Here is a 56,789-nt window from a genome sequence, read left to right as displayed (position 1 = left end):
CGAAAGAAAGCTGCATGGTGATGATGATCATTGCCATGTCATTCCTGTTCACCTATGTGATGAGCTATTTGCGCATTAGCCAAAGCATGGCGGAATGGCTGGTGGCACTGGAAATGTCGAAGTGGGCCTTGTTGTTCTGGGTGAATATGTTGTTGCTGGTGTTGGGTTTCTTCCTGCCACCTGTGGCCATTATCTTGATGATCACGCCAGTTATTTTGCCGCCCATTCTGGCAGCAGGTTTCGATCCGATCTGGTTCGGCATTATTTTGACCATCAACATGGAACTGGGCTTGATTACGCCACCCGTGGGCTTGAACCTGTTCGTGATCAACGGCATTGCGCCTGACATCAAGTTCGGTGAAATTTTCCGCGGCATCGTTCCGTTCATTCTGATTATTGCGGGCTACATTGCCTTCCTGTCAGTGTTTCCGGAAGTGGTGATGTTCTTGCCCGACATGTTCTACGACTACTAAGCAGGACCAAAACAATGAGCATGACCAACACAACATGGCGCCAAGGGCAACAATCCAAGGCCGCCCGGTTGGGCCGCGCTTCCCACCTTGTCGGCGGAAGTTCCGGCAAGGTGGTGAAAGCTGAGCAAACAGTGGCTTTGCTTGAAAGTGTGATTCAGCCTGGTGACCGGGTTTGCCTGGAAGGCAACAACCAGAAGCAGGCTGACTTTTTGGCGCAATGTTTGGCCAAAGTGAACCCGCAACAGGTGCATGATTTGCACTTGTTGCAATCGGTGGTGGCTTTGCCCGAACACACGGCTTTGTTTGACAAAGGCATTGCCAAGGAAATTGATTTTTCGTTTTCCGGACCACAAGGTGCGCGGCTGGCCAACCTGGTGGCCGCCGGGAAAATCAAGATCAATGCGATTCACACTTACCTTGAATTGTTTGGTCGTTACTTTGTCGATTTAACGCCCAATGTCGCCCTGATCGCTGCAGAGGCTGCCGATGCACAGGGCAATCTGTACACCGGCCCGAACACCGAGGACACACCCGCCATTGTGGAAGCAGCTGCATTCAAGAATGGCATTGTGATTGTGCAGGTGAATGAAATACGCGACACACTGCCGCGTGTGGATGTACCCGCGGATTGGGTGGATTTTGTCATTCAAGCCCCGCGCCCGAATTACATTGAACCGCTGTTTACGCGCGACCCCGCACAGATTTCTGAAATACAGGTGTTGATGGCCATGATGGTGATCAAAGGCATTTACGCCGAGTACGGTGTGAAGCGTTTGAACCACGGTATTGGATTCGACACTGCGGCCATTGAGTTGCTGTTGCCCACCTATGGCGAGCAACTCGGCTTGAAGGGAAAAATTTGTACCAACTGGGCGCTGAACCCGCACCCGGCATTGATACCCGCCATTGAAGCCGGTTTTGTGCAAAGCGTGCACAGCTTCGGCAGTGAACTGGGCATGGAGAAATACATTGCAGCCAGGCCTGATGTTTTTTTCACCGGCAACGATGGCAGCATGCGCAGCAACCGCGCATTCTGCCAAGCAGCAGGGCATTACGCCTGCGACCTGTTCATTGGTTCTACATTGCAAATTGACACCTATGGCAATAGCAGCACGGCCACGAAAGGGCGCATTGCAGGCTTTGGTGGCGCACCCAATATGGGTGCGGATGCCCGTGGCCGCAGGCATGAAAGCGAGGCCTGGGTGAAGGCAGGGCGAGAAGCGCAAGCCAACCCCAAGCACATGCCGCGCGGCCGAAAGCTGGTGGTGCAAATGGTGGAAACATTCCGCGAGCACATGGCGCCAGCATTTGTTGAACGCCTCGATGCCTGGGACCTGGCCGACAGCATGGGTTTGAACAACCCGCCCGTGATGATTTTTGGGGATGATGTCACCCACATTGTGACCGAGGAAGGCATTGCTAATTTGTTGTTGTGCCGCAGTGAAGAGGAGCGTGAACAAGCCATTCGTGGCGTGGCTGGTTACACCGAAGTGGGCATGGCGCGTGACAAAAAGAAAGTTGAAGAACTGCGTGCCCGAGGCGTGATTAAACGCGCTGAAGATTTGGGCATTGCCCGGCGCGATGCCACACGCGATTTATTGGCCGCAAAAACCGTGAAAGACTTGGTGCGTGCTTCAGGTGGTTTGTACAATCCGCCCAGCCGTTTCCGCAACTGGTAAGGGGCTTTCATCATGAGCATGGAACAACTGAAATACAACTTGCCCAGCAAGATTCAGCAAACAAACCGCGAAGCAGTGCTGGTGGGCGTCACCGCCAGCGGCAACTGCGAAGTGTTGTTGGAGAAAGGTGAAGATACTGCCCATTGTTCAGTGGACATTCAAACTTCAGCACGCGGATTTGGACAAATTTGGCAGGCTGTGTTGAACGACTTTGCAGAGCGCAAAAATGCAGGCGGTTTGAAAATTGAAATTCACGATGTGGGCGCAACACCGGCTGTGGTCAGTCTGCGTCTGGATCAAGCCATAGAGGCATGGGAGAACCAACATGGCCAATAGTTTTCTGGAAGCCAGTGCACGCGAACGCGTGCAGGCCGTGTGCGACGAGGGTAGTTTTCAGGAAATCCTGAAACCGTCGGATCGCATCAGCAGCCCGCACATGGCGCTGCTGGAACAACCCGTAGCATTTGACGATGGCGTGGTCATTGGGCGAGCCACTTTGGGTGGCGCACCTGTGCTGGTCGCTGCCCAGGAAGGTGAGTTTCTGGGCGGTGCCATTGGCGAAGTGCATGGCGCGAAAATTACCGCGTTGATTGCCAAGGCCATTAAAGAAAAGCCCCGCGCAGTGCTGCTGATTTTTGAAAGCGGCGGTGTGCGTTTGCACGAGGCCAATGCCGGCCTAATTGCGGTTTCTGAAATCATGCGTGCGGTGTGTGCAGCGCGCGCTCAAGGCATTCAATTCATTGGTTTGATTGGCGGCGCGGCAGGTTGCTTCGGCGGTACAGGCTTGATTGCCCGTTGCTGCGATGTGCTGATCATGTCCGAAGAAGGTCGCTTGGCCATGTCCGGCCCGGAGGTGATTGAAACGGTGTATGGTGTGGAAGAATTTGATTCACGTGACCGTGCACTGGTGTGGCGGGTCAGCGGCGGCAAGCATCGTTATGTGATGGGCGACATTCAGGCGTTGGTGGTTGACGAAGTGGATGCGTTTCGCAACACCGCTTTGGCTGCACTAGGTTCAGGCAAGGTGGGTTTTGATCTTGAGAATCTGGAAGCTGAACATGCCATGTTGACGCAACGGCTTGAACAGTTTGGTGACTGCCGGGATGCGAAGGAAATTTGGCAACGCTTGAGCTTACCCAGTGCCGAAGAACTGGCGTTGATGCCTGCAGATGAATTTGTACGCGCAACTGACAGCGCACGCAACGTAGCAAGGGGTGTGCAATGAACAGGGACCAGGTATTGAATGCCTTGTTTGCCGATGGCTGGAAAGCGGATTACCTCGAGGCGGATCATTTTTACGGTCGCGCCAGGGTTGCCAATCAGGAAGTGACTGTGATTGGCACCTCTGAAAAAGCCGAAGTGGGTGCAGACATGGCCCTGACCATGGCGCGTGTGGTGATTGAAACCATCAGGCAACGTCCGGGCGAACCAATTGTATTTTTACTGGACACACAAGGCCAGCGTCTTCGACGTCGAGACGAGTTGATGGGTTTGAACGGTTATATGGCGCACCTGGCCAAGGCGGTTGAACTGGCGCGCCAGCGTGGTCATGTGATTGTGAGTGTGGTGTATGGTGAAGCGGTCAGTGGCGGATACATCAGCACTGGCATGATGGCAGACGCCTGCTATGCCTTGGCCGATGCGGAAATCAAGGTGATGAATTTGCCTGCCATGTCGCGCATTACCAAAATTCCTTTGGATCATTTGCAGGAATTGGCCAAACAGTCGCCGGTGTTTTCACCCGGGGTGGAGAATTACTTCCGCATGGGCCACCTGGATGCAGTGTGGCAAGGTGATTATGCGGCGCAGCTGGCTGCATCCATCGCAAGTTTGCAGACCAAATCGCGCGAGGAAATTGGCAAAGACCTTCGCATTGAACGGGGCGTGGAACGCGGGGGGCGACAGGCCGCAGGTGTGGTTGTTGAGCGTGTTTTAGCCAATCGATGACAGGCCGATGAGCACCCCATGATCACATTCAATCGCCACGACCTGGTGTGGTTAAAACTGGATGCAGTAAGGCATGCTGAGTATGCCGGGCCAGCACCTATGGAGCCCATCAGCGCATTGTCGCTTTTGCATCGGTGGGTGCTCAGTGGACACCCGTTGATTGTGGCGCGTCAAGAGGATGTCTTGCCGCATTGTCTGCGGGTGGGTTTGGCCGAGCCACCCTCTTGGGGCAAAAAGCGCTTGTCCTTCATCGTGAATAGTCAAGGCATTGAAAAGCACCAGCAAGGACCAAACCTGGCCAATGTGTTGCCAGGCTTACCGCAGCATTGGCAAGCGGGGGCTGTTGCTTTGCTGGGGTTTTTGGATAAGCACAATATTGCCGCACATGTGTACGGTTCAAGTGCTGTGCAGGTCTTGACCGGTTTGCCATGCCTTACTGAAAGTTCTGATCTTGATGTGCTGTTCAAACCAGTGAGTTGGCTTGACGCTGAAAAGCTGTGTCTTTTTCTAATTGCACTTCAAACCGAATACCCCGAGTTTAAGGTGGATGGCGAAGTGCTCAATCCAAGTGGTCAGGCTGTGCAGTGGCGTGAATTGCATCGAAGCTTTTCCGATCCCAATTCGAAGTTGATGGTGAAAACCAATCACACCGTGAAGCTTGTTGCATTGGCGACGTATCAGCAGGGTTTTCAATGCCCGGTTGGGAGTGCTGCATGAAAGAACTGGTCGCGCGAATTGATGCAGCAGCCTGCGAAGCCCTTCGACAGGAAGTGGACCTGGAGTACAAACCTGGCTTGGTGTGCCCCGGCAACAATGGCAGCCATGCTGACATGAATTGCACCACCTTCTACCGCAGCATTGCCGCTTTGCAGGGGTACTTCGGAAACTGTTTTGCGGCGGGTATTGAGGGTGCAGAATTCAGAACACTGCAGGCGCATGGCCTGGCCGCCGAGAAAGCCATGTTCAAGGCCACTGACGGTGTAAACACCCACAAAGGCGCCATTTTCCTGATGGGGTTGTTGGCGGGTGCAGCGGGTGCCCAGTTTCGTGAACATGGGTGTTTCGACCCGATCAGCCTGGGCAGGTTGGTGGCGGCCAAATGGGGCGTGAATATATTGTTGGCCGGGGTGCAAGACCAGGTACAGCATAGCGACTCGCCCACGCACGGCAGGCGGGTGAAAGATGCCTTTGGTTTGCCCGGCGCGCGCGAGCAGGCAGCCGATGGTTTCCCGGTGCTGTTCTGGACCACGGTGCCACAACTTCGCTGGGCTTTGTCTGAAGGGCTTTCGCAAGAGCAAGCTCAGTTGCATGCCTTGGTGTGCACCATTGGCAAGCTGCCCGACACCAACCTTGCGCATCGCGGCGGTTTGAAAGGTTTGCAATGGGCCCAAAGCCGGGTGGATCAATTTCTGGCCGAGGGGGGCGTATTTGCGCCCGGTTGGAAAAGCCGGGCACAACACCTGTGCGCACAGTTTGAATTGCAGTGGTTAAGCCCGGGTGGCAGCGCTGATTTGTTGTCTGCCGCGCTGTTTGTGCAGGCCTTGGTACAAGTCAATTGTGAGCTGCCCAACTTCATGGTTGCACGCTCATGACCTTGTGTATTTTGTGCCCGGGGCAGGGTAGCCAAACCGTCGACATGTTGCCACGTTTGCTGGCTGAGCCTTTGATTGCTCCACACCTGGAACCTTTGTTGGATGCCATGCCTTTTGATGCCATGGCGGTGTCGCAGAATTCCGAATTGTGTTTTGTGAACGCACATGCCCAGCCCTTGATTGTGGCCGCAGGCGCCGCAGTTGCGCAGGCCCTGAAAGCGCATGGCATTCATGCTGATTTAAGCGCGGGTTACAGCATTGGTGAGTTAACCGCCCACACGGTGGCCGGCAGTTTGCAGGCGTTGGACGGAGTGGGTTTGGCGGTGAAGCGCGCGCAGTGCATGGACCAGGCGGCACCCGCAGCCCACGGCATGATGGCCGTGAAGGGAGTTCGACTTGACAGGTTAGGGGCAATAGCACAAGAACACGGCCTGGCCGTGGCCATTGTGAATGATGAACAGCATGCCGTGCTCGCGGGCCCCACGGCGGTGATGAAGTCGATTTGCAAGGACATGGAACGCGAACTGGGCGCGCATGTGGTGCACTTGAATGTGCAAGTGCCTTCGCACACCGTGTGGTTAGGTGAAGCAAGTGTGCAATTCAAAAGAGCGCTTGAAGCAGTCAGCTGGCGCAGATTCGATTGCCCGGTGCTCAGTGCGCTGGACGGAAGCCCCGTAGAGAATCGCGATGGCGCAATCGATTGCCTTGCGCGTCAAATTTCTGAACCCCTTCAGTGGGCGCGTACTTTGGATTTGGCCTCTGAAATGGGTGCCACGGTTTACTTCGAAGTGGGGCCAGGCAACACGCTGAGCCGCATGGTTCGCGAGCGATTTCCGAATGTGAAAGTGCGTTCCTTGTCCGAGTTTCAAACCCTTGAAGGTGCATTGAATTGGTTGAATTGAACGCAGCACTGTTCGCTGAAATTTTTACAGTGCAGGCAGTGGCTGCGTACATTGCAATCGGCATTGTTGCAGGTTTTCTTGCGGGCCTTTTGGGTGTGGGCGGGGGCAGTGTGTTGGTACCAGCGCTGGTGTGGGCTTTCAAACTGGCAGCCTTGCCAGGGCAGTGGACCTTTCGTTTGGCCCTGGGTACTTCCATGGCCACCATTCTTTTCACGTCAGTTTCCAGCGTGCGTTCGCACCATCTTCATGGCGCCGTGCGCTGGGATGTCGTGAAAAATTTCATCCCTGGTATTTTGTTGGGAACCCTGTTTGGTACCTTCCTCGCGCGGCATGTGTCATCAAATGTTTTGGTGGGTTTTTTCGCCTTGTTCATGGGCAGTGTGTCAATTCAAATGGTTTCTGAGTACAAGCCGAAACCCGGCCGCATTCTGCCCGGCAAATTGGGACAGTTTTCTGTGGCCACTTTTATTGGCACAGCGTCCTCACTCGTCGCGGTCGGGGGTGGTGCGCTTACTGTGCCTTTTCTGGCCTGGTGCAACATACCGATTAAAAAAGCAATTGGCACCGCATCAGCCATGGGGTTTCCCATTGCGGTGGGTGGCACCATCGGTTTCATATTCAATGGCTGGACTGCACCCGGCCTGCCCACAGGAAGCCTCGGTTTTGTTTACGTACCCGCCTTGTTGTTCACCGTGGCGGCCTCGGTGTTGGTGGCACCCTTTGGTGCAAAAGCGGCGCATGTGTTGCCCGCCAACCTGTTAAAGAAGGTGTTTGCCGTGGTGCTGTTTTTTATTGCGGTGAATATGGTTCAGGGGCTTTTGTAGCGCGGTGTGTGTCCAGCAAAGCTTCAAGCGTGGGCATTTTTAAAGGCTTGCTCAGTACTTTGTCGAATACCGACCAATCCCGGCTGTGTGTGGTGGTGGACTCGTCTTCACCAGTCAATGCATACACCACCAGGTTGCCATAACGGTAGTCCTTGCGAATTTCCAGGGTTGCATCAATACCGTTTAACACTGGCATGTTGATGTCCATCAGCACGAAATCAATGGTGTCACCTTGCGCCTTGATGATTTCGACAGCACGTTGACCGTTTTCCGCTTCAATGCAATGTATACCCCTCTTGTTCAAAAGTGCCTTGATCACAGTTCGGGTCATCTTGACATCTTCAACCAGCAACACCACCAGCTCGGTTGCTGGCTCAGTTGAGCGGGGCCTGTTGCTTTTGCGGTCTGTGGGGGTTTGAAGTGAATAAAGCCATTTCACGATTGCCGCAGGCTGAAGCGGCCCCTGCACCAGGAAAATTCGATTTGCGTAGTCGGGGTGGCTTGATGTTTGCACATGCCCATTCATCCCGGGCAGTATCAAGGCCCGGTGATTGGTGTTGCTGGCAAGGTACGCGTGCGCGGTTTCAATGCGATCCGTGATCATTAGTAATGCACCGTGATCTACACACTGGCAACCCATGCTTGCCAGCATTTCCCGCGCATGTACATCGCATTGTGGGTTTGCCACAGCCAATTGAATTGTTTGTGAAGTCAGCAATTCAAGCGTTTCCGTGTTTTGTTTCTTGCCGGGTTTCAAGGGCACATGAAGGGTGGCGGTGGTGCCAGCGCCCTCGCTGCTGGTAATTTGTATTGTGCCGCCAACGTGTTCAACCAACGACTTCACCAAATTCAAACCCAGGCCCGAACCACCGTAGAGGCGAGCCGTAGAGGGAGTGGATTGTGCCAGTTGATCGAACAGGTTGTTCACGCTTTCCTCTGGAATGCCAGGGCCTGTGTCGTTAACCGAGAACTGCAGCAAGTTGGTTGACAATTGCTCGACACGCAGGCGGATATGCCCGGCCTCTGTAAACTTACAGGCATTGCTGATCAAATTGCCCACCATTTGTTTAATCCTGAAGGCATCGCCAATCCAGTGCCTTTGAATACTTCCTTTCATTTCAATGCGCAGCTCAAGATCGTGATTTTTAGCCCCGCCGTACAGGTGTGTCGACAGGTTATAAATCAGTGACCACAAATCAAACTCGTCTTCTTCAAAATGCAGTTCGCCCCGGTCCAGCCGGAAAGAATCCAGCGAATTCGTCAACAGGTCGACCAGGTCTTCTGTGCAGTACTTCAATTTCTCCGTGAGGTCTTGTTGTGTGTCCGTGTCGCATTGCTCATTCAGCAAATTGCACAGACCAAGAATTGTGTGAAGCGGGTTCCTGATCTCGTGGCTCATGGTCGCCACAAACTGGCTTTTCGCAGCGGTAAGTTGATCGGCTTTTTCTTTGGCCTCAATCAGACGGGTTTTCGCAAGGGTTGATTCTGTGATGTCCATCAGGCACATCAAATAGCTGGGTTTTTCCTGAATAACCACAGACTCGCCTGAACATCCAAAATAAGCTTTTTTGTCGCTGGTTTGGAATTCAATGGACAGGCTGCTTTCCTGCTGCACAGCATGGCGCATGTTTTCCTCCACCTGCGTTTGCTGCGTAGTGCAAACAAACTGTTGGCAAAATTCGCCCAGGTTGGAAAAACTGTCACGGGGTGAATTCAGCAGCCGCTGCGCTTCGGGTGTCAGCTGCACCTCACCGGTTTTGGGGTCAATCACAATGCTGGCCACATGGGCAATTTCACTGGCCAATTCTAGAAGTTTTGTTCTCAAAATCAGGTTTTGTTTGGCAAGGTGCTTTTCCGAGATGTCTTGCCCGATTGTGTAGAAGCCTTTGACCTCACCCCCCACCACATCGGGCAAATACTGCACGAGAATATGACTTGGGCGGTCGTTTGCTGTGTTTTTTAAAGTGACCAGGTAGTCGCATGGCTCCCCGGCCAGCGCCTTGTTAATCAGTGGCATCGCAATTTCAAGACGCTGCGGGGAAAGAAGTGTGTTGATGTGGTTACCTAGCAACCTTTCGGGCTTCATGGAAAACCATTGGGCATAAGCCTTGTTTGAAAAACGGTTGTGAAGGGTATGGTCCCAGTACCCCAGCATATAGGGGACACCGTTTAACAGCGACTCCAGATCGCGCTGCGCCTTTGCACGTGCTTTCTCGGCGTTTTCATGTTGAAGCAACGATGCTTTTATCGTTTTGTTTCCATAACCGAAATAAACAAGCACCAACATGTTGTTCAGTGACCAGAACAAGGTCACCAACGCAACGCTGTTCCAGACATCATCTGAAATCGAGGGGCCGGCACTCAATTCCAAAAACCAATAGGCCAGGAACGGCGATACGCCCAATAGAACGGCGATTAATTTATAACGTGTTTGTAAAGACCGGATAGAAGTTGTCATTGTTAATTCAAAGGTACGACACACGGATCGACAACCGCCATGAATGCAATGTATTCCTTCTGGTACGCCGAAAACCATATTGCGGTGTATCGGGGCTTTTACGCAACCCCCATTTTTGCTAAACCCCCAAACATCGGGGTAACGTTGAGTGGTAATGAATTTCTTGTGGGGTAAGCACATCCATTACCATGTCCGCCTGGATTGGTGCGAGAACGTTAAAAACAATCAAGCTTTTGGCCCCAATGCACCAATACCCGAATTGAAGGAGTTTGTTCAATGAAAATCAAACAATGCTTTTTGTTTTTGTCGATAACGCTGCTTGCCGCAACGTCATATGCCCAAATGCACACCGACCAGAAAAATTTACCCGCATTGATTCAAGTGGCCACAGGCAACACTTTGGTGCTGGAAACCCGCGCCGAGGGACAAATTACTTATGAATGCAGCAAAGAGAAAGACCCGCTGACCACCTATAAATGGACCATGACTGGGCCCAAGGCTGATTTGCGCAACACGAAAGGCGAAAAGATTGGTGATTACTCCGGTCCGCCCGCACGCTGGAGTCACAAAGATGGATCGTTCATCACCGGTTCGCAAGTGGCCGTGTCGCCCAACGGCAGCAAAAACATTCCCCTTCAACTGGTGAAAGCCGATGTGGCCGGCGGGCAGGGTGCCTTGACCGGAGTCAGTTATGTGCAGCGCGTGAATACGCAAGGTGGTGTAGCGCCAGCCAAAAAGTGCTCGGCTGACAATGATGGCGAGAAAGCCGAGGTAAGTTACAGGGCCGAGTACCGATTCTGGGCGGTGAATTGATTCGAAAGATCAGCTTATACAACCATTTAAAAGCCTATTTGCACCCAATAATTTGAAATTGGCTATTAATTGGGTGTAAATGGGTGTAATAATGGGCAATGCTGAATACACACTCACTTCAAATTTCTCCCGAAATTTTGCGCCTGATTGCTCGCATCGACGAGTTCAAAGGCGCTTGGCGTGCTTTGGGTACACTGGCGCCAGACCGTCTTTCCGCCTTGCGACGAATTGCAACCATTGAAAGTATCGGTTCCTCCACTCGAATAGAGGGCAGCAAACTGAGCGATCGCGATGTGGAGCGATTGCTTTCCAATCTCTCTATTCAGTCTTTTGATTCACGAGACGAGCAGGAAGTTGCTGGCTACGCAGAGCTGATGGATTTGGTGTTTTCCGCTTGGCAAGACATTCCGTTTAACGAAAATCACATCAAGCAACTGCATCAGGTTTTGCTCAAGCACAGCAACAAAGACAGCCGACATCGCGGCGCTTATAAAACCAGCTCCAACAGTGTGGCTGCGTTTGACCTTAGTGGTGTGCAAATCGGAATTGTTTTTGAAACAGCGACTCCGTTTGATACCCCCCGCTTGATGGCTGAATTGATTGAGTGGGTCAACGAAGAGCGCCAAAAAGGCGAGCTGCATCCTTTGCTGATCATCGGCATTTTCGCTGTGGTGTTTCTTGAAATACACCCGTTTCAAGATGGGAATGGCCGACTAAGCCGGGTGCTAACCACCTTACTGCTCATGCAGGCAGGTTATGCCTATGTTCCTTACAGCTCGCTTGAAAGTGTGATCGAGCTGAACAAAGAGGCCTATTATCTGGCCTTGCGGCAAACCCAAGGTACCATTCGATCCGAGTCTCCGAACTGGAATTCCTGGATTGTGTTTTTTTTGCGTTCCTTGGCTGAGCAAGTGCGTCGATTGGAAAAGAAAGTTGAACGCGAAAGAATTGTGCTTGCCGCTTTGCCACCCTGGTCGTTAAGTATTGTCGAGTTCGCCAAAGAACATGGCCGTGTCACCATCGGCGAAATGGTCCGCTTGACTGGCGCCAGCAGAAATACCTTGAAACAACATTTTCGAAATCTGACTGAGGCAGGGCATTTGGAGCAGTTGGGCAGTGGGCGTGGTGCGTGGTACCGGCTTAAATAGAATTGATCAGTGCTTGGGAGCCCCCAACAAAGCCTCAAACGCCAGCGCCGCATTGCTCAGCGGCCTGTGTGGCAAGCGCAGCCTGAACAAGGGGCGTTCCATTTTTCCTGAACCCAGTGCAAAGCGTTTTACGCGGCGCAAGGCAAGTTGATCTCGTGCGGTAATTTTAGGCACAATGCCCACACCGCAACCCGCTGCAACAGCTTGGATAATCGCCTCGTTGCTGTTCATCTCCAGTGTGCGCTGGGCTTGTATCCCCATGTTCTGCAGCAATTGCTCCGCCACGTTGCGGCTGCCTGAGCCCTGTTCGCGCAGTATCCACACCTGCTGCTCCAGTTCGCGTTTGCGCGCGCCATTCTCAAAGCTGGGTGCAATGGCGACCATTTCTTCGGTGCGCCACAAACGGGTTTCAATGCGTTCGTCGACCACCTCGCCTTCCACCAGGGCCACATCCACTTTGCAGTCCAGTAAAAGTTGAGCCACGTTCTCGGTGTTGGCGCCTACCATCTGTACATCCACGCCGGGGTGTTTGTCTGAAAACTTCTTCAGGTAAGGCGCCAGCCAATAACTGGCGATCGTGGTACTTGCACCCACAATCAGGCGCCCGCGTTCCAGGTTCTTGAAGGCGCGCAGTACTTCGCTGGCTTCGCGTTCCATGGCAAACAGGCTTTTGCCATAGTCAAACAACACTTGCCCGGCCTCATTGGGTTTGAAGTACTTGCCCTGGCGTTCAAGCAGCAGGGTATCCAGTTGCGCTTCCAGTTCTCGCACGGCTTTTGAAACTGCGGGCTGGCTGATGCCCAGTTGCTCTGCTGCCTTGGTGAAACTGTTTTCTTCCACCGCGCAAACATAAATTTTAAGAAGGTGTAAATTCATGCATAACCTATAGTTATGAATACAGAAATTCTATTGTCTATGGGTATGAGAAAAAAAGCATCACCATAAGGTGTCTTTTTTGAATTCATGATCCATGCGCGTTCTTCAAGCTCCCAACACTGCCTTGCCTTTTGGTTTGCTGCTCAGCTTTTTGCTGGCTGCATTGGCCTGGCTGGGCGCTGTACCGGGTGGCCTTGCAAGTTGGGGCCTTGGCTTGTTGCCTCTGGCCATGTTCCTGGGCATGGCACTTGGCAATGCTGCACCCGCATTGGCGCAGCACGGGCACGCCGGGTTTGGCTTTGCACGCCGCCATGTGATGCGCACCGGCATTGCCCTGTTTGGTTTCCAGTTGGGGTTTGCTGATTTGCTGGCAGTGGGTTGGCAAGGTGTATTGGCTGCGGTGTTTGTTGTGGCAAGTACTTTGGGGTTGGCGGCTTGGCTGGGCAAGCGCATGGGCCTGCAGGCCAGCAGTTTTTTGCTGATTGGTGCTGGCAGCGCAATTTGCGGGGGTGCAGCCATTGCTGCGGCCGACTCGGTATTGCGCGCGCCACCTACGGCCACCTCGGCTGCCTTGGGCACAGCCGTGGTGTTTGGCACGCTCAGCATGTTTGCCATACCGGGGTTTCAGTGGCTGTTTAATTTGCAGGCCGATTTCACTGGCCTTTGGCTGGGCTTAAGCGTGCATGAATTGGGGCATGTGGTGGCGGGCGCTGCCCTGGTGGGTGGTGAAGCACCCACATTCGCATTGATCGAGAAAATGTTGCGTGTGGCCTTGCTGGCGCCTGCCATGGTGTGGCTGGCTTGGCACATGGTGCGCGAGCAGCGCAAACAGCCGGGCGCCCAAGTCAGCCATGTGTCCATGCAACCCCCTTTGTTTCTGTGGGGGTTCTTGTTGGCAGTGGTTTTGAAATCCACGGGCGTGCTGAGTATTCCACTGGAAATTGCCTTGGTTGATTTGTCCCAACTATTAATGGCTACTGGTTTGGCGGCTTTGGGTGTGGGCACGCGCTGGCTTGATTTGCGCGCTGCGGGTGGGAAGGTGTGGGTGCTGGGCAGTGCCTTGTGCATTCACCTTTGGGCAGCAGGATTCGTCTTGGTGCACGTGATTCAAAGCGGTGCTGCAGCGCATTAATTTGGGTCGCCCAGAAAACGCAATGCTGCACAAGTGCAAGTAATAAATAGGTAAAGCGGCAAAAACGGCACTGCTACGGTGCAACAAAATCTGGCACGGTCTATGCATATCATGACCTGTCATAACAAGTTTGATTCAGGCAGCAAATATGAACGGGAAATCAGCGATCAAAGCAGTAGAAGAGCAGGCTTTCGATACGAATGTATCGGCATTGCCTTTGTATACCCAGGTGCGTGAAAAGTTGCGCAAATGCATTCTTGATGGCACATATGCACCCCACACACAAATGCCTTCTGAAAGCCAGATGATCCGCATGTTTGGCGTAAGCCGAATCACGATTCGCCAGGCACTTGGCGACCTTCAAAAAGAAGGGCTGATATTCAAGGTGATGGGCAAGGGCAGTTTTGTGTCCAAGCCTAAAGCATTTCAAAGCCTGTCGCGCTTGCAGGGTTTTGGCGAGGCCATGTCGTCCTCGGGTTACGAAACATATTCGAACGTGCTCAGTGCCAAGTCTGTTGAAGCCACCGCGCAGGTGGCCAATCGCCTGCATGTCAAACCTGGTCAGCCTGTGTTTGAAATTCAACGTCTGCGCTTTTTGAATCGCGAACCTATTTCAGTGGATGTCAGTTATTTCCCGATCGAGATTGGTGAAAAGCTGCTGCAGGAAGACCTGACGGTTCGAGATATTTTCGCGATTCTTGAAAACGATCACGGCTACAACCTGACCCACGCGGATTTGCAAATTGAAGCCATTTCAGCCGATGAATCGCTGGCCCAACAACTGCGTGTGGACGAGGGCTGCCCTTTGCTGCGCATGGAACGAATGACTTACGCGGGCGACACGCCCATTGACTTTGAATACCTGTATTACCGGGGCGATGCATTCCAGTATCGCTTGCGCATCAACCGAACTTGAGGAGTGTGAACATGAAACGCATCGACTTGGAATACGACCTGGTAGTGATTGGTGGCGGCACAGGCGGCCCCATGGCTGCCGTCAAAGCGAAAGAACAAAACCCGAAGCTGCGCGTGCTGTTGGTGGACAAAGCCAACGTGAAACGCAGCGGCGCAATTTCCATGGGCATGGACGGGCTGAACAACGCGGTAATTCCAGGCCACGCCACAGCTGAACAGTATGTGAAGGAAATCACGATTGCCAACGACGGCATTGTGGACCAGGAAGGTGTGATGGCCTATGCCGCCAATAGCTTCGACATGATTCAAGAGCTCGACAAATGGGGCGTGAAATTCGAGAAAGATGAAACTGGCGACTATTCAGTGCGCAAGGTTCACCACTTGGGCAGTTATGTGTTGCCCATGCCTGAAGGCCACAACATGAAGCGCGTGTTGTACCGTCAGCTCAAGCGTACAAGGGTTGAAGTGACTAACCGCGTGGTGTGTACGCGCCTGTTGACCGGTGCGAATGGCGAGATCACAGGTGTGATGGGATTCGATTGCCGCACCGCAGATTTTTATGTCATTCGCTGCAAGGCCGCCATTATTGCAACCGGTGCCGCAGGCCGAATGGGCTTGCCTTCTTCCGGCTACTTGATGGGCACCTACGAGAACCCCACCAACTGCGGCGATGGCCACGCCATGGCCTACCATGCAGGCGCTGCACTGGCCAACCTGGAGTGCTACCAGATCAACCCGCTGATTAAGGACTACAACGGCCCTGCCTGCGCCTATGTAACCGGCCCCTTCGGTGGCTACACCGCCAACGCAGCCGGTGAGCGCTTCATTGAATGCGATTACTGGAGTGGCCAAATGATGATGGAGTTCTACCGCGAACTGCAAAGCGGCAACGGCCCTGTGTTCCTGAAGCTGGACCACCTCGCCGAAGAAACCATCAGCGAAATTGAAGTAATTCTGCACACCAACGAGCGCCCAAGCCGCGGCCGTTTCCACGAACAACGTGGCAACAACTACCGCAAGGAAATGATCGAAATGCACATATCCGAAATCGGATTCTGCAGTGGTCACAGTGCTTCAGGCATCTGGATTAATGCGCAAGGTGAAACATCGGTGCCCGGCTTGTACTCTGCCGGAGACTGCGCTAGCGTACCTCACAACTACATGCTGGGTGCATTCGTGTACGGAAAGATTTGCGGTGTAAATGCCGCTGCTTACTGCGCCGACAACACCTTGAATGAACTGGACGAAGCCCAGGTACAAGCCGAGCACGACCGCATTGAAGCGCCTCTGTTGCACACCGATGGCCCCACACCCTTCCAGGTGGAATATAAAACACGCCGCTTGGTCAACGACTATTTGCAGCCGCCCAAAGTAACCCGCAAATACCAAATCGGTTTGCGCCGCATGGACGAGGTACGCGCCGATGCGGCAAACATGGTGGCCACCAATGCCCATGAATTGATGCGCGCCATGGAAACGCATTCGATCATCGACTGCGCCGAAATGGCCGCGCGCGCCAGCCTGTTCCGCACCGAAAGCAGGTGGGGCCTTTACCACTACAGCGTAGACCACCCCGAGCGCGATGACGCCAACTGGTTCTGCCACACCCTGCTGTACAAAAACGCGCAAGGCCAAATGGCCATGAAGAAAAAGGAAATCGAGCCCTACATTGTGCCCATCGATGAAAAGGAAATGGATGCTTACCAGCGCTTGCGCGTGGTCGGTGAAGCCGCTTGATTTGCCCTAACACACAACACGAGAGGTACTGAACATGACCATGGCCGCAACAATTACCCAAGTCCCCGTCAAGGTGGATTCCGAGAAATGCATTGCCGAAAAAGGCTGCACCGTGTGCGTGGATGTGTGCCCGCTCGATGTGCTTGCCATTGACCACGTCACCGGCAAGGCATTCATGAAATTTGATGAATGCTGGTATTGCCTGCCCTGTGAAAAAGATTGCCCCACAGGTGCTGTGCATGTGGACATTCCATTCTTGCTGCGCTGAAAAGGAGCACACCATGAGCATTGCAATTCCTACCTTGCAAGAACGGCTGAACAGCCCCGATGCCGAAGTACGCCGACTGGCTGTGATTGACTTGCCTTACAGCGATGAAGACGACATTGAGTTGTTGTTGCTGCCTTGCCTGCACGATGCCGATGCCAATGTGCGCCTGGAAGCAGTGCGTGCACTGGAAGGATTCGAGGATCAAACCACGGTCACAGCTTTGGCACAGATGCTGCTAGATACATCAGCAGTGGTTCAAGAAGCGGCCGGTTTGGTGCTTGCCGAATTGAAAGAATCTGAATCGGCGCCGCCCTTGATTCCGCTGCTGACCCACGCGGATGCCACTGTGCGTTCGCTGGCCTTGAAAGCTGTGCGTGCGTTGCGGGTGCCTGAAGCTTACGAGCCCGCCTTGAACCAGTTGAAAGACCCCAGCCCGGCAGTTCGCCGTGAAGCAGTGGGTGTGCTGGGTTACCTCAAGCGTGCAGAGGCAGTGGGTGAGCTGGCTGAAGTGGCGGCCCACGACCCCGATGGCGAAGTACGCCGAATTGCCGTGGGTGCATTGGGTTACACGAACGAGGTTAGTGTGCTGCCTTCACTGATGCGGGCTTTGAACGACAGCGTGTGGATGGTGCGAGAAGAAGCCGCAGCCACCATTGGCAAGCTGGGCATGGCACAGGCCACCGATGAACTGGTGAAAGCCATGCAAGACGATTACTGGCAAGTGCGTGTGAAAGCAGCGCGTGCCTTGGGTGTCATGAAGGCTTTGCCTGCGCTTCCTGCACTGGTGGAAGCCATGAACGACACCGTGAGCAATTTGAGAAAAGAGGCGGCCATTGCCTTGGGTGAAATTGGTGACAAACGGGCCATTCCCGCACTTGAAAAAGCGCTGGAAGACAACGACCCGGATGTGCGAAAACTGGCCCGCCTGGCACTGACCAACATCACGCTGAAACACAGCTAAGGGGATTTGCCATGACATTCGTGGTGACGCAAGCCTGTATTAAATGCAAATACACCGACTGCGTGTCGGTGTGCCCGGTGGATTGCTTTCACGAGGGGCCGAACTTCCTCGTGATTAATCCTGAAGGCTGTATCGATTGTGGTGTGTGCATTCCTGAATGCCCAGCCAGTGCAATTTACGAAGAAGGCAATGTTCCAGCGGACCAGCAGGAATTCATTGAAATCAATGCAAGGCTGGCTCAGCTGTGGCCGGTGATTGACAGCGCCAAAGAGCCGCTGGAAGACGCTGACGCCTGGGTTGATATCACGAACAAAAAGCAGTACCTGGAGGAAGCCTGCACAGACAAGGCCTAAGCCCGAGAGCATTCAAATATTCCGACTGTCAAATACAGCCAACCACCTGGCACCAATTTTGAAACGAGTCTATTGAAAAGGATTGTTGACATGAACACGGGAATCTTCAAAGGAATCGCAGCACAGGGCAAGGTAGTTGGCAGGTTCATCGGCATTCGCGCAGCCAGCGCGCTGGTGGCCTGCACACTTTCATTTCCAGCATTGGCCGAAGTGGTCACGGTGGGAATTGGTACACAGAACACCACCACCAACACAGTAACTGGCGGTGTTGTATTGAAAGAACTCGGCTTGATTGAAAAGCACCTGGCCAAGGTGCCACGTTTCAAAGACATTCAGTTCAAGATTGAATGGCAAAACTTCACTTCTGGCCCACCCGTGACCAACGGCATGGTGGCCAACACTTTGCAAATCGGCATGATGGGCGACTACCCGCTGCTGGTGAACGGTGCCACGTTTCAAAACGGCAATGAAACCAAAAGCCGCCTGATTGCGCTGATTGCTTACAACGCGGAAGGTGCGGGCAATGGCGTGGTGGTGCACAAAGACTCCCCTTACTATGAGCTGGCTGACCTGAAAGGCAAAAAACTCTCCGTGCCTTTTGGGTCGGCAGCACATGGTATGTTGCTCAAAGCGCTCGAAGACCGTGGCTGGACTGCCGAAGACTTCGAGCTTTCCAGCCAAAGTCCGGAAGTGGGCACCTCCAGCTTGCAAGAAAAGCGCATTGATGGCCATGCTGACTTTGTACCGTTTGCCGAGCTTCTTCCTTACCGTGGTTTTGCCCGCAAAATTTTCGATGGTGCTGAAACCAAAGTGCCCACGTTTCACGGCGTGGTGGTGCGCGAAGACTTCGCCAAAAAGTACCCCGAGTTTGTGGTGGCCTACATCAAAGCATTGATGGAAGCCAACGACTGGGTGCGCAAAAACCCGGTGCAGGCTGCCGCAAAAATTGAAGAATGGACCCGCATTGAGAAAGAAGTGGCTTACATGTTTTTAGGCCCAGGCGGTGTGCACACTTTGGACCCCACCATCAAGCCCAAGTGGGTTGAAACCGTGAAATACGACCACGGTGTGCTGAAACGCATGGGCCGAGTGAAAGACTTCGACGCAGATGCATGGGTTGATGAAACCTATGTAAAGCAAGCCTTCAAGGAACTGGGCCTGGACTACGCCAAACAAAAAGCCAGCACCACCAACTATGAAATTAGCGGCACCGACCCGCTGTGCGGCGGCAAGATTACCGAGTCACGCCAAGCTGGTGAAGTATGGATTGAAGGCGGCGCAATCACTGCTTACAAGTCGGCCAATTGCACGCTGGCTGCCATCAAGAAAGCCCAAGGCGAGGGTAAAAAAATTGGCGTGGCCTATGTGTACGACCAAAGCATGAAGATCAAGGTGTTTGCCGACAAAGCGTTTTACTCGCTGAAAGCCCGCGCGAAAACTCCCGAGATTGTGCCCTTCCTGTTGAAGAAAGACGCAGAGGCCTTTGCTGCGAAGAACGGCGGCAAGGTAGGCCTGTATGACGATGCGCTTGCACTTGCTGTAGTGGGGAAATAAACCATGTCGCGACCTCTTGAAATTCAAATGCCTGCGGCTGCGAAGCCGTATGCCCCGGTGGTGAAAGCCAGCACCCTCGCCCCCGGGGCGAAAGAACCTGCTTTGCAAGCTGTGGATTCACCGAGTGGTGCGGCCAAAGTTGTAGCTCGGGCCAAACCCGAGGTGGCTGAAAAACTGCCTGCCCGTGAGTTGTTGTTGATCAGTGCAAAAAAGCACAGCCTGGCTGCGTTGATGACGTTTTTGTCGATCGGCGCATTGGTGGCCTTCTGGTATGTGGCCACCTTGTACAAGCTCGATTTTTACATTCGCTTCAACAACATTCCCACGCCAGGTGAGGTGTTCACCAACATGGTCGAGTTGATGCAAAACCAGCGTTTCCAAACCAACATCTGGAAAAGCGTGGTGCGCATTATGCAGGGTTTTGCCATGGCCACAGCCCTGGGGGTCACCTTGGGCTTGCTGTGCGGCCGCTTCGCAGTGGTGCGGGGTTTGATGTTTCCCGCGCTTGAAGTGCTGCGTCCAATTCCGGCGATTGCCTGGGTGCCCATTTCAATCATGCTGTGGCCCACCACAGAAAGCAGCATTATTTTCATCACCTTCATCGGCGCATTTTTCCCGATCTTGATCAACACCATGGCGGGTGTAAAGGGCGTTGACCCTGTGCTGCTGCGCGCTGCGAAAAGTTTGGGTGCCAATGAATTCACCATGCTAAGCAAAGTGATACTGCCCGCAGCCCTACCCAATGTATTCACCGGTTTGGCGGTGGGCATGGGTGTGGCCTGGGTGTCGCTGATTGCAGCGGAAATGATTTCAGGCCAGTTCGGTGTGGGCTACTTCACTTGGGAAGCGTACTCGCTTATTGAGTACCCCAACATTGTGCTGGGCATGATCGTGATTGGCGTGTTGGGCTTGTTGTGCAGTGGCGGCATTTTGCTCCTGGCCCGTTTGCTCATGCCTTGGCAACACATTGCCGGGCCCGGAGGTGGAAAATGAACAGCACTGTGAAAAAGCCCGAGGGCTGTATTGAACTGAGCAATGTGCAGGTGAACTTCATTCAAAACGGTGCGCGTTTCGCGGCTGTGCAAGATGTTTCCCTGAATGTGCAGCCCGGTGAATTTGTCTCGGTGGTTGGCCCCTCGGGTTGCGGCAAAAGTACGCTGTTGAACATTGTGGCCGGGTTTCTGAAACCCAGCGACGGTGTGGTTACGATGGACGGACAGGCCATTCATGGCCCCAGTGCCGAACGCGGTGTGGTGTTTCAACAGTACTCACTTTTTCCGTGGCTGAAGGTGCGCGAGAACGTGGAGTTTGGTTTGAAGCTGCAAGGCATGGCCCGTCATGAGCGCGAAGGAAAAGCGCGCACCTTGTTGGGTTTGGCTGGTTTGCTGCCTTTTGAAAATCATTACCCCGATCAGCTTTCCGGTGGCATGAAACAACGCGTGGGCATTGTGCGCGCACTGGCTACTGGCCCGCGCGTGTTGCTGATGGACGAACCCTTCGGTGCACTCGATTCCCAAACCCGCGTAGTGATGCAGGAAATACTCACCCACATGTGGCAGCAATGGAAAATCTCTGTGCTGTTTATTACGCACGATATTGAAGAAGCCATTTTTCTGTCCGATCGTGTGTATGTGATGACCGCCCGTCCCGGAAAAATCAAGGCGGAAATTCCCATCGATTTGCCTCGACCACGTTCGGCTGCCATGACCGCGTCGCCAGTGTTCACAGCCTTGCACCGCCAACTGAAAAGCCTCATTCGCGAAGAAAGCCTGGCTGCCATGGGTGGCGAAATTGACCCCGCCACCATGGGCCAAAGCTGGCACCTGGGCGAGGAAGGCATGGAGACGTTGCGATGAACAGCGCATCAATCCAACCCGTTGCGGTTACAGACCAACGCGCCTCGCAACTTCTGCGCATTGAATGGGCCGACGGCGCGGTGAGCGAATTGCCACACGGTTTGCTGCGCACCCATTGCAAGTGTGCAGAATGCGTGGCTGCGCAGCGCGCAGGGCAAGCCGTGGTGCTGGGCAGCGCAATTACTAACATTGAAATGGTGGGCGAACACGCCCTGAACTTTAAATTTGCAGATGGCCACGAGCGCGGAATTTTCCCCTGGGCCTACCTGCGAGAACTTGGAGTTGCATGATGAGCAATTTGGCATTTGAAACCGTGCTGGAAGTGCACCACTGGAATGAATCGCTGTTCAGCTTCAAAACAACCCGCAGCCCCGGCTTGCGTTTTCACAATGGGCACTTCGTGATGATCGGTTTGCAGGCCGAAGGCAAACCGCTGCTGCGCGCTTACAGCATTGCCAGCGCCAACTACGAAGAACACCTTGAGTTTTTAAGCATCAAAGTGCCCGATGGTCCGCTGACTTCCCGTTTGCAACACTTAAAGCCTGGCGACCAATTGATTGTGGGCCAAAAGCCAGTGGGCACCTTGGTGATCGACGATTTGAACGACGGGCGAAACCTGTACCTGCTGGCCACCGGCACCGGCCTTGCACCCTTCATGAGCATTATTCGCGACCCCGACACCTACGAGCGATTCGACAAAGTGGTGCTGGTACACGGCGTGCGCACCGTGAGCGAATTGGCCTATTCCGATTACATTCGCGAAGAACTGCCCAAGCAGGAATACATTGGCGAACTGGTGCAAGGCCGCTTGCTGTATTACCCCACCGTAACCCGCGAACCCTACCGCAACCGCGGCCGCCTGACCGACCTGATGCACAGCGGCAAGTTGTTTGAAGATTTGGGCCTGCCTGCGCTGGACGCAGCCCACGACCGCGCCATGATTTGCGGCAGCCCCAGCATGCTGGAAGACACCTGCAAATTGCTGGATGCAAAGGGCTTAAAGATTAGCCCCAGGCAGGGCGAGCGCGGGGATTATGTGATTGAGCGGGCGTTTGTGGAGAAGTAGGCTTTGGTTGCGGGCTACTTCCTCCGCCAATTTAGTGAACAGATTGGCGGGAAGGTTATCGAGTTTTTGCTAAATTCCCAATCGAAGAAATATCCCTATATGGCTATTTGATGTTAATAAAAATAGCCCTGTAGGGATATTAATATGTTTTATTTTTATCCCTGTAAGGATACACTGTAGGCTTATTTCTCGCCCTACAGGGATAAGTTTATGGACAAGTCCTACCGCTGGCTGCAATTGCGCCAGGCCGACAAGCAATTAAAACCTTTGCTTAAGAAAACCTTCCCGCCGCGGCCGTCCTGCGGTTGGATACAGGCCATTCGGGAGGCTCTTGGCATGACTGCTGTATCGCTCGCTCAGCGCCTCAATGTAAGAAACTCCACGGTGCATAAGCTAGAGAAAAGTGAGGCCGACGATAGCATCTCGCTAGCCTCTCTGCGCAAGGTTGCCGCTGCACTCGACTGCGAACTGCACTATGTTCTCGTGCCGAAAATACCCCTAGAGGCCAAGCTGAAGGAGCAAGCCAATACCGTGGCTAGAAGGCACATGCAACCCGTGGCGCATACCATGTCGCTTGAGGATCAAGCCGTTGGTACAAAAGCGCAGCAGGCTCAATTAGAGCTGATTGCAAAAGAGCTGCTTGACGGCAACTGGCGCGAGTTGTGGTGATGGAGTTCACATACCAGCCCGGGCAGACCCCGCTTGATCCGGATGAAAAAGAGGGCCTGAAGCCCAAGCACATCTCGACGCAGGGTGAGCTCAATGAATGGGAGCAGCTTAATATCATCAAGGGTGCCCGGTGGGCCAGCGCCAGCTCAAGCAGGATGTTCTGGATGATGTGTTCCTGCGCAAGCTGCACAAGCAGATGTTCAGCGATACATGGACATGGGCTGGAACGTACCGCAAGAGCGACAAGAATATCGGTTGCGATTGGCGCCAGGTTTCTATGCGCGTCCGGAACTTGCTGGAGAACACCAAGTATCAGATCGAACACAATGCCATGCACCCGGATGAGCTGGCAGCACGATTTCACCACCAGCTTGTGCTCATCCACCCGTTTCCGAACGGCAATGGGAGATGCTGTCGTTTGATCGCCGATCTTTTACTTCAGAAAATGGGCTTGAAACCTTTTACTTGGGGCAGCGGTGGACATGCTTCCCTTGTGAGCCAGAGCGAAATGCGGGCCGAATATCTGGCCGCCCTGCGAGCAGCCGACCAAGGCGACATCTCGCCACTTCTTGCTTTCGCACGCAAATAGCTCAATCCCTGAAACGTTCAAAAAGCGCTTCAGCTTTGCAAAAACCGTGAGTTAGAGGATAAGCCTGATTCTCTTTGTTAATGTAGAAGAGGGCGGGAAACCCACTAACTTCAAGTTGACGTGTAATTGCCAAATGTTTTTGAAACTCAAGTTCAGTTTCTTTGGCGTGAAGGACAGTTAAAAACTGCTCCTCGCACAACCCTATGGTGCCAGCGCAATCAATCAGCGTTTCATCTAAAGACGGGTTCCTGGCCTCACGGTAATAAGCCGATTGAATCGCTTTTGCCATATTTGGTGAGCTTCTGGCAGCTAACTTCTCAGCTGCTATCACTGCTCTACAAGCTTGGTATGTTGAACGATAAGGTGTGTTCCGTTCCCAATAACTGTGATTAAACGTTACTTGAGAAACCTTTTCTATTTGATGCCAATAGGAAGAGATCGCTTCTTTCAGGTTTTCGCTCATGGGTTCTTTGGTATCAGGCGCTAACCCTCCCATTATCCAGTCCACCTCCACTGAAGGGTACTGTTCTAGAAACCGATCCAACTCCGGTTGAAACCCATAACACCAGGCACACATGGGATCCATGACGTATAAAAATCGCATACTCACTTCGTTTACTCCGTAGAACGGGTTGCTGGTGCATAACGTGCTAGCTCAAGGGCGCGGAGCCGGCTTGCCGGCATAGCGTCCCACTGGAGCGGTGGGTTAGCCTTCATTTCTTTGCCATCAGCCGAGACAGCGCCTTATTAAGTTCTGCCTCGTCTTTAAGTGCCTGTGCCAGTCGCTCTGACAGTTCGGCAAGTATCACGCGAATGCTGCTGGCGATTTCTAGGCAATGCTCATCGCTTCTCAGATGCAAACCGTCACTGAGTGCTGAATGCAGCAATGTAAGTGGGTTGTGGCCGTTAATAAGAAGTGCTTGGGGGATGGCGTCCTTTACGTTTGCTAGTGCTTTGCTAAATTGGGTTTCAACTTTTGCTGCCTCTAGCGTCTTAATCGCTTCCGCAGGAGCGCCGACTTTCTGTGAAACCTTTATGACTTCATCGAGGATTCTGTTCTTTTGCTCTTCTACAACTCGTCTGTAATAGACAAAAGCCCCAATTCCGAGACCTTGGTTTTCACATCGACGACCTTTTAGAAATAGCTCACGGTCAGGGCCAATGAGCTTGATAAGTCTTGCAGCTGTCGGTGGCCCATATTCTGGAAGCTCTCCAAACTTATAGCACTTACCTGATATCGCTTTAACATCCCTTTGCGCTGCAAGGGAGAATGTTTTTTCAGTTTTACGGCAGTTTGAGCAGACGTATGAGAGATAGAGGAAGTGGAAGGTGTCATCGGGAATGTCCGGCACCGAAGAATTTGTACGTCGGAAGAAGCGAATGCCATTGCATGAATCGCTTGGGCAGTGCAACTGAATTTCAGGAGTAAATAGGACGTAACCGGCAACCCCGCCACCTTGGTAGTGCCTCGTTTTGGTAAGGTCAGTAATGTTCGTCAAAGTGCCAGGCGGCACGCTTTCGAGGAATTCCGAAAAAGGAATTGCCGCCGGCTCTTCGTGAATTTCTGGCTTATCTTGATCGCTCATGAGTGGCTCAACTGTCTTGATGGCTAACTTGATTTATCAAACAATAACGGCGATATCCATTTATCCGCACATCGCACATGATTTCTTTAAATTAACTATGTCAGGTATTTACAAAGCATCGCATGAACAGGATGAAAAATAAATCTTGGTTATTCGCCACCAAATGGCGAGTAAGTGATTCGATTCGGAAGATCAGCGAGATCATCGACTGCAAGGTTGAACCGCCTAATCAATTAGAGCTACCCGAATAAGTGATTTTTTGAGTGGCCTTACAGGTCTGATAGTGTGTTCGCTTTCCATCAAAACGCATCACAACCCTATGCGACCAAACCTAGGTAGATGGCTGTTTTATGCCTGCACCACCTTTCTTCTCTCTTTCTCTCTAGGAGCTCATGCCGTGTGGCAAGACAACCTGAATTTATCCTCGGCTGTAGAAGGGCAAATACTCGACCATGGAAAACCAGTGACAGGGCTGAAAGTGAAGCGAATTATCAGTTGGAATATGGAGTCTGAGCCACGTACGGCAATTACCTCTACGGATAAGAATGGTCGTTTTCAGTTTCCCGAAGTACGCGGTGCGGCAGATTTTGGTTTTTTGGCAAAGCTGTTTCACGTACCTAATATAAGCCTTCGAATTTTCATTCCAATTGATGGCAAAGACTACATGGCCTATGCCACATCGAAAAACTCATATCAGGAAAACGTTGAGACGGGACTTCCCTACATACGTATGAAATGCGATCTGAAAAACAAGGAGTTATTCAACGGTAGGTTGCCAATTATTAACTGTGAAGTAGAAGAATCCGAAGAAAGGAAAAGCCTTAAATATGACTAATCTACTTTTACAACCAAACTACGTTCATGCACTTTCGGGTTTTGCATACGAAGCCGATTCCGTTTTTCGCAATCTAAAAGGGGCGAATCCCGGCAAGTCAGTAGCGCACATATCAACCTTGAGTTCAGACGAACTAATTCAAGTGGCTAAGTCCCGAAAACTTCCAATTCAATCAGATGGATTTGGTACACTCGCCGGCCGATCCGGCCTCTTCAACATCGACCTGCTCAGCGGTTTCGGCTTCGTCGCACACGGCACCGGCAGCCGCGCAAACGAGCTGGTTCTTGTCACACGCGGTACCAATTTTCAGCACAACAAATTCGATTTGGCAACCAACGCAAACATCGGCTATGGCATCGGCCCGCGCGGCAATGTGGTTCACCGTGGGTTTCTAAAAACCTTCAAAAGCTATCAAAGCCAGTTGGTGAATTTTGTATCGCAAAGTGGTGCAAAGCGGCCAAGTACCATTCACTGCATGGGCCATAGCCTGGGCGGGGCATTGGCCAATTTGAATGCCTGCATGCTGCGTGATGCAGGTTTCAATGTATGCCTGTACACCATCGGCGCACCGCGTGTGGGTATTGTTAGCTATGCGCAAGACATCACCAAGCAAATTGCACCGGGGCAAATTAGGCGTATTGCCAACCCCTGCGACCCAGTGCCCATGGTGCCCTTGTTTCCTTACATGCACGCCTCGCGCGGGTCTTCTGAATTATTGATACGGCATGGCGAAAAGGTGGGCATTGATGCGCACCTGTTGCACAGCGGTTATTCCAAAATGGCCTATAGCAGCAGTTGGAGCGATTTTTCTCCGATGCCGCATGGCTTGTCGCAATACACCGATTTGTCCCGAGAGTTTGCGAAACTGGGTGGCGGTGGCATGTTCAATGCCAAGCTGCTCGACCTGGTGGGCAAGCTGACAGAGCAGGTGTTGCGCTCAATGGGATACGCCTACCTGGTCACCGTGCAGGGTGGATTAAGCCTTGCCGTTACAGCGGCAGATCTGCTTTCAGAAGTGCTGGTGAAAGCCGCAAACGCCAGCAAGCTACTGGCTGAGGATGTGTTCACCATTGTGAATTCCATGCTTGATTTTCTGGGGCGTGCACCGATCAGCGGCACAGCGCTCACCATTCAAACCCTGCACTGGATTCTTGACCAGTTCAGCACGGAAATGGCTGGGCGGGCGCAGCAGGCCATGTTGAAGGCGCAGCGGGGTTAGTTTTAAATCAAACAGGTTTAAATCCTGCCGTCTTGATGGCATGGGTGTCGAAGCTAACACAGTGCAGGCACCCGGCTTTGTTTGCAGTTCGCTCGATTAGGCAATCAGAAAAGTCTGCTTTTGATGTTTCGAAAATTTTCAGTGCTTTAATTGCTATTTCCGTATTTTCAACAAGCAGTTCGCGTGTGCTCAACAAGGTTTCAAGAATTGCCACTACTTCAGGTTTGCTTGCTTTGTAGCAGCTTTGCATAACCCACACCAATTCAACCAGTGAAACTTGAGAAATAAACCCAGGGTTTTCTGTTGTAAGCGATGTAATCAGTTTGGTAGCGATGGGAGATTGTTTGGGGTCATCTTGGGCGATATAGCGGACCAGTACGTTGCTATCAAGGCCGATCATCGCGCTTTGGCCCCTTGTTTGGCAATCGCCACGTTCATATCTTCGATGCTTACAGGTGATAGCGGTTTGCGCAACATGCCTTTGAGAGCGTGCACGGAATTTGTTGCTGCAACAATTGCAAACTTTCCCTTTTCTGTTTCAACAAATTCAACCCTGCTGCCGGTTTCCAGCCCAAGCGCAGCGCGCACCCCAGCGGGAATTGTAATTTGCCCTTTGGATGTTACTGAAGCTGTAGCCATGATTGATATATCCCTTGCTATAATTTCCTTACTTTAGAGTAAGGAGTTTTGCCTGTCAAATGAATTTTATTGGAGAAGGGCGCACCCTAGGTGGGAGAACAACCTTACTTCTCAATCCCCCAATACAACACCCACCCCGCCGCAACACTGAGCACCCAGGTCACCAAAAACGCGACCAACATTTCTGCAAAACTGCTCAAGCCCAAGGCAATCACCACTGAACTTGCAAACACGGCAATGCCGTAGTGAATCAGAAAAACCGAGTATGAAATATCGCCCAGCCGGCGCACTGGGCCTTGAACAATCACACTGACCAAGCTTTCAATACGCGCACTGTTCATTAACAGCAAAGCTGTTACACCCGTCAGCAACAAACGTTCGCGCCATTCAATCCACAGTGCAATGCCCAGCATGCCCGCAATCAGCAAGCTGACCCAAATCACTTTGCCTTCACGTTGAGCCCAATGGGAGGCAACGCCCAAGCCGTAGGCGCCGAAAAAATACCACGCCCATTCGTCGTGTTCAGCATTTGTGTTCCACACCAACAAAGAGGCGATGGTCATGGCAATTGCCAGCAGCAACAATCCCTGCTGGGGTTCAAGCAATTTCAGCCCGCCGGTTTTTTGGCTTGCCCACGCCATCAACACCAACACTGCGTAAAGTTGCAGGTCGATCGCCACATACCAAACCCCGGCCGACAACGCCTCCACTTCTACAATGTCGTGCAACAAAAATGCATGGGCCAGCAGTTGGGTAAAACCTGGCAAATCCGATACTTCCGGGTGTATCGCAATTTTGCCGCCCAACCAGCTCAACAGCACAGCCAACGCAATGGCCACCCAAAAGGGTTTGACCAGGCGCAAAAAGCGTTTTTTGAACAAGGGCCAAACTTCCACATTGCGTGCCTTACCCAGCAAGCTGAACATGGACTGCGCCGCCAAAAAGCCACCAATCACCAGAAAAATTTGCACCACATAGCGCCCCTCATCGGCGATCAAACCCAGCAGACCGGGCCACTTGGCTTGCAGCACCGGCGACATGGGTGTGTACAACAACAGGTGGTGAACCACAATAATTTGTGATGCCAGGGCTTTCAGCAGGTCGATGGTGGAATTGCGCACAGGGCAGGCAGAAGGAATGGGCAAGTGCGAAGTATAAGGCGAGTTGCTTCAGTAAATGTGGCTTGAAATGGATTGGCCTGAACTGCACCAACTTGGTGCTACCCGGTGTTTTACAGGCGTATCATCATGGGCTCGTTTCAAACAAACCTGTTGATTCCAAACATGAAACTCTCCATCCGGGCTTTGCGAGCCCTGTCGGTGTCGAGGTCGATTCTTGGCTTCGAATCCAATTCCACCAGTCCCCGCGAGAAAGCCATTTCTGGCCTGGGTGCCTTTTTGGGAATCTTGATGGTGTGTTGGGTGTCCAGTTTTGTGGTCCAGGGCACCGATGCAATTATGGTGGTCGCATCCATGGGTGCAACAGCGGTTTTGTTGTTTGCTGTGCCGCACGGCACCTTGTCGCAGCCTTGGGCGCTGATGGGTGGGCATTTCGTGTCGGCACTCATTGGCGTTACCTGTGCGCGTTACATTCCGCACACTTATTTGGCTGCGGCTTTGGCGGTGGGTTTGGCGGTGGGCGTGATGTACTGGGCCAATTGCATTCACCCGCCGGGCGGGGCCACGGCGCTAACCGCCGCGTTGGGCGGTGAATCCATTTCAAACCTTGGTTATTGGTACATGATCAACCCGGTGTTGTTAAACACCCTGGCTATTTTGTTTGTGGCAGTCAGTTTTAATGCGCTGTTTGCCTGGCGGCGCTACCCCAACCATTTTGCGCGCAAGCAGAAAAAGCGGGTCGAAGCCTTGTCGGAAACCGGGGCCAGCCTTACCCACGAGGATTTTGCAGCTGCCATTGCCCGCATGGATTCCTATGTGGACGTGAGCGCAGACGTATTGGCCGAGCTGTTCGAATATGCCACCAAGCATGCCGATGAGCAAAGCACTCACCCCCAAACCCTGACAGTGGGCGCCTTTTACAGCAACGGCCAAGTGGGTTATCGCTGGTGTGTGCGCGAGTTGCTGGACATGTCATTAACCACGCCTTACAAGGGCGAGGCCGGGCAACAAGTGATTTACAAAAATGTGGCCGGTGCCGATTTGTATGAAACCGGTTTGAGCAATGTTGAGGCCTTCAAGCGCTGGGCGCGCTACGAGGTGGTGTTGCAGGACGGTCGCTGGCTGCCAGTGAAAGCAGCCACGCATTAACGTTGGCTTTCTTGTAGCCGGTTCAGGTGCTCGTGAAGAATTCGGCGCACTTCAACAATGGCCTCGGGCGTTTCCTGCACGCTGTGCCAGGAGTTCACCACCAGTTCTGAGGCTGCACCCTCCAGTTTTGCGCTTGCATAGGGCACCACACCATCGCTGCTGGCCTCAAGAATAACGCCGGGTGTGTCGTTGCCCATGATGGAGTGGTAGGTCACCTTGCTCGAGATCGGTAATTTGGAGGACTCCCGCACGAACGGGTCTTGGTCACTGAGGTTCTTGATGCTGTTGAAAGAGTCCACCAAGGGTTCATTCGATGCTTCATTGGGGTTGACCAACAGCTGACCAATCTCAGTCACCCGGCTTAGTACGGTGGCCGGCAAGCGAATAAGCCCCGACACAAAACGCGCAAAACGATTTTCTGCGTAGGGGGTTCCGCGGTGCGGAGCTGCAATGAAAATGGCGCGCGTGGGTTGCGGCATGGCATCGAATATCACGAAGGGCTCAATTTTCTGGCGCAGTCTTTCTTCGCGCTGTTCTGAAATGTTGTATCGGTCCAGCACCGATTCCCACAATTGGTCGCCCGAATTCGACACCATCAGCCGTGCCAACACGCCACCCATGCTGTGGCCAATGAGCACCATTTCTGTGGAGGCCCTTCGCTTGCCTTGCGGATCAAAGTTTTTTAACGTGGCATTCACTGCTTCACGAATCTCGCGGTTGTTGAATGGCAGCGGCAAATTGGTGGGGTAGTACACCTGCCAAATCTGAAAATTCTGGCGAAGCTCTTCGTCGCCCAACACTTCATTGGCCACATTCACCCAGGCCTCCGGGCTGCTGGCCAGGCCATGCAGCATCAAGATGACACGGCGGTTGGGGTCGAATGGTTGCATCAAATAGATGCGGGGTTTGTCCAGTGTTTCACTGCGACCAATCAGCGACAGCAAACTTTCTTGCGCAAAGCCTGAGCGGGCAAGCCACAGCCCATAGCCTGACGTGAAATTGGCAGCCAAGGGAACACGTATGCCGCGAACATCTACACTCGAATTCCGGTGAGGATCAAAACCCTGTAGTTCTACACGTTTGCCCTCCAGCACCGATTCAACACTGTTGCCAGGAAAGTGCAACATCACGGTGACAGAAGGGAAGGGTGTTTCGCTCCAAGGCTTGTTCTCGTCTTCCCGTTTCACCACGCTGTCGGCAAATACGGCCACCAATTCAGCACCCAAACCGTCTCGGCGGTACTGATTGCGCAAACCCTTGAAGGTGAGTGATGACGCCGCAAGCAGTTCATTGGGCAATTGGCCCTTGTGGCTTAAGCTGATGCCCGCGGTGTTGCCGCTAACTTGCCAGGGGGCAAAGTCGAGCAGGTAAGTTTTTTCCTGCGAAACAGACTGCTCCAGTTGATCGCGGTAACGGTTGAACAAACCCACCACAGCCTGCTGGGTTGAAAAATTGTAGTAGTCGCGCACTTGGGCTTGCCGGTCTTCCAGTGCGCGCAGGTCGGGCGTTCTGCCGGTGAAAAACAGGTAAGCGTAGGCGTGCTTTGCACTTTCAAGGTAGGCGGAAAGGGTGGCGGCTTTCAACGCGTCGTTGGCTGGCTCCAGTTTCTGCGCTTCTTCGTTTTGCAGGGCTTCCTGCAGCCACAGTTCGGAAATGGTGGAAAGGCGTTGTTCATCGCTTATGCCGATGGAGGCAATCAGCAATTTTCTGCATTCAGAAATATTGGTGTTGCAACGCCCCTCGTTGGTGCCAACCACCTGAAGGGCTGTACGCGCGGATGCGCTGAGTTGGCCGGTGGTGAGCACATCGCCCCGGCGCGCTGACAGGTAATCTTCCGAGCTGACTGACCCCACGCTAACCATGGCGCAGCCCGACACGGACAGTGCAAGCAGAGTGGTAGTGGCGAGAAGGGTAAAGTTGAACATGGGCGTACTGCGCTTACCTTGAAGGAAGAACCTGATTCTACGCGAGGTCCTCTGGCACATCCACGTCTTGCAACACATCGGCGCTTGGCCAATCAATTGCAATCATTTTTGCACCGCGCAGCAAATGTTTTGCACCCACGTCACCTTGCAAAGCAATCAGAGAACCTGCCCATGCACGCGTCAGCCCCACTGGGTGCCCGCGCTTGCCTTGAAAGTATGGCGCCACAGCATGCAACTCTTGTGTACTCACTTTCAAGAGTTCAGCATGCACCCGTGCAACAGCTTCAACGGGCACCCAAGGCATGTCTCCCAGTGAAATCACAAATCCGGTGGTGCCAGGCTTTCTCTCAAGGCAATGCCTCACTGCCGCAGCCAAGGCGCTGCCCATGCCGTGTTGTGCTTCGGGGCTGATCAACACTTCGCAGCCTGCATCGAACAAGCAGTGCACACGCTTGGGTTGGTGGCCTTGAATCACAGCCAGCGTGCCAGGCAGCACCTTGCACATGGTGCTGCCGCTGTGCCACAACACAGGCTTGCCAGAATCGGGACGAAGTTGCAGCAGCTTGTCCTTTTCTCCGCTGGGGTCAAAGCGCTGGCCCTGGCCTGCGGCCAGCAAAATACCCTGAATCATGGCCTGGGCTTTTTCATTTTGCGCAGGCGCTCAAGGTGTCAGCAGCCACTTCAAGCGCAGCTTTGGCTTGTGCCACGTTCAACACCTTGTCGCCGGCAACGCCGTTTTTCATGGCCACCAGTTCGGCGGCAATTGAAACAGCGATTTCAGCCGGTGTACGGCTGCCAATATAAATACCCGCGGGACCGCGCAAGGTTGCCGCCTGTTCCTCGCTTACGCCGAACTCCAGCAGGCGGGCTCGGCGGGTTTCGTTGTTGCGGCGCGAACCCAGCGCTGCCACATAAAATGCAGGGCTTTGCAGGGCTTCCATCAAGGCAAGGTCATCCAGCTTGGGGTCATGGGTCAATGCAATCACGGCCATGCGTGCGTCGGGTTTCATCGCAAGCACCACATCGTCGGGCATCTCACGTGTCAACGTGGAGCCCGGCTCATTCCATTCATCGGCGTATTCCTCACGTGGGTCGCACACGGTGACAGCAAAGTCGAGTGCCACGGCCATGCGCGCCAGTTGCTGGCTAAGTTGGCCTGCACCAATCAGCAACAAACGGTAGCGTGGGCCAAATACACTGATCAGGGTGGTGCCATCAAACACCAGGCCTTGTTCCGGGTGGGTGGGCTCCAGTTTGCGCTCGCCTGTTTTTATGTTCAGGCTGCGCTGCACCAGTTTTCCGGCTTTCAATGCGTTCAACAAATCGGTCAATTCATTGGCTGCAGCCAGGGGTTCAAGCACAAGCTCCATGGTGCCGCCACAGGGCAAGCCGAAGCGCCGGGCCTGCTCTGCACCCACACCATAACTCACCAGTTGGGGCTGTAACGGGAAGCCGTCCTTGTTCAACAGGCGGTCAATCAAATCGTCTTCAATACAACCACCGGATACGCTGCCCAGGGCATGGCCGTCGTCGCGCAACGCCAGCAACGAGCCCGGTGGCCTGGGGGAAGAGCCCCAGGTGCGCACCACTGTGGCCAGCATCACGCGGTGGCCATTTTCCAGCCACTGGTGCGCGCGCTGCAACACTTCAAGATCAAGACTTTCCATGTTGCTGCTCCTTTACGCTTTCAGTTGTTCACCAATCGGCAGTTTGCGAATGCGCTTGCCGGTTGCATTGAACAAGGCGTTGGCCAATGCCGGTGCCAATGGTGGAACCCCGGGTTCGCCCACACCGGTTGGCTTTTCACCAGACTGAACCATGTGCACTTCGACCTTGGGCATTTCGTTGATGCGCAACACTGGGTAGTCGTGGTAGTTCGACTGCTGAACTTCGCCGTCTTTCAAGGTGATTTCACCAGTCAGTGCAGCGGCCAGGGCAAACCCAATTCCGCCCTCCATTTGCGCTTTCACCACGTCGGGGTTTACCACCACGCCGCAGTCTACTGCGCACACCACGCGGTCTACCTTGAAGTTCCCGTCTTTCTGAACGGTTACTTCAACAACCTGTGCCACAAAACTATTGAATGATTCATGCACAGCAATGCCGCGTCCGCGTTTGGCACCGTCACCTGCAGGCGCAAGCGGCTTGTTCCAACCGGCTTTTTCAGCCACCAGTTTCAGTACACCTGCGTGGCGGGGGTGCTTGGTCAACAGGGTGGCCCGATATTTAACCGGGTCTTGTTTGGCTTGAACGGCCAGTTCATCAACAAATACTTCGGTGGCATAGGCGGTGTGGGTGGAACCCACTGCACGCCACCACTGAATGGGTACGCGAACCTGTTCATTGGTGGTGTGTAAATCCACCAGCATGTTCGGAATTTGGTAAGGAAGATTGGATGAACCTTCCACAGAAGTGGCATCCACACCGTCTTTCACCAGGAAGCCTTCGAAGGGCGATCCCTTCGCAATGGACTGGCCCACAATGCGGTTTTCCCAGGCCACCGGCAAACCATTTTTGCCCAAGGCTGCCCGCAAGCGGTGCGCATACACCGGGCGGTAGTAGCCGCCCTTCATGTCGTCTTCCCGGCTCCACACCAGTTTCACCGGCGCTTTGCCGCCAATGGCTTTCACAATGTGGGCGGTTTCAACCAGGTAGTCAGCTTGCGGGTTGGCTCGGCGGCCAAAGCTGCCGCCAGCATACAGCATGTTCAATTTCACTTTTTCGGGGTCAAGGCCCAACACCCCGGCCACAGCGGCCTGATCGGCAGTTTGCATTTGTTCGCCGTTCCACACCTCGGCGCTGTCCCTGTCCAGTTTAATGAGGCAGTTCAAAGGCTCCATTGATGCATGCGCAAGAAAAGGGAAGTGATAGTCGGATTCAACAGTTCGTTCGCTGCGCGCGAATTGACTTTCGGTGTCACCATCTTGCCGAACAACGGTGCCGCGTTTGCCCAGCAGCTTGTTGTAGTCGACGGCAATTTGTTCGCTGCTGCCCTTGTAAGCCGTGGACAAATCCCATTCAATGTTCAGTGCGTCGCGCCCTTTTTTTGCAGTCCAGTAATTGGTCGCCAGCACTGCTACACCACTGGGAATGGTGACCACATCCGATACACCTGCAATAGCACGTGCTGCTTTGTCGTCTACGTTCTTCACGGTGCCGCCAAACTTGGGCGGGTGCGCAACTACAGCCACCAGCATGCCTGGCAATTTCATGTCTTGCGTAAACATCGCGGTGCCATTGGTTTTTGCAGTGCTGTCTTTGCGGGGTGCTGTTTTGCCAATCAGTTTGAAATCTTTCGGGTCTTTCAAATTGACTTCGCCCGGCACAGTTTGCTCGCTGGCCGCTTCGGCCAACTCGCCAAAAGTGGCCTTGCGATTGCTTTTCGCGTGTGACACAACACTGTTGCTCACCGTAATTTCACGGGCAGGTACTTTCCATTGCGCAGCTGCGGCGTTTACCAACATGGCGCGGGCGGTGGCGCCCGCCGTGCGCATTTGTTCAAATGAATTGGCAATTGCGGTACTGCCGCCAGTGCCTTGCGCACCCCAGAACAGGTTGTTGTAGTGCTTGGTACTGGCGCCTGCGCCTTCCACTTTGACTGTGGACCAATCGGCATCCAGTTCCTCGGCCACCAGGGTGGCAAGGCCGGTGTACACGCCTTGACCCATTTCCAGGTGTTTGGAAATAACAGTAACTGTGTTGTCGCTGCCAATGGTTACAAAGGCATTGGGGGCGAAGTTGCCTGCTTCAACCGCACTGCCAGCCAGGCCTGGGCCACCGGCTTTCAGTTTGTTGTTGGCAAATACAGAGGGAATGCTGACCGCGAGTGTTAAACCAGCGCCTGCTTTCAAGAAGTCGCGACGAGAAACCTTGGTAACAATGCTCATGAATATTTCTCCTTAAGCCAATGTTTTGGCGGCTTCGTGAATGGCCGCGCGAATGCGCACATAGGTGGCACAGCGGCACACATTGCCTGCCATGGCTGCATCAATGTCGTCGTCGGTGGGCTTCGGGTTGCTGGCCAGCAAAGCAGTGGCCGACATGATTTGCCCTGACTGGCAGTAACCACACTGCACTACGTCGAGCTTTTGCCAGGCTGCCTGAACGGCCGAGCCGACTTTGTCGTTTTGCATGGCTTCGATGGTGCTAACTTTTTTGCCCGCAACGGTTGATACTGGTGTGGAGCAACTGCGCACAGGCTCGCCATCGACATGCGCTGTGCAAGCGCCGCAAAGGCCCATGCCGCAACCAAATTTGGTGCCTGTCATGTCCAGGTCGTCGCGAAGCACCCAAAGCAGTGGCGTGTCGCCATCCACATTCACACTGACGGCTTTGCCGTTCAATACAAAATCAACCATTCATCACCTCCGGTATTCTAAAAAATGTTGCAGTGCACCTATTCCTACAGTCTAGCCCCCTTGATTATCAAGATAAAGGCGGATATGGTGTATTGGTTATTAACATTTGGTTCACAATGGGGGGTTTTAATGGTGCTCGACAAAGACTTGCTTGATGGCATTCCGGTGTTTTTAACCGTGGCCGAACACAGCAGTTTTACATTGGCGGCCGCGCAGCTGGGCATTACGCCCACAGCGGTGAGCAAGGCGATTCGGGTGCTGGAAGAACGCCATGGCGTGGTGTTGTTTCAGCGGACTACCCGCAAAGTGGCTTTGACTGAAGCAGGTCAGGCATTGTTCTCGCGTTTGAACCCCGCTACGCAGGAAATTGATGAGGCAATTGCCGCTTTGGGACAATTTCGGGAAAAGCCGATCGGCACGCTTCGACTGAATATGAAACGATCGGCCTGCACCTATTTGGTCGAGCCTATTGTGGCCGAGTTCCGCCAGAAGTACCCGGATGTGAAACTGGACATCACGATTGATGAAGGCCTGACCGATTTGCTGGAAGGTCGCTATGATGCAGGTATTCGCTTGGGCGAATCGGTAGACAAGGACATGGTGGGCGTGCGCCTGACTCCCGATTTGGCTTTTCATGTGGTGGGCAGCCCGGAATATTTCAAGCGCCATGGCAAACCTGCAAAGCCTGAGGATTTGCAGCAACACGATGCAATCATGTACCGCTTCGTGACCAGCGGTACCTTTCACCGTTGGGAGTTTGTCCGTAGCAAGCGGCAGTTTTTTGTAGACTTGCCAAGCCCGGTGGTGGTGAACAACCGGGATATCCTGATCAACTTTGCACGCCAGGGTTTGGGTTTGGCCTATGTGGCGCAGTACGAGGTAGAGCGCGAGTTGGCAGAGGGCAGCCTGGAGCCTGTGCTGAGCGAGTTCATTCCGAAAACCTCAGGTTTGTATTTGTACTTTCCAGCACGCACGCAAGCGCAACTGAAGTTACGCGCTTTCATCGACATGGTGACCAAAGTGCGTGGCGCATAAGTTTCCCTGCGACGATATGTCGCAGCCTTGTCTGCAAACACTGCCGGATAATTCGTGCTTGTTTGGGCAAGCGTGAATTCCACCATGAAGATCAAGTTGTTGAAACTGCACCGCGCATTGGCGTTGTTCGGCTTTGCCGCCATGTTGCTGTGGGGCGTGTCGGGTTTGTTGCACCCCTGGCTTACTACTTTTGGCGTGCAACAGGCGGTGTTTGTGCCACCCCAACGTGTATTGAATCTGCAAGACGCATTGCCTTTTGAACAAATCCTGAAAAAAGCTGGGGTTGAACAGGCACAGTTTGTTCGGTTGGTGGTGGCGGAATCGGCCAATTTGTTACAAATAACTGAATCGCAATTTGCACCCAGGCGCTATTTCGACTTGAACACAGGACTGGAGTTGCCCAATTACGATCCAGTTTATGCAGCTTTTTTGGCCCGTCATTATTTGAATACACCTTACGCCGAAATTGCCAAAGTGGAACGCATTGAGAAATTTTCCAATGACTACCCAGCGGTAAACCGCTTGTTGCCGGTGTACCGGGTGCAATTTGATCAGGCCGATGGCCTGAACGCCTATGTGTACACAGAAACTGCTTCATTGGCGGCTGTTTCCGACAACACCAAGCACCAGGTTCAAACTGTGTTCCAGTGGCTCCACACCTGGAGCTGGGTGCCCAATGCCGCCGAAACACCCCGTGTGTTGTTGATCGCTGTGCTGGTAGGTGTGCTGTTCACGATGGCTGGTAGTGGTTTGGCCATGCTGGTGTTGATTCGACGAAAGGTGCGTGCAGCAGGGGCCAAAGGTTGGCATCGCATGGCGGGCTATGTGCTGGTGGTGCCCGTGTTGATGTTTTCTTTCAGCGGTGTGTACCACGTGGTGCAGCATGGTTGGCCTGAGGAGCAATCGAAGCTGACCATGCGCCCGGAAATTGACCTGCAAAAATTGCACTTCCCGCTTCATTCCAGCTGGGCTGAAATGACTCGAGATTTACCAGTGACAGGTTTATCGCTGGTTGCAAACCAGAATGGCGAGCTGTTGTATCGCCTTGCTTTGCCTCTTCTAAAGAATGGCCTGCCTGATAGTCCACAAGCCATACGCAATGCGCGCTTTGACGGTGTTCAACCAACAGGACCCGCCATGTATCTGAATGCGAACACTGGTTTGTTGTGGCAAGAAGGAGATCGTGAAATGGCCCATCAACTTGCGCAGCTCCACACGGGCCTTCCGCGCGAGGCTGTTCTAAAAGCGAGTTTAGTCACGCGCTTTGGCGGCGATTACGACTTTCGAAACAAGCGCTTGCCGGTGTGGAAGTTCGAGTACGGCGCACCCTTGAATGCCAGCGTTTTTGTGGACACAGCCACAGGTGTGCTGGCTGACATGACCCGGAATTCAGCGAAACCCGAGATCTGGAGTTTCAGCATGCTTCACAAATGGAGCTTTCTGGGTGGATTGGGGCGCGATGTGCAAAACATCGTGATGTGCGTGGTGGTTGTGCTGGCCATGGTGATGATGGCCGGGTTTGGGCTGAGCAGCCGGCGCTGTTGAGGTGATCGTGTGCCATGGATGGGGGTTGGATCTGCTGTTGCCATGCCGGCTTTGCAAGGCTTCCCGGCGGATTCGCAGCGCGGGGCGACTCCGTAAGGAGTCGATGCGAAGACGCCAAAGCGTTTCGCATGCCCCAAGCCAGAAGCATCAAGCCGGAACGAGAAGACTTGCTTAGGCATGGCAACAGCAGATCCAAACCACACTGTTTAACTCACCTCACCACTTCACCTCAACGCCCGCGTAAATGCTCCTGCCCTCACCCGGCGAAAACTGCGCCGAGTCCGCCCCATTGGCATTCACAATCACACCCGTGGTGGCGGCATACACTTTGTCTGTCAAATTGCGGGCATCCACAAACACGCGCAGTGTGTCGCTGAATTTGTACGATGCATTCAAGCCAAGCAACAGGTAAGGATCTGTCGACAAGGTGTTGGCCAAATCCACAAAGTAGCCTTGCGGCACGTATTCAATGTTGGGTGACAGGGTCCAGCCCAGGGCGTTGGCGTAGTCGAGTTTGGCCCGAACATATTGCTCCGGAATTCCCGGTATGGCTGCGTTGCCGTATACGCGGTCATTGTCAAAACGGAAGCGGCCAAAGGTGTAAGCCAGTTGCCAGTTCAAAGTATCGCCACCCCTGAGCAAATCACGCGTGAAAGGCCCGGCGAGCCCAATTTCCACACCTTGATGCACAGTGTTGTCTGCATTCAGAATTGCGCTCAGGCCCGGCACTAGCGGGTTGAGTTGGTAGCTCACAAACTCATTGTTCAACTGGCTGTAGTAGGCACTGATGTCCCAGCGAATTTCTTGCGCCACTCCGCGGGTACCCACTTCAAATGTGGTCGATTCCTGCGCCTCCAGTGCACGCGTGGGGCTTGTTTCAGAAAACGTGGGTGGCTCGAACGCACGGCTCAAATTGCCATACACCTGCACAGCCTCGCTGGCCTGCCAAAGCAAGCCGGTTTTCGGGCTGAACTGCGCGTAGCGGCGTTGGTAGCTTCCATCGCCATCGCTTAAAAACTGATCGTCTGCTGTGCGTTTGGCGTGGGTCCATTGCAGGCCATTGATCCATTGCACGGAATCAGTCAGGTGCAGGCGACTTTCTCCGTAAAGCTCTATGTTGTGGGCTTTCTGGTCTTCATGGCTTCGAAGGCTGATTCGATCACCGCGAACATGGTTGAATATGCGCGCCTCGGTGATGCCGTGCACCAGGTTGTAACCCAAGGTGGTGTCGTGCCGCAAACCCCATAATTCACCTTGTGCAATCCGGTTGCCAAAGGTGCCCACATCACGGGTTTGCTGGTCAATCAAACCAAAACTCAGTGGGTGGTACAGGTTTTTGTCCACTGCATACACCCCGGCGTTGTACTCCACGCCTGTTGGCGAAATCCAGGTGGTTTTGTTGGCAAGGCGGGTAATCAGAAAGTCGCGTTGAGAATTCGCAGCCGCCGACGCGGCATTGGCCTGTGTGGGGTTGCTTTGCAACTGCGCCTTGGTCAAGTTGCCGGGCAACTCCTGGTTCAGGTCACCGTGAATGATATAGAACCGGGTTTCCAGTTGAGGTGAAATTTTCAAACCTGCATTGGCGTTCAAACGGGTATTTTTTTGCCCACTGAATTGCCGAAACCCGTCAGAACGCAATTGCGAGAGCGATGCAAAATAATCCCAGTTGCCCAGCACATCGCCGGTTTTAAATTGCGCGCGCGCAAATTCATGGCTACCAGCATCCAGGCGCAAAACGCTGTTGGGTGTGGTGTAGCCGGTGGGTGTTACAAAATTGATGGCCCCGCCCAGGTTTGCCGCACCGTACTGCAAGGCATTGGCTCCTTTGTACACTTCAACGTGTTGCAGGGCCAATGGGTCGATGTCCTGAAAATCCGAGCCACCGTCGGCCAGGTTAATTGGAATACCATCTTGCAAAAGGCGTATGCCACGCATGTGAAAGGTGCGCGACAGGCCCGAGCCTCGAATGCTCAGCCGTGCTTCTTCATTCACCCGGCTTTGCGCAAATACGCCGGGCGTAAAGTCCAGCATGTCCTTAATGGTCACTGCTTTGCCTGCTTCAAAACTTTCAGCCTCGACCACGGCGGTACCACCTGCAGTCTGGTTCAGCTTTTCTCTGGCCACTTGCACGCTGGCTGCGCTCAATGCTTCGCGTTGAGCCTGAACTTCCACGCTGCTGAGTGCGGGGTTTGCAAACACCGGTTGAGCCAGTGGTGCAAAAGCCAACAGCAGGCCTGTAGACAAGGTAGTCATTTTGAAAGAAGCATGAACGCGCATCGCATAGTCCGGGCAAGATCAACCAGCACGCTTTATACGCCACGGCCTGCACTGCGAGAATGCGGCATATTGTCGCAGCCGGGCTGCACACCTCACAATTTCAAGGCAGCGAAGCAAGAAGCCACTTAGAATGTGAGCATGAAAACAAGCCTGTTTCCCGACCACCGTCCCTTCATGCACCTTTGGACTGAAGGCTTGATGGACCAAAGCGATTTGTCTGTTCGCCGCCAGCAAATGGTGACAGTGATGTGGATGCGTACGCTTGCGCTGGCCGCTCAGGTTGTGCTGTTGGCGGTGGTCGGCTTGCTGTTGCATGTCAGTCTTCCCTGGCCGGTATTGACAGTCATTTTGGGTGCGCTGGTTTTACTCAATGTCATCACTTTTATTCGCCTGCGTCAGGGGCATTCGGTGGGCAGCTTTGAAGTGGCTGCCCAGTTGTTTGCCGATCTGGCCGCCTTCACCTTTGTGCTTTATTTCACGGGTGGCGTGACCAATCCCTTCGTGTCACTTTATTTGCCGCTTCTGGGCTTGGCTGCGGCTTTGCTGCCTTGGGCGCAAGTTGCCGTTCTTGCCCTGTTCAGCGTGGTGGCTTACACAGTGTTGATGGGCAATTACATTCCCCTGGTGTTGGCCAATCCCGACGATGGGGTTCACTTTCACCTTGTGGGCATGTGGTTGAATTTTTTGGTCAGCGTGTTGATTTTGGTGGGTTTTGTGGCGCGTTTGAGTTCGTCGATTCGCAACCGCGACCAAGCCTTGGGGCGCGCGCAGCAACGTTTGGCCAGTGAGTCGCGTTTGGCGGCACTGGGCAACCAGGCTGCTTCCATTGCACACCAGTTGGGCACGCCAGTGTCGACCATTGCCACCATTGTTTCAGACTGGAAAAACGACCCCGCCATGCAGGCGCAGGTGCGGGAAATGAATGTTCTCAGTGCCCAGGTTCAATCCATCACCGACACCCTGGGCCAGCTTCGGGATCAAATCGAGGTCAACCCACGCCACAATGCCGATGCGCAAATGATCAAGCCCAGCGAATGGCTTCAGAACACATTGGGTATTTGGCGAACTCGCAACCCACAACATGAAGTGCGCTTGATGCCCAGCATTGCTTCAATTGCAGGCGAATTCAAAGTACGCAAAGAGTTGCTTGAATTGGGTTTGATTACGCTCTTGGACAATGCTGCGCAAAGCCAGCAGCGAGCCTCGGTTAGAGACCCTCTCCAGGTGGGCATGCAATGTGATCACGAAAGCCTGACCCTTTTTGTGAATGATGCGGGCGGTGGTATTGATGCTGAGTTATTGCCGAAAATCGGGCAACAGTTGTTTCAAGCCAATGGGCAAGGCATGGGCCTTTTTTTACTGGCCAACCTCTTGGAACGTGAAGGCGGAAAGCTGAGCCTTCGCAACCTGAACCCCGGCGTTTGCGCCAGTTTAAGCTTGCCGGTGCTCTCGCAATGACGCGCTCGATCTTGATTGTCGACGATGACGAGGTGTTTGCAAATACCCTTGCTTTGTCGTTTGAACGCAAGGGTTTCAAGACCGATGTGGCATTCAAAAAGGAGCAGGCCCTGCTTGCTGCCGAGCAACAGCAATTCACCGACATTACGCTTGATTTGAATTTGGGCGAGCAATCGGGTTTGCAGTTGATCACGCAGCTACGGAGTTTGCAGCCCAGTGCCAATATTTTGATACTGACCGGCTACGCCAGTATTGCCACCACCGTACAGGCCATCAAGCTGGGTGCTGACAATTATTTGGCCAAGCCCGCGGACAGTGCTGCGGTGTTGCGGGCTTTGGACGATGATTCAGGCAGTGTTGCTTCAAATGACGACGAAGCTTCTGACTTTCAACCGATGTCCGTTTCCCGCCTGGAGTGGGAGCACATTCAGCGGGTACTCAACGAACACGAAGGCAATGTATCGGCCACTGCGCGTGCGTTGAACATGCACAGGCGAACTTTGCAGCGCAAGCTGGCGAAGCGGCCTGTGGGGCGATAGATGTCCTGTCGCTGCTCCATTTAGCGAGTGTAGGTTTGCAGCGCATCACTCATCCAGCCAAGATCCAAGTCGAATTCCCCGTCTTTGACTCTGGCTTGGGCCATGCGAAACGCCACAGCGTCTTCGCATCGGTTCCTGCCGGAACCGCCCCGCGCTTCGAGTCAATCCGGGCGACTTGATCTGAAACGGCTGACTGATGTGACGCTGCTGCAAACTTCAAACTCTTGTTGCCCGTGAGCACCAAGTATTTTCTGCTTCGCAGGTCGCTGCCCCAGTAGCTCAACACACTCAGGTCGCAATGCCCTCGCAGCGCCGATCAAGAAAACCTGCCCTTGGTGTTGAATTCACCGTCCGTTCGGCAAGGCCGAAAGCGCAGCCCGCCCGCTGTTTAGCGGGTGCGCTTAGGGCGGTTAATCAATAACAAGGGGGTATTCAGGTTTTCTGGCGCAAGGGGGTATGCACCTGAGTGTGTCAAGCGAAATGGTGATGACGACTTAAAACCTCACATTAATCCCCGCCACCACCTGCCGTTGCCTCCCTGGATGAATGCCGTTGGTACGCGCAGCAATGTACTGCTTGTCCGTCAGGTTCTCTGCGTTCAGGAAGTAGCTGATATTGCTGCCCGCCGGTGCAAAGCTGATGGACGCATTCAGCAAGGTGACAGCTTCAATTTCTCCGAACAGGCCACAGAACAAATCGTTCGCAGGGTCTTCCCCATTCGGGCAAAAGCCCAGGGGCTCGGTGCCGCCAAAGTTCTCGGTGTTGGCAAATTGTTTGCTCACATGCGTTGCGCCAACCCTGGCATTCCATTGTTCAGTTTCATACGACAAATTCAAAGCCAGGGTGTGCTTTGGGGCGTAGGGCAAGCGGTTGCCCGCCTGGTAAGTACCGTATCCATCTTCGCCTTCACCGCCCACCACGCCCGAGTTTTTGAATTCAGCGGTGAACAGGTTGGTGTAGGCCATGCTGACAAAGAACGGATTGGCCTTTTCACTGAACAATTCACCCAGATTGAATCGACCCGCCAACTCAAACCCGGTGTGCTGTGCTTCGCCCTCATTTCGGAAAAAACCGCCGGAGTTCACCACAATGTCTTCAATGTCGAGGTTGAAGAAAGTTGCTTCATAGGAGCCAGCACGCACATTGCCGCGAATGCCCAACTCAGTCACGGTGGCCAGCTCGGGGGTCACGCGCTGAAGCATGTCGTTTTCAATGTCGCGGTCTGGGCGGGGCGGGGCAAAGCCGCGGTGTACGCCGCCAAATACTGTCGCATTCTCCAGTCCGTTCCAGGTAAAACCAATGCCGGGCAGGGTCTCGGTTTCGCTGGTGTCCAACATGTCTTCCTGCTGAAAATTGGCTGTACCAGGCACACCGGAAAACAGCACCTTGGTCTGTTCAATTTGCTCCACGCGTACGCCGGGGGTCAAAGTCCAGTCGCCTATCAAGAAGGTGTTCTGTGCAAAAAATGCAGTGGCTTCCACATCGGCCAGCAGGCGTTCATCTGCCTCGGGTGTGGTGTCGGCGAAGTTGTCGAATTCAAATTTCTTACGGTCAATGTCTTCCGTGTGGTAGCGCATGCCGATGATAGTTTCGCTGGGTACACCAAAAGCAGAATGGGTGAATTCAAGCTTCGGTTCAATGCCGAACACATCGTATTGACGCGGCCTTGTTGCAAATTCGGTTTCCAGCTCACCCAAGCCAATCGTGGTAGGGTCCATGGGGTCAAAGGCCGATTCAAATTCGCGCGAGCGCAAAGAAGTTCTGTCAGTTTTGGTGTGGTACAACTGCGTGGTCAGGCGGGCACGTTCTCCCAATTGCCAGCCATGAATCAACTGAATGGTGTCGCGGTCCATCAGATAGCGTTCGCCCTCGGTGCCTGGCACCGAATAGGGGTCTCGCAAATACTCCTGTGCGGTAAGCCCGGTCTCGCTGAACAGCGAATCTTCTTCAAACCGGGTGTACTTCGCGGTCAGGGTGTGTGCACTGTTGATATTCAACTGGCCCTTGATGGTTACATCTTGTACATCGAATTCATGCTGTGCGCGAATGCCGTCGCCTTGGCGCTTGAGCAAATCAATCATGATGCCGCCTTGTTCCGAACCGGTTCCAAGGTTCAGGTGTGCACCCCGGTAGCCTTCATTGCCCACCGACAATTTTGCGGAACCTTCAAAACCGTCTCGCGGTACGGGTTTCGTCACGAAGTTGATCATCCCGCCCAGCGTTTGCGGGCCATACAAAATTTGACCCGATCCTTTCAGTACCTCTACGCGCTCCAGTCGCTCCAGTGGTGTGGAGTAATGTGCAGAGGGGTCGCCATAGGGCGCAAAAAATACAGTGGGTGCACCGTCTTCCAGCAGCAGTGTTCTTGAACTGCGTCTTGGGTTCAGCCCGCGCAATCCGATATTCAGGTGGGTGCCCGCTGCGTCTTCCGACACCACGTGCAAACCGGGCACCTCCCGAACCAGTTCCAGAATGGAAAAGGGCTCGCGTTTGTCCAGGTCTTCCCGAGTCAGCACGTTCGACGAGCCGGGTAAATTTTCAATATTGGAAGGCAAGATACTGTTGCCCGACACCTCGACGCCTGGCAATGCATTGCTTTGCGCAAAGGCCAAGCCGCCATGCCCCAACATGATCAGCACCGCACTGGTGATTGCTGTTTTTTTGAATGTACCCATGTCCTACCTCTCCGAGTTCTTTTATGTTCTGAAGTAAGTGTAGGAACTGGACAGCGCACTTTCCAAGGGAACTTTTCCCGAAAATATTCGTAATACGGGGAACTTTAATGGCGTGATAGGCTCCCTCTATCAGATCGCTTGATTAACCTTCACAACAATAGACCCCGACATGACAGCAACCACCATTCAATGGATTGCCGCCTTTCTTTTTGCCGGCGCGCTTATTCACACTTTTTCGGCCAGCTACTTTGAACGCTTGGCTCACCACAGCAAACACCACAGTGGCTTGTTTCACCTGCTAGGCGAGGTTGAAGCGGTATTTGGCATTTGGGCCCTGTTTTTGGTCATCGCCATGGCTTTTTCAGTCAACCTCGATTCAGCCGTGGAGTATGTGGATACCCGCCATTACACCGAACCCTTGTTCGTATTCGTGATTATGGTGGTGGCGGCAAGCCGCCCGGTGCTGGACGCCTCCCGTTTGCTGGTAGAGGGTTTGGCCCGTTTGATGCCCGTGAACAAAGGTGTTGCCTTCACCTGGCTGGGCCTGTTCATGGTGCCCCTGCTGGGCAGTTTGATTACTGAACCGGCCGCGATGACCTTGGCGGCCTTGCTGCTTCGCGACGTGCTGTTTTCCAAGACCGTGCCCAATTTCATCCGCTATTGGGGCCTGGGTGTTTTGTTTGTAAACATCTCGATTGGCGGTGTACTCACCTCCTTTGCTGCACCACCTGTATTGATGGTGGCTGCCACCTGGAACTGGGATACCCCCTTCATGCTGGCCAACTTTGGCTGGAAGGCAGCCATTGGCGTATTCATTAATGCCACAGTGTTTATTTTCTTCGCTGCCAAACATTTGGGCGCTGAAGTCAAAAAACCCGAGGCCTTGGGTGAAGACGGCCAGCCGCTGGCGCCAGTGCCCTGGTGGGCCATGGTCATTCATTTGGCCTTTTTGGGCGCCGTGGTGTTGTTTGCGCATCACCCAGCCGTGTTCTTGGGCATTTTCCTGTTTTTCCTGGGTTTTACGGCCGCATACAACACTTTCCAGTCCCGCTTGTTGTTGAAGGAAGGTTTGCTGGTGGCGTTCTTCCTCGCGGGCCTTGTGGTATTGGGTGGCATGCAACAATGGTGGTTGCAGCCTGCGGTCAGCGACCTGGACGATGGCGTGTTGTTCGTTGCAGCCATGGCACTTACAGCGATCACTGACAACGCCGCGCTCACTTATTTGGGGTCGCTGATTGAGGGCACCTCAGAAAGTTTCCGCTATGCCCTGGTGGCTGGTGCGGTGGCGGGCGGCGGCCTTACGGTGATTGCCAATGCGCCCAACCCAGCGGGTTTGTCACTGCTCAAGCGCCAATTCCCTGATGAAGCCGTGTCAGCTGGAGGCTTGCTTGCCGGGGCCCTCGGGCCCACGGCGGTCGCAGCACTTTGCTTCTGGTATCTGTGATCCAGTAGAGGTTCAATAAAAAAGCCCCTGTGCGCAACACACAGGGGCTTTTTTTTAACGCCAGTTGCTTATCGGCTGAACGGGCTAATACCGATCAAATGAACATGCAGCCAGGCCGCGAAAACCAGCCAAGCCAGTACACCCACCACCACGGTCATCAGCGTGCCCACTTTGGTGGGGCCGTCGCCCGCAAAACCCATGGGAATGGCGCGCCTGCGTGCGGTTTTAAACAGCAACACCGCCCACACCAAAAATGATCCAAACAAAATAATATCCGCCAGCGTGCCATTGGCGATCAAATGCGCCAGCGCCCACACTTTTACAGACAAGGTCATGGGGTGCTGTAACTTGGCCTTGATGTGGTTGGTGGGCACATAACAAGCCGCCAACATGATGAACGACACCAGCATGAGAAGTGCCGCAATGTGGCGCATGGCCGCGGGCGGATTCCACACAAAAACAGGGTCAAGCCGGGCCTGGCCGTATCCGTAGACAATCAGCACCAAGCCCAGTATAGAAACGGCTGTGTAAATGCCGCGGTACTTGCCTTTGCCAAGCCTCGCGATCATGCCCGACCGGCGTTGGTCATCTGGAATTCGAGTCGCGTGCATGCCCAAAAAAAGCGCCAACCCGACGACCAATATCAACAAGCCCATTCAGTTCTCCTTTTTGTAGTGAACCGATTATGTCACAGGCTTACGCTGCGCGCCGTGCTGCCGGTTTTGGTGCGAAGGTGCCCAGTGATTCGGGCTTGGGCAGCAAACGTTCAAGCCAGGCCGGAATTTGTTTAAAACCCAGCACATTGTCTTCACGCACCCCACCTTCGGTAAACACCCGGGTGCCCATGATGTAATCAAACCACGGGCGGGTGACGCACCAGTTGGCGCCAGGGTTGTTGCCCATGTGGTGGTCGAAGTGCCAGGGCACGCGTTGCTCACCCCAGGCTGGTTTCATGTGGCTTTTTTTGTGAACCCGATAGTAATTCAGGCTGCTGTACCAAAGAGTGCCCACAAAAAAAGGTGCCACCGGAAACAGCGGTGCCACTGCCACGGCGCTGGCAATCAAGGCCCAGGCTTCTTTGCCCTGTGCATGCATCCCGAGCGGAAAGCGCTCATAGTTCGGGTCGTAGTAACCATGTTCACGCACTTCCCTGTGGTGCTCGTGAAAGTGAAAGGCCCAGAATGTACCTCGTTTTTTTCCCATGCCGTGCAGCACGTATTTGTGCATGCCCCATTCCACAGCATTGGCGGTCAACAGACCCAAAGGAATTCCCAACATGTGTGTCTCCGTATATAGATAGGTGTTACGCGGTACCCAGTGCAGCGTTCAATGCACGGCTGCCCAGTTCCACATGTTGCCGGGCCAGTACCTCGCAACGCCGTTGTTCCCCGGCTTCGATGGCCTGCGCAAGCTGGGCCAGCGTATTTACATCGCGAAATTCGTCCTGCATTACCAAGGTCAGCGTGTTCCAGGCCGCAAGGTAGGTTTGATTCATGGAATTGAAAGCCAGCTTGAACACCACATTGCCGCTGCCTTGCACCACCAGGGCCCAAAAATCAAAGGCCAGTTGCTGAAGTTTTGGCAGTTCGCTGGTGGTTTGCATGTTGGCAATCACCGGCTTCAGTGCATCGGCCAATGCCTTGCCGCCGTGCACTGCTGCTTGCCCAGCCACCACTGGCGCCAAAGCCTTGCGCAAGGCTACGATTCCCCGGGCCACTTCGAGGTTGACTTGCCCCTGTGCACTTACCATCAGGCTTGGCAGCAGTTCAAGGCCTCCCTCGGCTTCAAAGTTCTCAACCTGTGTAGCACCACCATGGCGTACCCGAACCAGTCTGGCCTGTTGCAAACGCTTGATTGCCTCGCGCACGGCACCTCTGTTCACCCCAAGGGTTTCAGATAGCTCACGCTCAGAGGGCAATTCAGCCCCAACTGGTAATACCTTTTTAAGAATTCGATCGCGAAGCTGGATGTAAACCTGCTCAGAGATCGAAATTTTTTGAATATTTTCCATGGTTTGTAGAACTGGAGGGCAAGGATTGTTTAACTGGTCAACTGATCATACCAGTTAGTTTCCAAGTGATGCAAATTGAAGTGGTTTGCCGTTTACCCCGGCTGACAAGCCTTTAACAATGGGCAAAGTGCCGTTTCAATAAAGTGCAGTTTGGGGTGGCTGTTGCGGGTCACCAAGGCAATTTCCCGGCTGGGCAAAGGCGCAGCCAGTTCAATCTGTTTCACTTCGGTTTTGTGCAGCAAACCGGCCCGTATGGCCATATCAGGCAACAAGGCACAGCCCAGGCCCGAATTCACCAACTGAACCATGGTGGCCAAGCTGCTGGCCTCAACCGGATTGCTGTCGTTGTTGTTCGCTTCCCGTTGTTTGGCGCTGCAAGCCGATACGGTGTGGTCACGCAGGCAATGGCCTTTCTCAAGCAACAGCAGGCGGCGAGTGTCCACCTCGCGCAGGCGTACACCCGTGGTTTTACATAGGGCGTCGTTTCTGTGGGCGACCAATCGCAAGGGTTCTTCAAACAGCGGAAAAGCCTTCAGTTTGCCCAAATCGATGGGCAGGGCTATCAGCGCGGCATCCAGTTCGCCGAGTTCCAGTTCTTGAAGCAAGGCTGCGGTTTGGCTTTCGCGCACGCGTAGTATCAAATCAGGAAAGCCGGTTCTGGTTTTGCTTAAAATTGCACCGAGCAAAAAGGGCGCAATGGTCGGTATGATGCCCAGCCGGAATTCTCCGCTGGCGGGGTCGGCTGCCATTTGCGCGCGCGCCACCAGGTCGCGGCTGGCCGACAAAATACTTTGTGCACGCTCCACCACTTCTACACCCACTGGCGTCAGTGCTACCCGCTGGCGGTCGCGTTCTACCAATTGCACACCCAGTGTGCGCTCAAGTTCGGCAATCCCGCCTGACAAAGTAGATTGCGTGACAAAGCACCGCTCGGCCGCCCGGGTGAAGTTGAGTGTTTCAGCAACGGCTAGCAAATAGCTGAGTTGCTTCAATGAAAGGGCGCTGGCTTGGGTGTTCAGTGTGTTCATTCCTTCTTGATCGACATTTCCGATTGCTTTCATTGTATCCATTTGTCGTACACTTATCGTGTCCTCATCACCGCAGTGTCTTTGTGAACAGCCGCATCAATCCAGCCCAGTTGGCCCGAACAGCGAACGCCGCATTTCTTCGCGACGCTTTGTTGCGCACGCGCGAGCGCACCTTGGGTTTGCTGGAGGACTACGTGGCCGCTTTGGGTTCGGACTGCAAGGTGCCTCGTCGCCCTGAATTGAACCCGCCACTTTGGGAGTTGTGCCATGTGGCCTGGTTTCAAGACTGGTGGCTGGCCCGCAACCCCGACTGGGCCTTGGGTGTGCAGTGCAATCCCGATGCACCCAAACTGGAGTCTCGCCTGTTCAATGCCGATGCACGCTTGAATTCAAGCACCATTGCGCACGACACCCGCTGGGAAATCGGCTTGCCCGATTTGCAAGGTACCCTTGATTATCTGGCCGCCTCGCTGTGCGACACCTTGAAGTTGCTGGAGCAGGCTGACGCGTTGTGCGCCAGCGACCCTGGTAATGCCGACCAGTACCTTTATTTTTTCCGCCTGTGTGTGTTGCATGAACAAATGCACAACGAAGCCGCGGTTTTCATGGCCAAGTTGCTGAACATCCAATTGCGCCCCCACAACGCATGCCGGCCCGGCGTGCAGGAGTGCAGCGAATCAGTTCAGCTTCACCTTCCGGCCAGCCAGTGGACCCTCGGCTGGCAGGGTGAGGGTTTTGCATTCGACAACGAAGTACCCGCCTGTGTGGTGCAGTTACAGGCATTCACCATCGATTCACGCCCGGTCAGCTGGGCGCAGTATCTTGAATTTGTACAGGCCACCCAACACCCCATGCCTGCTTTTGTTGCATTTGAAAACGATGGCTGGATTAATCTGGGTTATGGTCAAAAAACACCGCTCAAGCTGAGTGCACCAGCCGAGAACATCAGTTGGCTGGATGCCCAGGCGTATTGCCAGTGGGCGGGCCGCAGGCTGCCCACTGAGGCTGAATGGGAATACGCCGCACACACACAAGCCAATATGCAGTGGGGGCAGGTGTGGGAATGGACTGCCAATACCTTTTTGCCATTCGACGGGTTCAAAATGCACCCTTACGTCGATTACTCCAAACCCTGGTTTCATGATCGAAAGGTACTGAAGGGAGCAAGTTGGGCCACTTCTGCCGAAATGGTTCACCCCAAATACCGCAACTATTTTCAACCGGATCGGCAAGACGTGTTGTCCGGCTTCAGAACCTGCGCTGTTAATCGGTAAAAGCGATTAACTTCAAAGAAATTATCCGTTAGACGAATAATATTCGCTCGGGCAATCTAACTGTGTAATCAAGTCTTTGAAGCACAGGAGCCCGCCATGAGTTTTCATCAAATGACCAAAATTGTGGGTCTGAACATCGCCGACCACGCTGGGCTGGACGCCGTTCGTGCGTTTCGCGCTGCGCGTGGCGTGGTGGGCATTCTGATTGTTGCGCTGGGTTTGTACCTCATCGTCACACAAGGGGCACCTGCGGTTTGGGCTGCGGTTCAGTACATTGCGGCAAGCCCCTCCAAGCTTCAGGCTGTCGAGTTTTCGGCCATTGCCGGTGCGGCCACCGGCCTTGGTGGCATGGCTTTGCTGGTCATGAAGAAAATTGATGACAAAGGCCTGGGTTTGTTTATTGCGATCGCAGGCGGCATGATGGCAGCCGCAGCGGTCATGTCCCTGTTTATCCCTGCCATTCAAACGGAAGGCGCTTTGATGGTGGTGCTGGTAGCCACAGCAGCAGGCTACGGTGTGATGACAGTGCTAGACCAAACCCTGCCGCATGAACACCCCGTGGCAGGCCCGGAAATGGCGGGCAATCAACGCCTGCGCATGGCCTTGCTGATGACCATTGCCATTGCTTTGCACAACGTACCGGAAGGTTTTGCAGTGGGTGCCAGTGCAGGCAACCTGAACGGTGCATCCGGCACGGCATTCTCGATCGGTTTGCAAAACATTCCGGAAGGCTTGATCGTGGCCACAGCCTTGTGGAGCATTGGCGTGCACAAAGCGCTTGCTGCGCTGGCCGCATTGGCCACAGGGTTGGTTGAACCACTGGGCGCTGGTTTGGGGGTCATCACTGCCGATTCATGGGCCATGGGTACGCCCGCTTCAATGGCTTTTGCCGCCGGTGCGATGGCATTTGTGGTTTGCAATGAAATGATTCCGGAGAGCATCAAAATGACTGGAAAACTGAAAACAATTTACACGGCGGGTGTATCCACCGTGCTTACAGCCATTGCATTGGGCTGGATGGGTGCCTGATCTCGCAAGGTGTCATGTAAGCAGGTAATAATGAGCACTCCACATTCAGGATTGCTTTCACCATGCGTTTGTTGTTTGTAGTGCCGCTGTTGTTCACGCTTGTTGCATGCTCATCGAGCAACGCGCCGCCCGCCGGGCTGATCGCCTACAGTTGTGTGGCCGGCGAGGCTGTGCATTTAATGGCATTTGACCCACACCCCACGCGCCGCGCTTGGGCCACGTTGGGCGGCAGCGCCCAAAAGGGCGAGTCGCCCGCACAAACCGCTGTTCGAGAGTTCACCGAAGAATCCAATTGCGTATACAGCAGTGCTGACATCGACATCGGTCAGCTCAAAGGCCCTTCCATCTCGCCCGGTGTGCCGTTTCACCTGTACACCGCGCAGGTGCCTTTCAAATCAATCGATGACATCGCTCAAACCCGTCAGTGTGTGGACATAGAACGCAATCAGTGGGTGTGGGTGCGTCACCTTGATTTGGTGCGCGCCATTAATCAATACGGTGAAGCCGCGCAAGATCCACTCACTGTGCCCACCGTGCAGGGCCAGCCTACGCTGGTACCTTTGTGGGGCCGGGGTGTAGAGTCGCTGAAAAAAGCCCTGCAAGACGGTGTGCTGCCTGAGACCATCAATTGCAGTGCCACTCAGCTGTCTTGATATTAGCCGACCAGGTTAAGCGGTGAATGCAAAGCTTTGCATCGACAGGGCTTTGTAACGCACATCCTCGGGCAGCACATTGACCTTGAAGTTGTTTGTCGCTGCACCCATGGCAAAAGGCAGGGGCAGGTAGTGGTCGTCGTCCGGGTGGGCCCGCGCAAAGTGCGGTGCGTCAAACTCTGCGCGCGAAATCGCCTTGCTGTCGCACGCCCGCAGGCGTTCCTGAACCCATGTATTGAACTCGTGAACATAAGGCAGGTTTTGCGCCTGCCCACCATCTCCTGCCTTTGCGGCGCGCAGGTCCATGTCATCAAAATTGTGCGTCAAGCTGCCACTTCCAATTACCACCGCTTTCTTGTTGCGGGCAAATTCACCCACCAAGGCACCAATATTCAATGCAGTTTCGCCATTCCAGTCCACAGGCATGCTGAGTTGCAACATGGGCGGGCCACCATTTGGGAACAGGTGAATGTAGGGCACCCAGGCCCCATGATCAAAACCTTGTTGTGGGCGCAATTCGGCGCTTAAACCGTGTTCGGCCAAATGTGTTGCAAGTTGCGATGCCAGTTCAGGCGCACCGCAAATTTCCGGTTTCAGTTCGTACAGCGGTTTTGGAAAACCATAAAAGTCATGAACAATCACGGGCGCCTCGTGGCTGGTCACTGCCAGCTTGGCGCTACGCCAATGGGGGCTCAGAACAATCAATGCCCGCGTGCCTTGGGCAAGCAGTTGTTGTCCCAGGGTTTCCAGGGCTTGGCCGGGCAGGCCGGGTTCCAGTGCATAAGTGGGTGCACCGTGGCTGATAAAAATTGAATGAATGGTTGTGCTCATGGTCGAGGTGCAGCTGTCATCGTGTTGACCTAGATTAACGCGACTATCTTTCCAGATCGAGGTAACTTTTTTGTACGACTCGCCGAAACTATCTGTACAAGTTGCCCAGACCATGCATTATTGGCAACACACTGCGTAGAAAAACCAAGGAATTGACATGAAAAAAATTGTTCTGCTGCTTATTGTTGCAGCTGTTGTGGCGGTGTTTGCCTTCGATCTTCACAGTTTGCTGACACTCGACAGCCTGAAAAGTCGTCTTGAGCAGTTCCGAGAATTTCAGGCCGAATCTCCCTGGCTGGTTGCCGGTGTTTTTTTTGCAGCCTATGTACTGGTTACCGCCTTTTCAATTCCAGGTGCCGCAGTCATGACTCTGGCTGCAGGCGCCTTGTTCGGTTTGCTGCAAGGTTTGATTCTGGTGTCGTTTGCATCCACCATTGGTGCCACGCTCGCCTTTATTGGTGCGCGTTACCTGCTGCGCGATTCTGTGCAAGCCAAGTTTGGTAACCGCCTGAAAGCGATCAATGAAGGGGTTGAAAAAGAGGGCGCTTTTTACCTGTTCACGTTGCGCTTGGTGCCCGTGTTCCCGTTTTTTCTGATTAACCTGCTCATGGGTTTGACCAGCATGAAGGCTTTCACCTTCTTCTGGGTCAGCCAGCTTGGCATGTTTGCAGGCACCGTGGTGTACGTGAATGCAGGTACCGAGCTTGCAAAAATTGACAGCCTTGCCGGCATTCTTTCACCTGGCCTTATTCTTTCATTCGTGTTGCTGGGCATATTCCCGTTGATCGCAAAAAAAGTGACCGACAAAATCAAGGCCCGCAAGGTGTATGCCCAATGGACCAAGCCTGTGAAATTTGATCGCAACATGGTGGTGATTGGTGCGGGTGCAGCGGGTTTGGTGAGCTCTTACATTGCTGCCGCAGTGAAGGCCAAAGTGACCCTGGTTGAAGCCCACAAAATGGGCGGCGATTGCCTGAACTTTGGTTGTGTGCCTTCCAAGGCCCTCATTAAAAGTGCAAAGCTGGCTCACCAAATGCGCCATGCCGACAAATATGGTTTGCATGCAACCACGCCCAGCTTCAGCTTCAAGGCGGTTATGGCCCGTGTGCACGACATCATCAAAGCCATCGAGCCACACGACAGCGTAGAACGCTACACCAGCCTGGGCGTGGATGTGATTCAGGGCTATGCAACCATTGTCGATCCCTGGACAGTTGAAATCAAACACAACAGCGGTGAAACCAGCCGCCTGACCACACGTAGCATCGTGATTGCTGCAGGCGCACAGCCAGTGGTGCCGCCGTTGCCGGGCATTGAAACCAGTGGTTACCTGACCAGCGACACCTTGTGGGACGAATTCGCAAAACGCGACGACCTGCCCAAACGTTTGGTGGTGCTGGGCGGTGGCCCCATTGGCAGCGAATTGGCTCAAGCCTTTGCACGTTTGGGCTCACAAGTAACCCAGGTTGAATTGGGCGATCGAATCATGGTGCGCGAAGACCCGGAAATTTCCGCCATGGCCATGGACAGCATGCGCGCCGATGGCGTGAATATTTTGACCCAACACAAAGCCGTTCGGTTTGAGCGCAGAGGCGATCAAAAAGTATTGGTCACCGAGCACCAAGGCAACACCGTTGAAATTGAATTTGACGATGTGATTTGCGCAGTGGGTCGTAAAGCACGCCTGACCGGCTATGGCCTTGAGAAACTGGGTATCGAGACCAACCGCACCGTGGTCACCAATGAGTACCTTGAAACCTTGTACCCCAATATTTTTGCAGCAGGCGATGTGGCGGGTCCCTATCAATTCACCCACGTGGCTGCGCACCAAGCGTGGTATGCCTCAGTGAATGCATTGTTCGGCCATCTTAAAAAATTCAAGGCCGATTATTCAGTCATTCCCTGGACCACATTTACCGATCCTGAAGTGGCCCGCGTGGGTTTGAATGAACAGGATGCCAAAGAGCAGGGCGTTGCTTACGAGGTAACACGCTATGGCATTGACGACCTGGACCGCGCGATTGCCGACAGCGATGCACACGGTGTGGTGAAGGTCTTGACCGTGCCGGGCAAGGACAAAATTCTGGGTGTGACCATTGCCGGAGTGCATGCAGGCGATTTGTTGGCTGAATTCGTTTTGGCCATGAAACACGGCTTGGGTTTGAACAAAATTCTGGGCACCATCCACACCTACCCCACATTGGCCGAGGCCAACAAATACGCTGCGGGTGAGTGGAAGCGGGCGCATGCGCCGGAGAAAGTGCTGCTGTGGTTGGGCAAGTACCATGCGTGGCGGTTGGGATAACCTAAGCTTCCTCAGCTGTTCGTTAACTGCCCGATCGGCTTGGG

At 53.8% G+C, this 56,789-nt stretch carries 55 protein-coding genes (1 of these 55 running past the window's edge); 36 read left to right on the top strand and 19 right to left on the bottom strand.

What is annotated here, in order from left to right; all coding sequences use genetic code 11:
- The 9 genes in view from B4C79_RS03120 to B4C79_RS03080 are tightly spaced (at most 20 nt apart) and all read left to right on the top strand, a layout consistent with a single transcriptional unit that may run on beyond the window.
- Positions 1–473: the 3' end of a TRAP transporter large permease gene (locus B4C79_RS03120; RefSeq protein ID WP_171101564.1), read on the top strand. The gene continues 871 nt to the left of window position 1, outside the view; only the last 473 of its 1,344 coding nucleotides appear in the window; the start codon falls outside the window, past its left edge; its stop codon occupies positions 471–473.
- Positions 474–493: 20 nt separating this feature from the next.
- Positions 494–2,152 (top strand): malonate decarboxylase subunit alpha, encoded by a 1,659-nt coding sequence (mdcA, locus tag B4C79_RS03115; protein WP_291740999.1) that lies wholly within the window; start codon positions 494–496, stop codon positions 2,150–2,152.
- 12 nt (positions 2,153–2,164) lie between these two features.
- Positions 2,165–2,488, top strand: a complete 324-nt coding sequence (mdcC, locus tag B4C79_RS03110) for a malonate decarboxylase acyl carrier protein (RefSeq protein WP_414673439.1) — start codon at positions 2,165–2,167, stop codon at positions 2,486–2,488.
- Positions 2,478–3,377, top strand: a complete 900-nt coding sequence (locus B4C79_RS03105) for a biotin-independent malonate decarboxylase subunit beta (RefSeq protein ID WP_291740983.1) — start codon at positions 2,478–2,480, stop codon at positions 3,375–3,377. The genes mdcC and B4C79_RS03105 overlap by 11 nt, the downstream gene beginning before the upstream one ends.
- On the top strand, positions 3,374–4,099 hold the full coding sequence (mdcE, locus tag B4C79_RS03100) for a biotin-independent malonate decarboxylase subunit gamma (RefSeq protein WP_291740982.1): 726 nt from the start codon (positions 3,374–3,376) through the stop codon (positions 4,097–4,099). Before B4C79_RS03105 ends, mdcE begins: the two co-directional genes overlap by 4 nt.
- 18 nt (positions 4,100–4,117) lie before the next feature.
- Positions 4,118–4,816: a malonate decarboxylase holo-[acyl-carrier-protein] synthase gene (mdcG, locus tag B4C79_RS03095; protein WP_291740980.1), complete on the top strand. Its 699-nt coding sequence runs from the start codon at positions 4,118–4,120 to the stop codon at positions 4,814–4,816.
- Entirely contained in the window at positions 4,813–5,691 is an 879-nt protein-coding gene (locus tag B4C79_RS03090; RefSeq protein WP_291740978.1) for a triphosphoribosyl-dephospho-CoA synthase, read from the top strand. Before mdcG ends, B4C79_RS03090 begins: the two co-directional genes overlap by 4 nt.
- Positions 5,688–6,593 (top strand): acyltransferase domain-containing protein, encoded by a 906-nt coding sequence (locus B4C79_RS03085; RefSeq protein ID WP_291740976.1) that lies wholly within the window; start codon positions 5,688–5,690, stop codon positions 6,591–6,593. The genes B4C79_RS03090 and B4C79_RS03085 overlap by 4 nt, the downstream gene beginning before the upstream one ends.
- Positions 6,581–7,417 (top strand): sulfite exporter TauE/SafE family protein, encoded by an 837-nt coding sequence (locus tag B4C79_RS03080; RefSeq protein WP_291740974.1) that lies wholly within the window; start codon positions 6,581–6,583, stop codon positions 7,415–7,417. Before B4C79_RS03085 ends, B4C79_RS03080 begins: the two co-directional genes overlap by 13 nt.
- On the opposite strand, the gene B4C79_RS03075 is transcribed toward B4C79_RS03080, so the two are convergent.
- Positions 7,383–9,875, bottom strand: coding sequence for a hybrid sensor histidine kinase/response regulator (locus B4C79_RS03075; protein WP_291740972.1), 2,493 nt, complete (start codon positions 9,873–9,875; stop codon positions 7,383–7,385). The two genes, B4C79_RS03080 and B4C79_RS03075, sit on opposite strands and share 35 nt — an antisense overlap.
- Before the next feature lie 276 nt (positions 9,876–10,151).
- On the opposite strand from B4C79_RS03075, the gene B4C79_RS03070 reads away from it, so the two are divergent.
- On the top strand, positions 10,152–10,688 hold the full coding sequence (locus B4C79_RS03070) for a DUF3455 domain-containing protein (protein ID WP_291742177.1): 537 nt from the start codon (positions 10,152–10,154) through the stop codon (positions 10,686–10,688).
- Positions 10,689–10,786: 98 nt separating this feature from the next.
- Positions 10,787–11,836, top strand: a complete 1,050-nt coding sequence (locus tag B4C79_RS03065) for a Fic family protein (protein ID WP_105027624.1) — start codon at positions 10,787–10,789, stop codon at positions 11,834–11,836.
- 6 nt (positions 11,837–11,842) lie between these two features.
- On the opposite strand, the gene B4C79_RS03060 is transcribed toward B4C79_RS03065, so the two are convergent.
- Positions 11,843–12,712 carry a LysR family transcriptional regulator gene (locus B4C79_RS03060; protein WP_171101155.1) on the bottom strand — a complete coding sequence of 290 codons (870 nt, stop codon included), beginning with the start codon at positions 12,710–12,712 and terminating at the stop codon, positions 11,843–11,845.
- 94 nt (positions 12,713–12,806) lie between these two features.
- Here B4C79_RS03060 and B4C79_RS03055 point away from each other — a divergent pair, with 94 nt between their 5' ends.
- The 13 genes from B4C79_RS03055 (at position 12,807) to B4C79_RS02995 (ending at position 23,812) form a co-directional block, all read left to right on the top strand.
- Positions 12,807–13,844, top strand: a complete 1,038-nt coding sequence (locus tag B4C79_RS03055) for a YeiH family protein (protein ID WP_291742186.1) — start codon at positions 12,807–12,809, stop codon at positions 13,842–13,844.
- Positions 13,845–13,992: 148 nt separating this feature from the next.
- Positions 13,993–14,760 (top strand): GntR family transcriptional regulator, encoded by a 768-nt coding sequence (locus B4C79_RS03050; RefSeq protein WP_291742189.1) that lies wholly within the window; start codon positions 13,993–13,995, stop codon positions 14,758–14,760.
- Positions 14,761–14,771: 11 nt separating this feature from the next.
- The gene (locus B4C79_RS03045; RefSeq protein WP_291742192.1) at positions 14,772–16,496 is read left to right on the top strand and encodes a fumarate reductase/succinate dehydrogenase flavoprotein subunit; all 1,725 of its coding nucleotides are present in this window, start codon (positions 14,772–14,774) and stop codon (positions 16,494–16,496) included.
- Positions 16,497–16,530: 34 nt separating this feature from the next.
- Complete coding sequence (locus B4C79_RS03040) at positions 16,531–16,764, top strand: 4Fe-4S dicluster domain-containing protein (RefSeq protein WP_008247354.1); 234 nt, start codon at positions 16,531–16,533, stop codon at positions 16,762–16,764.
- A gap of 13 nt (positions 16,765–16,777) precedes the next feature.
- On the top strand, positions 16,778–17,725 hold the full coding sequence (locus B4C79_RS03035) for a HEAT repeat domain-containing protein (RefSeq protein ID WP_105027620.1): 948 nt from the start codon (positions 16,778–16,780) through the stop codon (positions 17,723–17,725).
- Between the two features lie 11 nt (positions 17,726–17,736).
- Positions 17,737–18,078, top strand: coding sequence for a ferredoxin FdxA (fdxA, locus tag B4C79_RS03030; RefSeq protein ID WP_105027619.1), 342 nt, complete (start codon positions 17,737–17,739; stop codon positions 18,076–18,078).
- Positions 18,079–18,168: 90 nt separating this feature from the next.
- A complete protein-coding gene (locus tag B4C79_RS03025; protein WP_291742200.1) occupies positions 18,169–19,632 on the top strand; it encodes an ABC transporter substrate-binding protein in 1,464 nt (487 codons plus the stop codon).
- A 3-nt stretch (positions 19,633–19,635) separates the two neighbouring features.
- A complete protein-coding gene (locus tag B4C79_RS03020) occupies positions 19,636–20,625 on the top strand; it encodes an ABC transporter permease (protein ID WP_105027617.1) in 990 nt (329 codons plus the stop codon).
- Positions 20,622–21,488 carry an ABC transporter ATP-binding protein gene (locus B4C79_RS03015; RefSeq protein WP_105027616.1) on the top strand — a complete coding sequence of 289 codons (867 nt, stop codon included), beginning with the start codon at positions 20,622–20,624 and terminating at the stop codon, positions 21,486–21,488. The genes B4C79_RS03020 and B4C79_RS03015 overlap by 4 nt, the downstream gene beginning before the upstream one ends.
- On the top strand, positions 21,485–21,778 hold the full coding sequence (locus tag B4C79_RS03010) for a gamma-butyrobetaine hydroxylase-like domain-containing protein (RefSeq protein WP_291742205.1): 294 nt from the start codon (positions 21,485–21,487) through the stop codon (positions 21,776–21,778). The genes B4C79_RS03015 and B4C79_RS03010 overlap by 4 nt, the downstream gene beginning before the upstream one ends.
- Entirely contained in the window at positions 21,778–22,554 is a 777-nt protein-coding gene (locus B4C79_RS03005; RefSeq protein WP_171101147.1) for a ferredoxin--NADP reductase, read from the top strand. Before B4C79_RS03010 ends, B4C79_RS03005 begins: the two co-directional genes overlap by 1 nt.
- Before the next feature lie 210 nt (positions 22,555–22,764).
- Entirely contained in the window at positions 22,765–23,223 is a 459-nt protein-coding gene (locus tag B4C79_RS03000) for a mobile mystery protein A (RefSeq protein WP_291742208.1), read from the top strand.
- A 130-nt stretch (positions 23,224–23,353) separates the two neighbouring features.
- Complete coding sequence (locus B4C79_RS02995) at positions 23,354–23,812, top strand: mobile mystery protein B (RefSeq protein WP_291742212.1); 459 nt, start codon at positions 23,354–23,356, stop codon at positions 23,810–23,812.
- Between the two features lies 1 nt (position 23,813).
- On the opposite strand, the gene B4C79_RS02990 is transcribed toward B4C79_RS02995, so the two are convergent.
- Both B4C79_RS02990 and B4C79_RS02985 read right to left on the bottom strand, forming a co-directional pair.
- On the bottom strand, positions 23,814–24,389 hold the full coding sequence (locus tag B4C79_RS02990; protein ID WP_291742257.1) for a DsbA family protein: 576 nt from the start codon (positions 24,387–24,389) through the stop codon (positions 23,814–23,816).
- A gap of 136 nt (positions 24,390–24,525) precedes the next feature.
- Positions 24,526–25,398 carry a hypothetical protein gene (locus B4C79_RS02985; protein WP_291742215.1) on the bottom strand — a complete coding sequence of 291 codons (873 nt, stop codon included), beginning with the start codon at positions 25,396–25,398 and terminating at the stop codon, positions 24,526–24,528.
- Between the two features lie 397 nt (positions 25,399–25,795).
- Here B4C79_RS02985 and B4C79_RS02980 point away from each other — a divergent pair, with 397 nt between their 5' ends.
- Positions 25,796–26,233: a DUF6795 domain-containing protein gene (locus B4C79_RS02980; RefSeq protein ID WP_291742218.1), complete on the top strand. Its 438-nt coding sequence runs from the start codon at positions 25,796–25,798 to the stop codon at positions 26,231–26,233.
- Between the two features lie 142 nt (positions 26,234–26,375).
- Positions 26,376–27,452 carry a lipase family protein gene (locus B4C79_RS02975; protein WP_291742220.1) on the top strand — a complete coding sequence of 359 codons (1,077 nt, stop codon included), beginning with the start codon at positions 26,376–26,378 and terminating at the stop codon, positions 27,450–27,452.
- 7 nt (positions 27,453–27,459) lie between these two features.
- Here the strand turns inward: B4C79_RS02975 and B4C79_RS02970 are convergent, their stop codons facing one another.
- From B4C79_RS02970 to B4C79_RS02960, 3 genes are all read right to left on the bottom strand, one after another.
- On the bottom strand, positions 27,460–27,852 hold the full coding sequence (locus B4C79_RS02970; protein ID WP_291742223.1) for a PIN domain-containing protein: 393 nt from the start codon (positions 27,850–27,852) through the stop codon (positions 27,460–27,462).
- Entirely contained in the window at positions 27,849–28,091 is a 243-nt protein-coding gene (locus B4C79_RS02965) for an AbrB/MazE/SpoVT family DNA-binding domain-containing protein (protein ID WP_291742225.1), read from the bottom strand. Before B4C79_RS02965 ends, B4C79_RS02970 begins: the two co-directional genes overlap by 4 nt.
- 104 nt (positions 28,092–28,195) lie before the next feature.
- Positions 28,196–29,236, bottom strand: coding sequence for an acyltransferase family protein (locus B4C79_RS02960; RefSeq protein WP_291742227.1), 1,041 nt, complete (start codon positions 29,234–29,236; stop codon positions 28,196–28,198).
- A gap of 138 nt (positions 29,237–29,374) precedes the next feature.
- On the opposite strand from B4C79_RS02960, the gene B4C79_RS02955 reads away from it, so the two are divergent.
- Positions 29,375–30,358 (top strand): HPP family protein, encoded by a 984-nt coding sequence (locus B4C79_RS02955; protein ID WP_291742230.1) that lies wholly within the window; start codon positions 29,375–29,377, stop codon positions 30,356–30,358.
- On the opposite strand, the gene B4C79_RS02950 is transcribed toward B4C79_RS02955, so the two are convergent.
- The 5 genes from B4C79_RS02950 to B4C79_RS02930 are packed head-to-tail and all read right to left on the bottom strand — an operon-like array spanning position 30,355 to position 36,641.
- Positions 30,355–32,283, bottom strand: a complete 1,929-nt coding sequence (locus tag B4C79_RS02950) for an esterase/lipase family protein (protein WP_291742232.1) — start codon at positions 32,281–32,283, stop codon at positions 30,355–30,357. The genes B4C79_RS02955 and B4C79_RS02950 overlap by 4 nt on opposite strands.
- Before the next feature lie 37 nt (positions 32,284–32,320).
- The gene (locus tag B4C79_RS02945; protein WP_105027606.1) at positions 32,321–32,914 is read right to left on the bottom strand and encodes a nucleotidyltransferase family protein; all 594 of its coding nucleotides are present in this window, start codon (positions 32,912–32,914) and stop codon (positions 32,321–32,323) included.
- A 13-nt stretch (positions 32,915–32,927) separates the two neighbouring features.
- Positions 32,928–33,950 carry an XdhC family protein gene (locus B4C79_RS02940; RefSeq protein ID WP_291742239.1) on the bottom strand — a complete coding sequence of 341 codons (1,023 nt, stop codon included), beginning with the start codon at positions 33,948–33,950 and terminating at the stop codon, positions 32,928–32,930.
- A 12-nt stretch (positions 33,951–33,962) separates the two neighbouring features.
- Complete coding sequence (locus B4C79_RS02935; protein WP_291742242.1) at positions 33,963–36,170, bottom strand: xanthine dehydrogenase family protein molybdopterin-binding subunit; 2,208 nt, start codon at positions 36,168–36,170, stop codon at positions 33,963–33,965.
- A 12-nt stretch (positions 36,171–36,182) separates the two neighbouring features.
- Complete coding sequence (locus tag B4C79_RS02930; RefSeq protein WP_105027604.1) at positions 36,183–36,641, bottom strand: (2Fe-2S)-binding protein; 459 nt, start codon at positions 36,639–36,641, stop codon at positions 36,183–36,185.
- A 129-nt stretch (positions 36,642–36,770) separates the two neighbouring features.
- Between B4C79_RS02930 and B4C79_RS02925 the strand changes: the two genes are divergently transcribed.
- Entirely contained in the window at positions 36,771–37,676 is a 906-nt protein-coding gene (locus tag B4C79_RS02925; RefSeq protein WP_291742247.1) for a LysR family transcriptional regulator, read from the top strand.
- Positions 37,677–37,760: 84 nt separating this feature from the next.
- Positions 37,761–39,221 carry a hypothetical protein gene (locus B4C79_RS02920; protein ID WP_291742250.1) on the top strand — a complete coding sequence of 487 codons (1,461 nt, stop codon included), beginning with the start codon at positions 37,761–37,763 and terminating at the stop codon, positions 39,219–39,221.
- A 216-nt stretch (positions 39,222–39,437) separates the two neighbouring features.
- Here B4C79_RS02920 and B4C79_RS02915 read toward each other — a convergent pair whose 3' ends face one another.
- Positions 39,438–41,498 carry a TonB-dependent receptor family protein gene (locus B4C79_RS02915; protein ID WP_291762235.1) on the bottom strand — a complete coding sequence of 687 codons (2,061 nt, stop codon included), beginning with the start codon at positions 41,496–41,498 and terminating at the stop codon, positions 39,438–39,440.
- Between the two features lie 138 nt (positions 41,499–41,636).
- Between B4C79_RS02915 and B4C79_RS02910 the strand changes: the two genes are divergently transcribed.
- Both B4C79_RS02910 and B4C79_RS02905 read left to right on the top strand, forming a co-directional pair.
- Positions 41,637–42,956, top strand: coding sequence for an ATP-binding protein (locus B4C79_RS02910; RefSeq protein ID WP_291751691.1), 1,320 nt, complete (start codon positions 41,637–41,639; stop codon positions 42,954–42,956).
- A complete protein-coding gene (locus B4C79_RS02905; protein WP_291751687.1) occupies positions 42,953–43,495 on the top strand; it encodes a response regulator transcription factor in 543 nt (180 codons plus the stop codon). The genes B4C79_RS02910 and B4C79_RS02905 overlap by 4 nt, the downstream gene beginning before the upstream one ends.
- Positions 43,496–43,989: 494 nt before the next feature.
- Here B4C79_RS02905 and B4C79_RS02900 read toward each other — a convergent pair whose 3' ends face one another.
- Entirely contained in the window at positions 43,990–46,170 is a 2,181-nt protein-coding gene (locus B4C79_RS02900) for a TonB-dependent receptor family protein (RefSeq protein WP_291741073.1), read from the bottom strand.
- Between the two features lie 169 nt (positions 46,171–46,339).
- Between B4C79_RS02900 and B4C79_RS02895 the strand changes: the two genes are divergently transcribed.
- On the top strand, positions 46,340–47,614 hold the full coding sequence (locus tag B4C79_RS02895; RefSeq protein WP_105027600.1) for a putative Na+/H+ antiporter: 1,275 nt from the start codon (positions 46,340–46,342) through the stop codon (positions 47,612–47,614).
- Positions 47,615–47,682: 68 nt separating this feature from the next.
- Here the strand turns inward: B4C79_RS02895 and B4C79_RS02890 are convergent, their stop codons facing one another.
- The 4 genes from B4C79_RS02890 to B4C79_RS02875 form a co-directional block, all read right to left on the bottom strand.
- Positions 47,683–48,270, bottom strand: coding sequence for an NnrU family protein (locus tag B4C79_RS02890; protein WP_291741070.1), 588 nt, complete (start codon positions 48,268–48,270; stop codon positions 47,683–47,685).
- A 40-nt stretch (positions 48,271–48,310) separates the two neighbouring features.
- Positions 48,311–48,892 (bottom strand): hypothetical protein, encoded by a 582-nt coding sequence (locus tag B4C79_RS02885; RefSeq protein WP_291741068.1) that lies wholly within the window; start codon positions 48,890–48,892, stop codon positions 48,311–48,313.
- A 25-nt stretch (positions 48,893–48,917) separates the two neighbouring features.
- Positions 48,918–49,625 carry a FadR/GntR family transcriptional regulator gene (locus B4C79_RS02880; protein ID WP_105027598.1) on the bottom strand — a complete coding sequence of 236 codons (708 nt, stop codon included), beginning with the start codon at positions 49,623–49,625 and terminating at the stop codon, positions 48,918–48,920.
- Between the two features lie 92 nt (positions 49,626–49,717).
- On the bottom strand, positions 49,718–50,695 hold the full coding sequence (locus B4C79_RS02875; protein ID WP_240965833.1) for a hydrogen peroxide-inducible genes activator: 978 nt from the start codon (positions 50,693–50,695) through the stop codon (positions 49,718–49,720).
- Positions 50,696–50,736: 41 nt separating this feature from the next.
- On the opposite strand from B4C79_RS02875, the gene senA reads away from it, so the two are divergent.
- The 3 genes from senA to B4C79_RS02860 all read left to right on the top strand — a co-directional run bounded on the left by senA (position 50,737) and on the right by B4C79_RS02860 (position 53,609).
- Positions 50,737–51,927 carry a selenoneine synthase SenA gene (gene senA / locus B4C79_RS02870; RefSeq protein ID WP_291741064.1) on the top strand — a complete coding sequence of 397 codons (1,191 nt, stop codon included), beginning with the start codon at positions 50,737–50,739 and terminating at the stop codon, positions 51,925–51,927.
- A gap of 96 nt (positions 51,928–52,023) precedes the next feature.
- A complete protein-coding gene (locus B4C79_RS02865; protein ID WP_171101106.1) occupies positions 52,024–52,956 on the top strand; it encodes a ZIP family metal transporter in 933 nt (310 codons plus the stop codon).
- A 62-nt stretch (positions 52,957–53,018) separates the two neighbouring features.
- On the top strand, positions 53,019–53,609 hold the full coding sequence (locus B4C79_RS02860) for an NUDIX hydrolase (RefSeq protein ID WP_291741061.1): 591 nt from the start codon (positions 53,019–53,021) through the stop codon (positions 53,607–53,609).
- Between the two features lie 15 nt (positions 53,610–53,624).
- Here the strand turns inward: B4C79_RS02860 and B4C79_RS02855 are convergent, their stop codons facing one another.
- On the bottom strand, positions 53,625–54,440 hold the full coding sequence (locus B4C79_RS02855; RefSeq protein ID WP_291741060.1) for a DODA-type extradiol aromatic ring-opening family dioxygenase: 816 nt from the start codon (positions 54,438–54,440) through the stop codon (positions 53,625–53,627).
- A 157-nt stretch (positions 54,441–54,597) separates the two neighbouring features.
- Between B4C79_RS02855 and B4C79_RS02850 the strand changes: the two genes are divergently transcribed.
- Positions 54,598–56,745 (top strand): FAD-dependent oxidoreductase, encoded by a 2,148-nt coding sequence (locus tag B4C79_RS02850; protein ID WP_291741059.1) that lies wholly within the window; start codon positions 54,598–54,600, stop codon positions 56,743–56,745.
- Positions 56,746–56,789: the final 44 nt, after the last annotated feature.

Source organism: Limnobacter sp. UBA7229, from assembly GCF_002473065.1.
GTDB classification, from domain to species: Bacteria; Pseudomonadota; Gammaproteobacteria; order Burkholderiales; family Burkholderiaceae_B; genus Limnobacter; species Limnobacter profundi.
This window is presented reverse-complemented; position numbering and strand designations above follow the sequence as displayed.

Coding starts and splice junctions, on each gene's coding strand:
- B4C79_RS03000 (WP_291742208.1), top strand. CDS start 22,765: ATGGACAAGTCCTACCGCTGGCTGCAATTGCGCCAGGCCGACAAGCAA.
- B4C79_RS02930 (WP_105027604.1), bottom strand. CDS start 36,641: ATGGTTGATTTTGTATTGAACGGCAAAGCCGTCAGTGTGAATGTGGAT.
- B4C79_RS03020 (WP_105027617.1), top strand. CDS start 19,636: ATGTCGCGACCTCTTGAAATTCAAATGCCTGCGGCTGCGAAGCCGTAT.
- B4C79_RS02925 (WP_291742247.1), top strand. CDS start 36,771: ATGGTGCTCGACAAAGACTTGCTTGATGGCATTCCGGTGTTTTTAACC.
- B4C79_RS02935 (WP_291742242.1), bottom strand. CDS start 36,170: ATGAGCATTGTTACCAAGGTTTCTCGTCGCGACTTCTTGAAAGCAGGC.
- B4C79_RS02970 (WP_291742223.1), bottom strand. CDS start 27,852: ATGATCGGCCTTGATAGCAACGTACTGGTCCGCTATATCGCCCAAGAT.
- B4C79_RS03005 (WP_171101147.1), top strand. CDS start 21,778: ATGAGCAATTTGGCATTTGAAACCGTGCTGGAAGTGCACCACTGGAAT.
- B4C79_RS02890 (WP_291741070.1), bottom strand. CDS start 48,270: ATGGGCTTGTTGATATTGGTCGTCGGGTTGGCGCTTTTTTTGGGCATG.
- B4C79_RS03015 (WP_105027616.1), top strand. CDS start 20,622: ATGAACAGCACTGTGAAAAAGCCCGAGGGCTGTATTGAACTGAGCAAT.
- B4C79_RS02850 (WP_291741059.1), top strand. CDS start 54,598: ATGAAAAAAATTGTTCTGCTGCTTATTGTTGCAGCTGTTGTGGCGGTG.
- B4C79_RS02910 (WP_291751691.1), top strand. CDS start 41,637: ATGAAAACAAGCCTGTTTCCCGACCACCGTCCCTTCATGCACCTTTGG.
- B4C79_RS03055 (WP_291742186.1), top strand. CDS start 12,807: ATGCGCGTTCTTCAAGCTCCCAACACTGCCTTGCCTTTTGGTTTGCTG.
- B4C79_RS02875 (WP_240965833.1), bottom strand. CDS start 50,695: ATGGATACAATGAAAGCAATCGGAAATGTCGATCAAGAAGGAATGAAC.
- B4C79_RS03075 (WP_291740972.1), bottom strand. CDS start 9,875: ATGACAACTTCTATCCGGTCTTTACAAACACGTTATAAATTAATCGCC.
- mdcC (WP_414673439.1), top strand. CDS start 2,165: ATGAGCATGGAACAACTGAAATACAACTTGCCCAGCAAGATTCAGCAA.
- B4C79_RS02880 (WP_105027598.1), bottom strand. CDS start 49,625: ATGGAAAATATTCAAAAAATTTCGATCTCTGAGCAGGTTTACATCCAG.
- B4C79_RS03070 (WP_291742177.1), top strand. CDS start 10,152: ATGAAAATCAAACAATGCTTTTTGTTTTTGTCGATAACGCTGCTTGCC.
- B4C79_RS02905 (WP_291751687.1), top strand. CDS start 42,953: ATGACGCGCTCGATCTTGATTGTCGACGATGACGAGGTGTTTGCAAAT.
- B4C79_RS03050 (WP_291742189.1), top strand. CDS start 13,993: ATGAACGGGAAATCAGCGATCAAAGCAGTAGAAGAGCAGGCTTTCGAT.
- mdcA (WP_291740999.1), top strand. CDS start 494: ATGACCAACACAACATGGCGCCAAGGGCAACAATCCAAGGCCGCCCGG.
- B4C79_RS02965 (WP_291742225.1), bottom strand. CDS start 28,091: ATGGCTACAGCTTCAGTAACATCCAAAGGGCAAATTACAATTCCCGCT.
- B4C79_RS02940 (WP_291742239.1), bottom strand. CDS start 33,950: ATGGAAAGTCTTGATCTTGAAGTGTTGCAGCGCGCGCACCAGTGGCTG.
- fdxA (WP_105027619.1), top strand. CDS start 17,737: ATGACATTCGTGGTGACGCAAGCCTGTATTAAATGCAAATACACCGAC.
- B4C79_RS03090 (WP_291740978.1), top strand. CDS start 4,813: ATGAAAGAACTGGTCGCGCGAATTGATGCAGCAGCCTGCGAAGCCCTT.
- B4C79_RS03045 (WP_291742192.1), top strand. CDS start 14,772: ATGAAACGCATCGACTTGGAATACGACCTGGTAGTGATTGGTGGCGGC.
- B4C79_RS02915 (WP_291762235.1), bottom strand. CDS start 41,498: ATGCGCGTTCATGCTTCTTTCAAAATGACTACCTTGTCTACAGGCCTG.
- B4C79_RS03105 (WP_291740983.1), top strand. CDS start 2,478: ATGGCCAATAGTTTTCTGGAAGCCAGTGCACGCGAACGCGTGCAGGCC.
- mdcE (WP_291740982.1), top strand. CDS start 3,374: ATGAACAGGGACCAGGTATTGAATGCCTTGTTTGCCGATGGCTGGAAA.
- B4C79_RS03025 (WP_291742200.1), top strand. CDS start 18,169: ATGAACACGGGAATCTTCAAAGGAATCGCAGCACAGGGCAAGGTAGTT.
- B4C79_RS03065 (WP_105027624.1), top strand. CDS start 10,787: ATGCTGAATACACACTCACTTCAAATTTCTCCCGAAATTTTGCGCCTG.
- B4C79_RS02920 (WP_291742250.1), top strand. CDS start 37,761: ATGAAGATCAAGTTGTTGAAACTGCACCGCGCATTGGCGTTGTTCGGC.
- B4C79_RS03060 (WP_171101155.1), bottom strand. CDS start 12,712: ATGAATTTACACCTTCTTAAAATTTATGTTTGCGCGGTGGAAGAAAAC.
- B4C79_RS02985 (WP_291742215.1), bottom strand. CDS start 25,398: ATGAGCGATCAAGATAAGCCAGAAATTCACGAAGAGCCGGCGGCAATT.
- B4C79_RS02955 (WP_291742230.1), top strand. CDS start 29,375: ATGAAACTCTCCATCCGGGCTTTGCGAGCCCTGTCGGTGTCGAGGTCG.
- B4C79_RS02990 (WP_291742257.1), bottom strand. CDS start 24,389: ATGTGTGCCTGGTGTTATGGGTTTCAACCGGAGTTGGATCGGTTTCTA.
- B4C79_RS03010 (WP_291742205.1), top strand. CDS start 21,485: ATGAACAGCGCATCAATCCAACCCGTTGCGGTTACAGACCAACGCGCC.
- B4C79_RS03040 (WP_008247354.1), top strand. CDS start 16,531: ATGACCATGGCCGCAACAATTACCCAAGTCCCCGTCAAGGTGGATTCC.
- B4C79_RS02950 (WP_291742232.1), bottom strand. CDS start 32,283: ATGTTCAACTTTACCCTTCTCGCCACTACCACTCTGCTTGCACTGTCC.
- B4C79_RS02865 (WP_171101106.1), top strand. CDS start 52,024: ATGAGTTTTCATCAAATGACCAAAATTGTGGGTCTGAACATCGCCGAC.
- mdcG (WP_291740980.1), top strand. CDS start 4,118: ATGATCACATTCAATCGCCACGACCTGGTGTGGTTAAAACTGGATGCA.
- B4C79_RS02885 (WP_291741068.1), bottom strand. CDS start 48,892: ATGTTGGGAATTCCTTTGGGTCTGTTGACCGCCAATGCTGTGGAATGG.
- B4C79_RS02855 (WP_291741060.1), bottom strand. CDS start 54,440: ATGAGCACAACCATTCATTCAATTTTTATCAGCCACGGTGCACCCACT.
- B4C79_RS02900 (WP_291741073.1), bottom strand. CDS start 46,170: ATGGGTACATTCAAAAAAACAGCAATCACCAGTGCGGTGCTGATCATG.
- B4C79_RS02895 (WP_105027600.1), top strand. CDS start 46,340: ATGACAGCAACCACCATTCAATGGATTGCCGCCTTTCTTTTTGCCGGC.
- B4C79_RS03035 (WP_105027620.1), top strand. CDS start 16,778: ATGAGCATTGCAATTCCTACCTTGCAAGAACGGCTGAACAGCCCCGAT.
- B4C79_RS03085 (WP_291740976.1), top strand. CDS start 5,688: ATGACCTTGTGTATTTTGTGCCCGGGGCAGGGTAGCCAAACCGTCGAC.
- B4C79_RS02860 (WP_291741061.1), top strand. CDS start 53,019: ATGCGTTTGTTGTTTGTAGTGCCGCTGTTGTTCACGCTTGTTGCATGC.
- B4C79_RS02945 (WP_105027606.1), bottom strand. CDS start 32,914: ATGATTCAGGGTATTTTGCTGGCCGCAGGCCAGGGCCAGCGCTTTGAC.